The following is a 56639-nucleotide window of genomic DNA, read 5'->3' on the forward strand; positions in this document are numbered from 1 at the left end:
ATCTTATTTTTTCATTTGTTTATTCCATAAATACATATGCAATTTATGGAAAGCCAGGCGAAAAAAAAGGCCGTCGAAACGGCCTGAAAAACCCCTGCTTTGTGAGCTGTGAAATGCGGCAAAAACTGTGGGAGGGGGCTTGCTCCCGCCCACATTGGGTTGTGTGTCAGCGGTTGGGTTGCGGGGTCAGGCGCAGGTACGGCTTCACGGCGCGGTAGCCCTTGGGAAAGCGCTTCTGGATCTCTTCCTCATCCTTGAGCGACGGCACGATCACCACCTCATCACCGTCCTGCCAGTTGGCCGGGGTGGCGACCTTGTGGTTGTCGGTCAGCTGCAACGAGTCGATGACCCGCAGGATTTCATGGAAGTTGCGGCCGGTGCTGGCCGGATAAGTAATGGTCAGGCGGATTTTCTTGTTCGGGTCGATCACGAACAGCGAGCGCACGGTGAGGGTATCGCTGGCATTCGGGTGGATCAGGTCGTAGAGGTCCGAGACCTTGCGGTCGGCGTCGGCCAGGATCGGGAAGTTGACCACGGTGTGCTGGGTTTCGTTGATGTCTTCGATCCACTTGTGGTGGGAGTCCACCGGGTCTACGGACAGGGCAATGGCCTTGACGCCGCGCTTGGCGAATTCGTCCTTGAGCTTGGCGGTGAAGCCCAGCTCAGTGGTGCACACTGGCGTGAAGTCGGCCGGGTGCGAGAACAACACACCCCAGCTGTCGCCCAGCCATTCATGGAAATGAATGTTACCGGCGCTGGAATCCTGTTCGAAATCGGGGGCGATATCGCCCAGTCTGAGGCTCATGGCATGGCTCCTGGTGAGTGCTTATGGCGCCCACTGTGCATGCTTCGGCATTTATTTAAAAAGAATAAATAACGATTTATCCAGACGATAAAAGAATATTAAAAATCTGTTCACTGGACGCTGAGGCACGCGGGGATCAACATCGATTTCAAGGTTCGAGAAGGCCTTGAGACGCTGCAAAGAGGGATTCAGGAAGGGCTTGCGGGGGTTGAGCCCGACTTGAAGCAACACACCTTGCCCGGCATTGCGCCGGGCAAGGCTTTACGCTGTTACTTGAATGCGTAGCTGTAGCTGACGATTACACGGTTTTCGTCCTGATCGCGCGCTGCGGCAACATCGTTGCGCCACATAGCGTTTTTCCAGGCGACGCCGAGGTTTTTCAGCGGGCCTTCCGGGATCACGTAGGCAACGGTGATGTCACGTTCCCACTCGGACTGACCGGTGAACTCGGCACGGCTGCCGTTGACGGTATCGATGTCAGTACCTTTGAGGTAGACGATACCGGCGGTCAGGCCAGGCACGCCAACCTTGGCGAAGTCATACGCGTAGCGAGCCTGCCAGGTACGTTCGCCAGCACGGGCGAACTTGGCGATCTGCATGTCAGTGGTCAGGTAAGCCGACGAACCGTCGCCCTGGTTCAACCAAGGGAAGTCGCTGTTACCGTTGCTGACCTGATAACCACCACCGAAGGTGTGGCCGGCAATGGTGTACAGGAACAGGCCGCTGTACAGGTTGTTGTCAACCTTGCCACGACCGGAGTTCACGCCGCTGTAGTTGCCCGACGAGAAGTAGGCCGCTTCGCTGCCGTTCTTGCCGTCATCGGAGCTGTGGAAGTAACGCAGGTCAGACTTCAATACGCCCGGGCCGATTGCCCAGTTGTGGGTCAGACCCAGGAAGTGCTGCTTGTAGAAATCTTCCAGGTTGCCGTAGTAGTACTGGGCAGTCAGGTCTTTGGTGATCTTGTAGTCACCACCGGCGTAGTAGAACTTGTTGCTGTCACGCCAGTTCACGCCACGGGTGTTGGCACCAGCGATCGACAGGTTGTCGACGTTGCTGGAGTTACGACCCTTGGCCTTTTCGATCTGACCGGCAACCAGCGTCAGGTCCTTGATGTCATTGGTGGTGATCTGGCCACCCTGGAAGGTCTGCGGCAGCAGACGACCGTCGTTGGTCACGATAACCGGCAGCTTGGGTTGCAGCGTACCCAGCTTCAGTTCGGTCTGGGAGATCTTGGCTTTGGCAGTCAGGCCCAGGCTCGAGTAGTTATCAACGGCTTCGCCATTGGACTTGCTCGGGAACACGGTGCCGCCGTACGAACCAGGGCTGGTAGCGGTCGCCGGGCTCGCGCCGTTGGTGCCGCCGCCCGAATCCAGGCGAATGCCCAGCAGGCCGATGGCATCAAGACCGAAGCCTACGGTGCCTTGGGTGTAGCCGGAGATGAAGCGCAGATCGAAGCCCTGGCCCCATTCTTCCTGCTTGCTCTGTACACCAGCGGCCTTGTTGGCAGCACTGCCGGCAGCCGCGTCGCGGTTGTCGGTGTTGATGTAAAAGTTACGCACACCCAGCGTTACTTTACTGTCATCGATGAAACCGGCAGCGCCTGCTTGCTGGGCGATTGCGCCCAAAGCTACAGCCACAGCCAAGGTGGACTTCTTCATGTACCGCTCCTCTCGTTTCTAATTTTTGTGTTTCTTTGGTCGCGGGTCTGACGCCCTCGATCCACAGATGCGCGATTAGCACCGGTTAGTGACTGACAAGTCAATCGTAACCTTGTGTGTCTACTACCTTCGTCTAATCACAGTTGATTTGGTCCGTGCAGGGTAATGAGTTTCTCATACACCCAAAAAGAATTATTTCATCCTTTTTCATACGATTCAGGAATAAGACTTTGCAGGGCAGCGAACCGGTCAGAGTAGACGAGTTGCCGCGCAACCTAATTCCTAAAGGGTATTATTCAGAGCTTTTTTAGATCGCTTAGGACACTGCAGACGTCATTCACGACCAGAAAGGCGGCGCCATCATGGCTAAGCGCTATCCTGGCGTCAATTTGTTACAGTTTTTGTGTCACTAATAATTTCTTTGGTTGTCCAAGCGGCCGATTTGATCGCTGGCAATTGTTGTATCGGCGCGCTTTCACGGTTCTGAAGTATTGAAACAAATGTGGGAGGGGGCTTGCTCCCGACGGCATTCGATCAGTCAACACATCAGTGACTGAGCTAAGGCCATCGGGAGCAAGCCACCTCCCACATTTTTGATGTGTGCTGTCTTTTACAGCGCCTTTTCGAAGATCTTGGAATTGCGCTGATAGTTGTACAGCGACGCCCGCGCCGAAGGCAGGCGGTCTACGCTGCTGGGTTCAAAGCCGCGCTCGCGGAACCAGTGCGCGGTGCGCGTGGTAAGCACGAACAAGGTCTTCAAGCCCTGGGCCCTGGCACGGCCCTCGATACGCTCGAGCAACACATCACCGCGCGCGCCATGGCGGTATTCCGGGTTCACCGCCAGGCAGGCCAGCTCACCGGCGTCGGAATCGGCGATCTGGTACAGCGCGGCGCAGGCGATGATCATGCCTTCGCGTTCCACCACGCTGAACTGCTCGATCTCGCGCTCCAGCACTTCCCGCGAACGGCGTACCAGAATGCCCTGCTCTTCCAGCGGGCTGATCAGGTCAAGCAAACCGCCGACGTCTTCAATTGCCGCCTCGCGTACCAGTTCGAATTGCTCCTGGGCCACCAGCGTGCCGCCGCCGTCGCGGGTAAACAGCTCGGTGAGCAAAGCGCCGTTCTCGGCGTAGCTGACGATATGGCTGCGCCCCACGCCGCCGCGGCAAGCCTGGGCGGCAGCGTCGAGCAGTTCAGCCTGATAATTGCTGCCCAACCGCTGCAGGTGCGCCGGCACTTGCTGTGGACGCAACTCACGCACCAGGCGACCATTTTCGTCGATCAGACCAAGGTCGGCGCCAAACAGCAGCAGTTTGTCGGCAGCCAGGTCGATGGCGGCGCGGGTGGCCACATCTTCACAGGCCAGGTTGAAGATCTCGCCGGTGGGCGAGTACCCCAGCGGCGACAGCAGCACGATGGAGCGTTCGTCGAGCAGGCGATTGATGCCCTTGCGGTCGACCCGGCGTACTTCGCCCGTGTGGTGGTAGTCCACGCCGTCGAGCACGCCGATGGGCCGCGCGGTGACCAGATTGCCACTGGCCACACGCAGGCGTGAACCCTGCATGGGCGATGAGGCCATGTCCATGGACAGGCGCGCCTCGATGGCGATGCGCAAGTGCCCGACCGCATCGATCACACATTCCAGGGTGGCAGCATCGGTGATGCGCATGCCTTCGTGATAAGCCGACGTAAGGCCACGCGCCTCAAGGCGGGTTTCAATTTGCGGACGCGAGCCATGCACCAGCACCAGCCGCACACCCAGGCTGTGCAGCAGCACCAGGTCGTGGACGATATTGCCGAAGTTGGGGTGGTCCACACCGTCGCCAGGCAACATGACCACAAAGGTGCAATCGCGGTGGGCGTTGATGTAAGGGGAAGCGTGACGAAGCCAATTGACGTATTCGGGCATAACACCTGGGCCTGTAATAAAAAGCAGCCGAAAAAGGAAGGATCGTGGAAGCGCACGGCGGGCTGATGGTTATCGTCGGAACAGGCTTGGCGACACGCTCACTCTCCTTCTATGGACGTACAGGCAGGGGTTAATTTATGCAGGTTTGAGGCAGTAATGTTCGATCAGTTCGCGCAATAACTGCACTGTAGGCGTCAAGCGTGACATTTCGAGGTACTCGCCCGGCTGGTGCGCACAGGCGATATCACCAGGGCCGAGCACCAGGGTTTCGCAACCAAGGCGCTGAAGATAAGGCGCTTCGGTGCCAAACGCCACTGCTTCGGCACGATGGCCGGTCAAACGCTCCGCAACCCGCACCAGTTCGGCGTCTTCGGGCTGTTCGAACGGTGGCACTTCGGGAAACAGCGGCGCGTAGTCGATTTGGACGTGATGGCGCTCGGCCAGAGGTGCGAGTTTCTGCCGGATAGCGGCACGCAGCACTTCAGGGTCCATGCCCGGCAATGGCCGCAGGTCGAACTCCAGGGAGCACTGGCCGCAAATGCGGTTGGGGTTGTCGCCGCCGTGGATGCAGCCCAGGTTCAGGGTGGGCTGCGGCACGCTGAATTGCGGGTTGCGGTATTCGCGCTGCCAGGCCAGGCGCAGGCCGCGCAGTTCGCCGATGGCATCGTGCATGGCTTCAAGGGCGCTGTGGCCCAGGCTCGGGTCCGACGAATGGCCGCTGCGGCCGAGGATGTCGATGCGCTCCATCATCACGCCCTTGTGCAGGCGGATCGGCCTCAGGCCAGTGGGCTCGCCGATCACCGCTGCGCGGCCCAGCGGACGGCCCGCTTCGGCCAACGCCCGGGCGCCGGACATGGAGCTCTCTTCATCGCAGGTGGCGAGAATCAGCAACGGCTGTTTGAACGGCTGGTCGAGCAGCGGCAACACCGCTTCGATGGCCAGGGCGAAAAAACCCTTCATGTCGCAGCTGCCCAATCCTACCCAGCGGCCGTCAACTTCCGTCAGCTTGAGCGGATCGGTCTGCCACAAGGCGTCATCATACGGCACCGTGTCGCTGTGCCCGGCCAGCACCAGCCCGCCGGGACCGCTGCCGAAGGTGGCCAGCAGGTTGAACTTGCCGGGGCTGACCTGCTGGATGTCGATGGCAAAGCCCAGATCGCCCAGCCAACTGGCGAGCAGATCGATCACCGGACGGTTGGTCTGGTCCAGAGACGCCTGCGTGCAACTGACCGATGGCGCGGCAATCAGCGCGGCGAATTGCTCTTTCAGGGTAGGTAACGGCATGCGCGGCCTCTCGACTTCACGGATGGGGCCCACTATAGAGCCATCTGCACGACACAATAAACCGTTGCGGCGCGTTGCCGGGCTCAGTCCTGTACACTGCACGGCCTTGGCAGCCACTCTTTTCCCCGGCTGCGCTCCCGATCCTGGATTTTCCGGCCATGCAGAAAGAAACCGAAATCAAGCTCCGCGTCAGCCGCGAAACCCTCGCTGCGCTGCGTGAGCACCCGCTACTGAAAAAACGCAACAAAAGTGGCTGGGAACGCCGTGAGTTGATGAACCAGTATTTCGACACCCCCGAGCGCGACCTGGCCCAGGCCAAGGTTGCCCTGCGCCTGCGCAAGGACGGTGACGAGATTATCCAGACCCTCAAGACCCGTGGCCAAAGCATCGCCGGCCTGTCGGAACGCAACGAGTACAACTGGAACCTGCCCAAAGCCAAGCTCGACGTGAAGAAACTCGACGGCGAATGCTGGCCCGAGCAACTGGCCGAGCTGGACAAAAAGACCCTCAAGCCGATCTTCACTACCGATTTTGTGCGCGAGCGCGCCGAAATCGCCTGGGGCCGTGGCAAAGCCAAGGTGGTGATCGAAGCCGCCCTGGACCTGGGCCACGTGGTGGTCGGCAAGCAGAAAGAAGAAATCTGCGAGCTGGAACTGGAGCTGCGCGAAGGCGAACCGGCGGCCCTGCTGGAACTCGCCGCCGAGCTGGCCGCCACGCTGGCGCTGATGCCGTGTGACATCAGCAAGGCCGAGCGCGGCTACCGCCTGTACGACGCCGGCAGCTACTCCCTGAGCCTGCCGGCGCCGCAGATCCACGCCGAAATGCCGCTGGACGACGCCTTCGCCGCGATCATGTGGCACCTGCTGGGCAGCAGCCAGCGTCTGGCCGAGCAATACCGGTTCAACGGCCATTGGCGCCTGTTGCAGGACTGGGTCGATCACCTCGGCGAACTGCGCGCCCTGATCGGCAGCCTCGGTCAGGCGGCGCCACGCCAGTCCACCAGCGAACTGCGCAGCGCACTCGATGCCCTGCTCGAAGACTGGCGCCCGCTGGTACAGGCCGGTGACGACGACGAAGACATTCGCAAAGCCGCGCCGGAGCAATTTGCCGAAGAGCTCGAAGACGTGCGCTGGGGCCTGTTCTCATTGAACACCTCGCGCTGGCTGCTGGCCCGCACCTGGACCGCCGAGCGCACCGTGCGCGGCAACCGCCAGGGCGCAGCGCAACTCACCAACTGGCTGCCGCGCCTGCTGGCCGACGATGCCGTCGCCCTGCAACTGCCGCGCTACCAGCAGCAACCCGAAGACCTGGCTGAGCAGCTACCGCGCATCGAGCGCATCCAGGCCTGGCTGCATCACGCACGTCAGGTGGTGGAAATTGCCGAGCTGGACCGCCTGTACGGCGAGCTGAACAAGTTGGTGCAACTGGCCAACCAGCCGATCACCGATGAGTCGCTGGACGCGCGGATGCATCAGGCGATTGCGGTGTATCAGAACCGGGCGTGGAAAACGTTGCTGCGTCTGTAATACCAAACCACGGCCCTGTGGCGAGCGGGCTCGCCCCGCGTCGGGGTGCGAAGCGCTCCCCATCGAGCAAAACGCGGTGTAACTGATACGGCTCAGCGCCTGGCTTTGGGGCTGCTGCGCAGCCCAACGCAGGACAAGCCTGCTCGCCACAGGGAATCTGCGCTTAACTGAACGGCATTAGGGCAAGCCCGCTCGCCACGGGGATGTGGCGGCCTTAGCGTTGTTCAGCGTAAAAGCCTGCAATACACCCTGAGAGGCAAAAATACAGCACCTGACTAGCCTGAGGAGACGTCCAGCGCTTCTCAGGTAAATCTGCATGTCTGTTGATCACCGTTTGCAATTGCACGCGTTGCTGCCGCCTCTGGTCGAGGCCGGGCTGGTCGCAGCCGACGTCGCACAGCGCCTGTCGACATTGCCCGCCGGCAACCGGCATCCGCTGGAACTCATCGCGGCCCAGGGCGCCGACCTGGAAGCGCTGACGCAATGGCTCGCCCGGCAGGCCGGACAACCTTATCTGCGCATCGACCCGTTGAAGATCGACGTGACGACGGTGGTGCCGCTGATGTCCCACGCATTCGCCCAACGTCACGCGATCCTCGCTGTGGCCGTGGATGCACACACCGTCACCGTCGCCAGTGCCCAGCCCTATGTCACCGAGTGGGAAGCCGGCCTGGCGCAGGTGCTCAAACGCTCGATAAAGCGCGTGGTCGCCAACCCCCAGGCAATCGAGCACTGCATGGGCGAGTTCTACCGCGTGGCGAAGTCGGTGCGCGGCGCGGATCAGAAAATCGCGGCGCCTGCCAATGTCGAACTGCTCAACCTCGGCGGCAGCGATCAGGAGCCGGATGCCAACGACGCGCATATCGTCACGATCGTCGACTGGCTGTTGCAGTACGCCTTCAGCCAGCGTGCCAGCGATATCCACATCGAACCTTGCCTGGACCAGGGCCGCGTGCGCTTTCGCATCGATGGGCTGCTGCATGATGTCTATCAATTCCCGCCCCAGGTCACGATGGCAGTGGTCAGCCGCCTGAAAAGCCTGGGCCGGATGAACGTGGCGGAAAAACGCAAACCCCAGGACGGCCGCCTCAAGACCAGAAGCCCTGCGGGCGCCGAGGTGGAGTTGCGTCTGTCGACCTTGCCCACGGCCTTTGGCGAGAAACTGGTGATGCGGATTTTCGACCCCCAGGTGCTGCTCAAGGACTTCGACCAGCTCGGCCTGTCGCCCGAAGACCAGCGGCGCTGGCACGCCATGACCAGCAAGGCCCATGGCATCATCCTGGTCACCGGACCGACCGGTTCCGGCAAGACCAGCACCCTCTACACCACGCTCAAGCGACTGGCGACCCGCGAGGTCAACCTGTGCACGGTGGAGGACCCGGTCGAAATGGTCGAGCCGGCGTTCAACCAGATGCAGGTGCAGCACAATATCGACCTGACCTTCGCCAGCGGCATTCGCGCCCTGCTGCGCCAGGACCCGGACATCATCATGATCGGCGAGATACGCGACCAGGAAACCGCCGAAATGGCGATCCAGGCCGCGCTTACCGGGCACCTCGTGCTGTCGACCCTGCACACCAACGACGCGCCCAGCGCCATCAGCCGCTTGCAGGAGCTGGGGATTGCTCATTATTTGATCAAAGCCACCTTGCTGGGGGTCATGGCCCAGCGTCTGGTACGCCTGCTGTGCCCCGCCTGCAAGCGCGTTGCGGGCGATAGCTGCGAGGCCGTGGGGTGCGCAGAGTGCCGTGACAGCGGTTACCGAGGCCGGGCCGGCGTCTACGAAATCATGGTGATGGATGAGGCGCTCACGACACTGATCACGCCCGGCACCGATGTGCAGGCATTGCGCAAGGCGGCGTTGCGGCAAGACATGCACAGCCTGCGGATGGCCGGGTTGCTGAAGGTACAGGCCGGGCTGACCACCCTGGCCGAAGTGCTGCGGGTCACCCCTGGAGATTCAGAAATAATCCTTTGATTGTCGGACAATGAAACCGTCTTATCGGCGACAACCCCGTTACAATCGGCCGAACGTCGTTTTACCGACACCATCAGATAGGGAATCGCAATGCAGATCGGAACCGTACTGCTTCTTTTCGTGGGTTTGGCCATCGCCATTCTTTTCATGGGCTTCAAGGTGGTGCCCCAGGGCTACCAGTGGACGGTCGAGCGTTTTGGCCGCTACACCAACACCCTCAAGCCTGGCCTCAATATCATCATTCCGGTCATGGACCGCATCGGTCGCAAGATCAACGTGATGGAAAGCGTGCTGGATATCCCGCCCCAGGAAGTGATCACCGCCGACAACGCCACTGTGCAGATCGACGCCGTGTGCTTCTTCCAGGTGGTAAACACCGCCCAGGCGGCCTACGAGGTCAACAACCTCGAACACGCCATCCGCAACCTGCTGCAAACCAATATCCGTACCGTGCTCGGTTCCATGGAACTGGACGCCATGCTCAGCCAGCGTGACGGCATCAACGAAAAGCTACTGCGCACCGTCGACGAAGCCACGGCGCCGTGGGGCATCAAGATCACGCGTATCGAAATCAAGGACATCAGCCCGCCGGCAGACCTGATGGCTGCCATGTCCGGGCAGATGAAGGCCGAGCGAATCAAGCGTGCGCAGATTCTCGAAGCCGAAGGCCTGCGCGCTTCGGCGATCCTGACCGCCGAGGGCAAGAAGCAGGCGCAGATCCTCGAGGCCGAGGGTAGCCGACAGGCCGCATTCCTGGAGTCTGAAGCCCGTGAGCGTCAGGCCGAAGCGGAAGCCCGCGCCACGCAAGTGGTGTCGGAAGCAATCGCGTCGGGCAACGTGCAGGCGGTCAACTATTTTGTCGCGCAAAAGTACATCGACGCCCTGGGCAAGCTGGCGTCGGCCAACAACAGCAAGGTGATCCTCATGCCGCTGGAAGCCAGCCAGGTGATCGGCGCCATCGGTGGTATCGGCGAGATCGTCAAGGCAACGTTCGACAACAAGAAAGGCTGAGACCATCGCCATGTGGGAATTCCTTCAGCATCTGTCGTTCTGGGACTGGTTGGCACTGGGTACCGTGTTGTTGATTCTCGAGGTGTTCGGGGCCGGCGGGTATCTGCTGTGGATGGGCATCGCGGCCGCTGCGGTGGGCGTAATCAAGTTCGTGGTGCCATCGCTGGGGCTGGAATGGCAACTGCTGCTGTTCGCCCTGCTGTCGATTCTGACGGCGGTGTACTGGTGGAAGCGTCAGCGCAGCAGCGCCAAGGCGAGCGATCAGCCGGGTCTGAACGAGCGGGGCTCGGAGCTGATCGGCCGCACCTTTGTTGTGCATCAAGCCATTGTGGATGGCCGGGGCAAGGTGAAAGTCGGCGACGGTGTATGGATGGTGACCGGCCCGGATACGCCTGCAGGCGCTCAAGTGCGGGTGATCGGCCAGGACGGCGTGGTATTGAAAGTCGAAACTGTTTAGTCATGATTGAACTCGATTGGTCTGATTACAATCAAACCCAACAGACAACCACCGGAGTCACCTACCATGCGTCTTAAATATGCTGTCGCAACCCTCGCTGTGCTATCCCTCCCAGTCGGTTCAGCCATGGCCGACAGCTTCTGGCGCAATGTCATCTCGTCGGGTGCCACGACCGGCTCCACGTACCTGACCTTCAAGGACCACAAGATGGTGGTTGCCGCTCAAGACGACGCAGGCAGCTTCGTTGCCAGCGACGGCGGCATCCGCGGCCCTTACCTGGAAGCCGCCATGCAGAAGGTCCGCGCCGACAACCCTGGCCTGCAGGCCACGGACATGCAACTGGCCAACGCCATTCTCGCGAAGAATGCCGTTACCGAGTGATACCTGCTCTAAAGGATGCCGCTTTTTCAAGCGGCATTTTTTTGCCTGCCAGATGACAATTCGTTCACCGGCGACAGGCTATATTCAGTCGAACCGTGCAACCATGCCGGGCACTCACAGCCTTTATTCGTCGCCACTCTGAAACGGATGCCTTCCTCGTCATGAGCCAACAGCCCTTCCTGCCGTTTTCCAAACCCACCATCGATGAAGCCACTATCTCGGCGGTCGGCGATGTGCTGCGCTCCGGCTGGATCACCAGCGGGCCGAAAGTGCAGGCATTCGAAGCACAGCTGTCGGAATATTTCGGCGGGCGCCCGGTACGCACGTTCAACTCGGGCACCTGCACCATGGAGATTGCCTTGCGCATCGCCGGTATCGGGCCGGGCGATGAAGTCATTACCACGCCAATCTCGTGGGTCGCTACAGCCAACGTGATTCTGGAAGTGGGTGCAACGCCGGTGTTTGCCGATATCGATCCGGTCACCCGCAATATCGATCTGACGCAGGTGGAAGCGGCCATTACCCCGCGTACCAAGGCGATCATTCCGGTATACCTGGCCGGTTTGCCGCTGGATATGCCAATGCTTTATGCACTGGCCAACAAGTACAACCTGCGCATCATTGAAGACGCCGCCCAGGCCCTGGGCTCCAGCTGGGATGGCGAGCGAATCGGCGCCACCGGCGACTTCGTTTCCTTCAGTTTCCAGGCGAATAAAAACATCACCTCGTCCGAGGGCGGTTGCCTGGTATTGAACAACGCCGAGGAAGCACGCCTGGCGGAAAAATACCGCCTGCAGGGTGTTACCCGCACCGGCTTTGACGGCCTGGACGTGGATGTGTTGGGTGGCAAGTTCAACATGACTGATATCGCCGCTGCCATCGGCCTGGGCCAGTTCGCCCATATCGAAAAAATCACCGCCCACCGCCAAAATCTGGCGCGGCATTACTTCCAGTGCTTCGGCAGTGATTTTGAACAGGCATACGGCGCGCAATTACCGCCAGCGGACTTCGAAAACAGCAACTGGCACCTGTTCCAACTGGTGCTGCCGGAACGCCAGGACGGCTTGCCCGCCCGCGCGACGTTCATGGAGCAGATGCAGGCCCATGGCGTCGGCATCGGTTACCACTACCCACCGATCCACCTGCTGAGCCTTTATCGGGCACAGGGTTTCAAGGAAGGCATGTTCCCGGTGGCGGAAAAAGTCGGCCGTTTGATTGTGTCGTTGCCGATGTTTACGGCAATGACCGAGGCGGATGTGGAACGAGCGGTAGCGGCGGTCAAAGCGGTACTGAACGCGAACTGAAAAATCCGGCTCACCTCAACCCAATGTGGGCGCTGGCTTGCCTGCGATGACATCACTGCGGTGTAACTGATACACCAAGGTGTCTGCATCGCAGGCAAGCCAGCGCCCACACTGGTTTGTGCTGTTTCAACGCTTTGCGTTTACTCGCCGATAGCAGCCTTGTAGCCGGCGGCGTCCAGCAGTTTATCCAGGTCAGCCGGGTTGCTTGGCTTGAGCTTGAAGATCCACGCGCCGTAAGGGTCGGAGTTCAGCAGCTCGGGGCTGCCACTCAGCTCTTCGTTCACAGCGATCACTTCGCCAGCCACTGGCGCGTAGATATCCGAGGCGGCCTTCACCGACTCAACCACCCCCGCCTGCCCTTCGGCTTCAAACGTGGCGCCCACTTCGGCCAACTCAACAAACACCACATCCCCCAGCGCTTCCTGGGCATGGTCGGAAATCCCGACGGTCACCGTGCCGTCGGCTTCCAGACGGGCCCATTCGTGACTTTCGGCAAAACGCAGTTCGGCAGGGATAGTGCTCATATTCTGTGCCCTCTAGAAGGAATGTCAGCGGCCAAATGGCCTGCCGGAAATAGTTAGATCAGTGTCTTGCCATGGCGCACGAAGGTCGGTTTGACCACTCGAACCGGGTACCACTTGCCGCGGATTTCCACCTCGGCCCGGTCGGCCGTCGCCGTCGGTACACGCGCCAGGGCAATGGATTTGCTCAGCGTAGGGGAGAAACTACCACTGGTGATCTCTCCTTCGCCAACATTGGCGATACGAACCACCTGATGAGCGCGTAAAACGCCGCGTTCTTCCAGGACCAAACCCACCAGCTTGAACTGCACACCCGCCGCCAGTTCGGCTTCCAGCGCCGCGCGCCCGATGAAGTCGCGCTCCGCCGGCTCCCAGGCAATGCTCCAGGCCATATTGGCCGCCAGGGGCGAAACGTCCTGATGAATATCCTGACCATACAGGTTCATGCCCGCTTCCAGGCGCAGGGTATCGCGGGCGCCGAGGCCGATGGGGGAAATACCGGCACCGACCAGGTCGTTGAAAAATCCCGGAGCCTGCTCGGCTGGCAAGACAATTTCCAGGCCGTCTTCGCCGGTGTAGCCGGTGCGAGCGATAAACCAGTCGCCGTCGGCCTGGCCTTCAAAGGGCTTGAGCTGGTGGATCAGGGTGCTGCGGGATTGGGTCACCAGCTCGGCGATTTTCTGTCGGGCATGGGGGCCTTGAATGGCGAGCATCGCCAGTTCCGTGCGCTCATGCAGTTGCACCTGGTAGTCACCAAGCTGCGCCTGCATCCAGGCCAGGTCCTGGTCACGGGTGGCGGCGTTGAACACCAGCCGGTAACCGGTCTGGGTGCGATAGACGATCATGTCGTCCACCACGCCGCCCTGCTCATTGAGCATGGCGCTGTAAAGCGCACGGCCGCAGCCATGCAAACGATCGACGTCATTGGCCAGCAGGCGCTGAAGCCACTCCCTGGCCTGAAGGCCTGTGACATCGACCACGGTCATGTGGGACACATCGAACACCCCGCAGTCGCGTCGCACCTGATGGTGCTCCTCAACTTGCGAGCCGTAGTGCAGAGGCATATCCCAACCGCCAAAATCGACCATTTTCGCGCCCAGGGCGAGATGCAGGTCATACAGAGGCGTACGCTGTCCCATGGGTTTCTCCTTCCGGGCTTGGCGAAGATGCGCAGGCTTGCCATATGCGCTGGACACCTTTTAATCACAAGGCCTGCAGCCACGCACAGCGACCCGATCCGAAAGACGGCGCGCACCGAATGCCGCGCATTGTAGCCGCAAGCTGTAGGACTGGCACCTAGCCGATTGGCCGGGCCGAGCGACGAATCAGGCCGATGACGGGCAACAGGCCGACACACACCAGCGTCAAAGCCGGCAGCGACGCCCTTGCCCACTCGCCTTCGCTGGTCATTTCAAAGATCCGCACCGCCAGTGTGTCCCAGCCAAACGGGCGCATCAGCAGGGTCGCGGGCATTTCCTTGAGCACATCGACGAACACCAGCAGCGCCGCGCTCAGGGTGCCCGGCAGCAACAGCGGCAGATACACTTTGCAAAACAGTCGTGGCCCACTGACCCCCAGACTGCGCCCCGCTTCAGGCAATGACGGGCGGATGCGCGCCAGGCTGTTTTCCAGCGGCCCGTAGGCCACCGCAAGGAACCGCACCAGATACGCCAGCACCAGCGCCAACAGGCTGCCCAGCAGCAACGGCTTGCCCGCACCGCCCAGCCAGCCGGACAGCGGCACCACCAGAACGCGGTCCAGATAGCTGAACGCCAACATGATCGACACCGCCAGCACCGACCCCGGCAACGCGTAACCGACGTTGGCCAGGCTGACGCCGGAGCGAATCGCCCGGGTCGGCGCCAGACGGTTGGCGAACGCCAGCAGCAGCGCCACGCTGACGGTGATAAGCGCCGCGATACCGCCCAGATAAAGGGTGTGCACGATCAGCCCCGTGTAACGTTCATCCAGATCGAAGCGGCCACGCTGCCAGAACCACACCACCAACTGCAGCATCGGAATCACAAAGGCACAGGCGAACACCAGACCACACCAGGCAGTGGCCACCGCCGCCTTGACCCCGCGCAAGTGATACAGCGCCTTGCCCCGTGGCCGATCATTGCCGGGTCGGCTGGCGCCGCGCGCGCGCCGCTCGCCGTACAGCACCAGCATCACCACCAGCAGCAACAGGCTGGCCAGTTGAGCCGCGCTGGACAGGCTGAAAAAACCGTACCAGGTCTTGTAGATCGCGGTGGTAAACGTGTCGAAGTTGAACACCGAGACCGCGCCAAAATCCGCCAGGGTCTCCATCAACGCCAACGCTACGCCCGCGCCGATCGCCGGCCTGGCCATCGGCAACGCGACGCGCCAGAACGCCTGCCACGGCGATTGCCCGAGTATCCGCGCCGCCTCCATCAGGCCTTTGCCCTGGGCCAGGAATGCGCTGCGCGCGAGCAGATACACGTAAGGGTAGAACACCAGCACCAGCACGATGATCACGCCGCCGGTGGAGCGCACGCGCGGCAGGCGCAAGCCGCTGCCGAACCCTTCGCGCAGCAGGCTCTGCACCGGGCCTGCAAAATCCAGCAGGCCGACAAAGACAAAGGCCAGTACATACGCCGGAATCGCAAAAGGCAGCATCAACGCCCAGTCGAGCCAGCGCCGTCCGGGGAACTCGCAGAGGCTGGTCAACCAGGCCAGGCTGACGCCCAACAAGGTCACACCGACGCCAACGCCAAGCACCAGCGTGAGCGTATTGCCCAGCAGGCGTGGCATCTGGGTATCCCACAGGTGGGCCCAGATTTGTGCATCAACAGTTTGCCAAGACAGCAACAGCACGCTCAGTGGCAATAGCACCAGGGCGGCGACGGTGAACACCGGCAGGTACCAGCGGCGTTGGGCGGGGTGGGCCAAGAGCAAACTTCCTGCGAATGACGATCCAAAGGCAAAACACAGTGTGGGAGGGGGCTTGCTCCCGATAGCGGGTTGTCAGTCTACTCATGAGTAACTGATCCACTGCTATCGGGAGCAAGCCCCCTCCCACATATTGATCTGCGGCGCTTTACACGTTCAGTTCCAGCCAGCGCGATCCATCAGGCGAATCGCCTCAGCCTGACGCTTGCCCGCTACTTCCACCGGCAAGGTATCGGCCACGAACTTGCCCCAGGTCGCCACTTCGGCAGAAGGCGGCACCGCCGGGTTGGCCGGGAACTCCTGGTTCACATCCGCAAAAATCTTCTGCGCCTCAGGCGTGGTCATCCACTCCACCAGCGCCTTGGCGGCGTCCGGGTGCGGCGCGTGCCTGGTCAGGCCGATGCCCGACAGGTTGACGTGCACGCCACGGTCGCCCTGGTTCGGCCAGAACAGCTTCACCGCCAACTCCGGCTTCTGCTTGTGCAGGCGACCGTAGTAGTAGGTGTTGACGATGCCCACGTCGCATTGCCCGGCGTTGATCGCCTCCAGGACCGCAATGTCGTCGGAAAACACGTCGGTGGACAGGTTGTTGACCCAGCCCTTGACGATTTCCTCGGTCCTGGCCGCGCCGTGGGTTTCGATCAGGGTGGCGGTCAGCGATTGGTTATAGACCTTCTTCGCCGTGCGCAGGCACAGGCGGCCTTCCCATTGTTTGTCGGCGAGGGCTTCGTAGGTGGTCAGGTCGCCCGGTTTCACCCGGTCGGTGGAATAGGCGATGGTACGCGCGCGCAGGCTCAAGCCGGTCCAGGCGTGAGCGGATGAGCGATATTGCAACGGGATGTTCTTGTTGATGACCGCCGAGGTGAACGGTTGCAGGATGCCCATGTGCTCGGCCTGCCAGAGGTTGCCGGCGTCGACGGTGAGCAGCAGGTCGGCGGTGGCGTTTTCGCCCTCGGCCTTGATGCGCTGCATCAGCGGCGCTTCCTTGTCGGTGATGAACTTCACCTGCACGCCGGTCTTTTGGGTGTAGGCGTCGAACACCGGTTTGATCAGTTCGTCGATGCGCGAGGAGTAGACCACGACCTCGTCGGCTGCCTGGGCGCTGCTGCAGCCGATCAGGGTGAGTGCCAGGGCAGTCAGGAGGCGCTTGGGTGCCGACATGGGGGCGGTCGCTCATTTGCAAAAAGAGGGCAAATGATAAGGACTCACATTTGGTAACGCTTGGTGGAGGCGTTACCAGATGTTGCACGGCAGTGTCAGGGTTTCGCCAACTCCGGCAGATCCCCGGCCAGCCCCAACGCCTGGCGAACGAACACAGCCTTGGCTTCAGGCATCCGATTGACCACCTTCAACCCGGTATTACGCAACCAGCGCAACGGCAGTTGATCGGCCTGGAACAGGCGCTCGAAGCCTTCCATCGCCGCCATCAACGCCAGGTTGTGCGGCATGCGCCGACGCTCGTAACGGCTCAGGACTTTCACCTCGGCCAGGCGTTCACCGCGCTCGCTCGCCGCCCGCAGCACCTCGGCCAGCACCGCAGCATCGAGCAACCCCAGGTTAACGCCCTGCCCCGCCAGCGGATGAATCGCGTGGGCCGCATCGCCGATCAGTGCCAGGCCTTCGGCCACGTAGCGCTTGGCATGACGCTGGCGCAAGGGCACGCAGACGCGCGGGTCGGCGCTGACCACCGTTCCCAGCCGCCCTTCGAATGCGCGCTCCAGCTCACGGCAGAAGCGTTCATCGTCCAGCGCCATCAAGCGTTCGGACTCAGCCGGCGTGGTCGACCACACAATCGAACACCATTCCTGCTGCCCGTCCCGCTCCAGCGGCAGAAATGCCAGCGGGCCGGTATCGGTGAAGCGCTGCCACGCCGTACGCTGGTGCGGCTGGCTACTGCGCACGCTGGTGACGATGGCGTTGTGCAGGTAATCCCATTCGCGGGTGGCGGTGCCGGTCAGGCGGCGCACGGCGGAGTTGGCGCCATCGGCGGCCACCACCAATGGCGTACGCAGCTTGCGGCCATCTGCCAGGGTCAGCAGCCAGTCGTCGCCGGAACGACGCATCTGCTCCAGGCGTGCATTGGCCAGCAAGCCCAGGTCGCAGTCGTGCAGGCGATCGAGCAAGGCGTCCTGCACCACACGGTTTTCAACGATATGCCCGAGCACGTCGGCGTGCACACTGGCCGCCGAAAAGTGGATCTGCCCGGTGCCGCTGCCGTCCCACACCTGCATTTCGCCATATGGGCTGGCGCGGCGCGCCACGATGCCATCCCACACGCCAAGCCGTTCGAGGATGCGCTGGCTGGCGGCCGACAAGGCGCTCACCCGCGGCTCGAACGCTGCGTCTGGGTCAAACGGTTTGACGCTCAGCGGGCTGCCATCGAGCAGCAGCACCTGCAGGCCACTGCCCTGCAACGCCAGCGCCAGGGCGCTTCCGACCATTCCGGCCCCGACAATCAGCACATCTGCGCGCATGTCCATGCTTTAAACCTGCCTCGCTGGCGGCCTGCGCCGCACGTAAAGGGTTTTGCCGACGCACCTGATCAAGCAAGGCATCGTCGATAAAGAATTCACTCACACATCCGAGCGCGTGCCCAGGCCCATGGCCTGACGGGCGAACCAGCGCTTGGCCGGCGGCAACAGGTCCAGGCCCAGCAGGCCGAGGTTACGGCCCAATGCCACCAACGGCTGGCCGCTGCCAAACAGGCGCGTCACCTGGTCGGAGAAGCCCACGGTCAGTTGCTGATCGCCGCGCTGACGGTCGCGATAAGCCTGCAAGGTCGCGAGGTCGCCCGGCACTTGCGGACCGGCCAGCAGGGCTTCGGCCAGGGCATCCGTATCGCGCAGGGACAGGTTGAAGCCCTGCCCGGCAATCGGATGCAGGCTATGGGCCGCATTGCCAAGGATCGCCAGGTGCGAGCGCACTTGTTCTTCAGCCTCCACCAGAGTCAGCGGGTACAAATGACGCGCGCCGACTTGCTTGAACGTGCCCAGGCGGTAGCCGAACACGCTCTGCAGTTCGCTGAGGAAGCTGCGCTCATCGAGGTCGACCAGGCGCTGGGCATCCATGCCGATGCGGGTCCAGATCAGCGCGCAGCGGTTGTCCGGCAGCGGCAGCAAGGCCATCGGGCCGTCATCGGTAAAACGCTCGAAAGCCTCGCCGTTGTGGGCTTCGCTCGGGGTCACATTGGCGATCAGCGCGCTCTGGTTATACGGCCGGGTTTTGACACCGATGCCGAGCTGTTCACGCAAGCTGGAACGGCCACCATCGGCCAGCACCGCAAGGTCGCAAGACAGCACCGTTTCATCGTTGAGGGTCAGGCGATAGCCGTCCGGCAACGGCTCCATACGCGTGACTTGCGCCGGACAGCGCCAGCTCACCACGTCTTTATCAAGGCTCTGCCACAGGCATTGGCCGAGCCAGGCGTTTTCCACCACATAGCCCAGGGCCGGCACGCCTTCCTCCAGAGCGGACAGGCGCGCGGTGGAGAAACGGCCACGGTCAGACACGTGAATCTGCTTGATCGGCTCGGCTCGGCGGGAAATGTCCTGCCAGACGCCCAGCCGCTGATAGATCTGCCGCGCGCCGAATGACAGCGCCGAGGACCTCGCATCGTAGCTTGGCTGGTAGCTGTCGCCCGGGGCGAAGGGTTCGATCAGCATGATCTTCCAGCCCCGCGCCTTGGCGCCGGCCTGCAATGCCAGCGCCAGGCTCGCGCCCACCAGACCGCCGCCGACAATCGCCAGGTTGACCCGGCTCATCGCGCAGCCGCCATCAGCGCTTCGATTTCGGCCACGGTCTTGGGCACGCCGCCGGTCAGGATTTCACAGCCCTTCTTGGTCACCACCACGTCGTCCTCAATGCGCACGCCAATGCCACGCCATTTCTTTGCCACGTTCTGATTATCCGGGGAAATATAGATACCCGGCTCCACGGTCAATACCATGCCCACTTCCAGCACACGCCACTCGCCACCGACCCGGTACTCACCGACATCGTGCACGTCCATGCCCAGCCAGTGGCCGGCGCGGTGCATGTAAAACGCGCGGTAGGCTTCGCTGGCGATCAACTCGTCGACATCGCCCTGCAGCAGCCCGAGGCTCACCAGCCCGGCGGTGATCACGCGCACGGTCGCCTCGTGGGCCTGGTTCCAATGCTTGTTCGGCGCGATCTCGGCAAAGGCGGCTTCCTGGGACGCCAGCACGATCTCATAGATCGCCTTTTGCTCGGCCGAGAACCTGCCGTTGACCGGCCAGGTGCGCGTGATGTCACTGGCGTAGCAGTCGATCTCGCAACCGGCGTCGATCAGCACCAGATCGCCGTCCTTGAGCAGCGCGTCATTCTGCTGGTAATGCAGGATGCAGCTGTTGCGCCCGGCGGCAACGATGGAGCCATAGGCCGGCATTTTCGCCCCACCCTGGCGAAACACGTAATCCAGCTCGGCTTCGAGGCTGAACTCATGCAGACCGGCGCGACTGGCCTGCATCGCCCGCACATGGGCCGCGCAGGAAATGCGCGCGGCCTCGCGCATCACCCTGAGCTCTGCCGCCGACTTGTACAGACGCATGTCGTGCAACAGATGATCCAGGGCCACGAACTCTTTGGGCGGCTGGGCGCCCAGGTGGGCTTTGGAACGGATCACGTTGATCCACTCCATCACATGGCGGTCGAACTCGGCATTGCTGCCCATGGCCGAATACACCCGGTCGCGGCCTTCGATCAGGCCGGGCAGGATGTCGTCGATATCGGTGATGGGGAAAGCGTCGTCAGCGCCAAAGTCGCGGATCGCGCCTTCGGTGCCGGCGCGCAGGCCGTCCCACAGTTCGCGCTCGGCGTTGCGCTCGCGGCAGAACAGCACGTACTCGCCGTGCTGGCGACCGGGCATCAGCACGATCACCGCCTGCGGTTCAGGGAAGCCGCTCAGGTACTGGAAATCGCTGTCCTGGCGGTAGACATGCTCGACATCACGATTACGAATGGCCACCGCAGCGGCCGGCAGAATCGCGATGCTGTTGGGTTCCATCTGCGCCATGAGCGCCTTGCGGCGCCGGGTGTATTCCGCTTTGGGGATATGGATCATGGGCAGAGGGGCTTCCTTTTTAGTGCAACGACGGCTTGGGTGCAGCGGGCTCAGCGGACTTTTTGGTCTCGGTGAACAGCAGCAGCGGCGCCACGCGCAGGTATTCCATGACCTCCATGTAATCGCCTTCGCCGTCTTCGGATTCTTCCAGGGCATCTTGCACCTGGGAGATGGCGGCGAGGTCCTGCAGCACTTCCCTGGCGTCGGTGCTCAGCTCCAGGCCGCCTGCGTTCACGCCGAAACCGTGGAGGAAGCCCTGGCACCACTGGCCCAGCGCAGCGGCGCGGTCGGCCAGCGGTGCGTCGTCGGAAGGCAGCAGCAGGACGACGGTGACGTCATCGCCGGTCAGCTCGCCTTTGACCATCTCTTGCAGGCCGATCAACGCGTTGCGTACGTTATCGGTGGGTTCGGTCTCCAGCAGCTCGGCCACATCGGCCAGCCAGTTGTCGGCATCGAAGCCGACACCGGTGCAACTGCGGCCCAACAGCACGCCGTGCAGTTCGGCAGGCGAGCAGGGGTGGCCGCTGGTGCTCAGCAGTTTGGAAAAGGCATCGTACGGGGAGTTCTGAATAGGCATGGTGAGCTAGGCGCCAGACGGCGCAATGTCTAGAATGGAGCGCTGTATCCTAGCACCGGCAGACGTACCAAGACTATCGAGGGCGTCAGATCGTTTATCCTGCAGTTGCCATTCATCAGACAAATCCAGTGGAACCCAATGGAAGACACCGACCTGCAAGCGCTGATGGCCAGACTCGAATTGCTAATTGATCGGGTCGAGCAACTTAAGAGTCAAAACGGACTCCTACTAGCTCAGGAAAAAACCTGGCGCGAGGAACGCGCTCACCTCATTGAAAAAAACGAAATCGCCCGGCGTAAGGTCGAATCGATGATTTCGCGCCTGAAGGCCCTGGAGCAAGACTCATGAGTTCAAGCAATAGCGTTACCGTGCAGATCCTCGACAAAGAATATTCGATCATCTGCCCCCAGGAAGAACGCAACAACCTGGTGAGCGCTGCCCGCTACCTGGACGGCAAGATGCGTGAAATCCGCAGCAGCGGCAAAGTGATCGGCGCCGACCGCATCGCCGTGATGGCCGCGCTGAACATCACCCACGACCTGCTGCACAAGCAGGAACGCCCCGATGTACAGGCCAGCGGCTCGACCCGCGAGCAGGTGCGCGACCTGCTCGACCGCGTCGATCTGGCGCTGTCCAGCGATTCGGACGCAGCCAAGGGCTGATTGCCAAGTCTGTTTAAGGTATACTCGCCCCACTCCCTGGCGTGCTTGCCAGTCGGCGATGTCCCGGAGCCGATTCGCACTACCCTGGAAGTTGCACGTTGGGCTGGTGTGCATGTCCGCTAGACGGAAAGCCTTAAAGCCTACTGCTTCTTCCACCTTGAACTTTCGGGTTCAAGGGCTTAGTCGACAGCGGTTCTGTCGGGGAGCCTGAATTCCCAAACTCAATGCCAGTCTTCGGACTGGCATTGTTTTATGAGCCGAATACCCATGACCGAACCTGCGCCGCTTTCCCGTCCGCAACTTCGACGCATGTTGCGCAAGGCCCGTCGCGCCCTCACGCCGAGCGAGCAGCGCCAGGCCGCCCTGGGCCTGTATCGGCAACTGGCACAGCACCCGCTGTTTCGCCGGGCCAAACATATTTCCCTGTATCTGCCGACGGACGGTGAAATCGATCCGCGCCTGCTGCTGCGTGCGGCCCAGCGCCGGGGCAAGGCCACCTACCTGCCGGTGCTGAGCGCATGGCCGCGAACCAAGATGGTGTTCCAGCGCGTGCGTCCTGGGGAGGCATTACGGCCCAACCGCTTTCGCATTCTGGAGCCACGGGTGAATGCCCGCCGCCAGCGCAAGGTGTGGGCGCTGGACCTGGTGCTGCTGCCGCTGGTGGGGTTTGATGATGTTGGCGGACGCCTAGGCATGGGTGGCGGATTCTATGACCGCAGCCTGGCCTACCTCGCCCGCCGCAGGCACTGGCGCAAGCCTACGCTGCTGGGCCTGGCCCATGAATGTCAGAAGGTTGATCGTCTGGCGCAGGCCAGTTGGGATGTGCCGTTGGCAGGCACCGTCACTGACAGGCAATGGTATATCGCAGGAGCGCCACTGGAATCAGCGGCGCCTTGAAGCGGGGTTAACGCTTGTACTGTTGCTGCACGGGAGAGAGCTGAGCCGGCGCATCGGTCTTGTTTGTCCACAAGCTTTGCGCATACCCGGTGGTCACGACGCCCAGACCAAATAAAATCACCAAAATCCATAGTAAATCCGGTTTACGTTGCATCGATTGCCCCCCTTCAGGCATCTCGTACACGATGACAACAACGTTCCAAAGTAGTCCGTTGCAGCTGCGTCAAGCTTAAAAGCCGGCATTCTGCGGTAACGTGAACCAACACGCAAACCTTGACGCCAACCGACTGTCGGTTTGTCATGGAATTGCCCGACAGCTCGCCCAACGCCTTTTTCAGGAACCCGACAATGGCCTACTGGCTGATGAAATCCGAGCCCGACGAACTCTCCATCGACGGCCTGCAAAAGCTCGGCGAAGCCCGCTGGGACGGAGTGCGTAATTACCAGGCGCGCAACTTTCTGCGCGCCATGGCCGTGGGCGATGAATTCTTTTTTTACCATTCCAGCTGCCCAGAGCCCGGCATTGCCGGCCTCGGCAAAATCATCAAGGCCGCCTACCCGGACCCGACCGCGCTGGAGCCAGAAAGCCACTACTTCGACGCCAAGGCCAGCGCCGATAAAAATCCGTGGAGTGCGATCGATGTGGCGCATGTGCAGACGTTTCCCAAGGTGCTGGGCCTGGGTTACCTGAAACAGCAAGCCGCGCTCGCCGAGTTGCCACTGGTGCAAAAAGGCAGCCGTTTGTCGGTGATGCCGGTCACGGCTGAGCAATGGGCAACCGTGTTGGCGCTGCGCTGAGCGCACGCAACACCTGGACGCATACCTGTCCGAACGGCTAGTCGCGGCGGACCACAGGGTTTGGCAGAATCGTCCACCCCGTTGTCCAGGAAGGAAGATCCCGTGACGCGTTCCACCTGTGCTTACCTACCCGCCATCGACGGCATGCGCGCCATAGCCGTGCTCAGCGTGATCATTTTCCACCTGGATTTTCTCGACCTGCTGCCCGGCGGATTCACCGGCGTCGACCTGTTTTTCGTCATCTCAGGCTATGTGATCAGCCAATCCCTGTGGGAGCGCCGTGACCTGACTCTGGGCGCGTACCTGAAAGACTTCTACCGTCGCCGCCTGCTGCGCATCATGCCGGCGTTGCTGGCGGTACTCTCTGTGAGCTTCATGCTGTCGGCGATGTTCACGCCGCAGTTCTGGCTCAGCGAACTGATCGACCGTACGGGCCTCGCGGCGTTCTTTGGCCTGAGCAACTTCGTGCTGGCCTGGAATACCGACACCTATTTCTCCCCCACTGCCGAACTCAACCCTTACCTGCACACCTGGTCGCTGGGGGTTGAAGAGCAGTTCTACCTGATCTTTCCGGCATTGTTTTTTATCTGGTTACGCTACCGGCAACGCGTTGCGATCGTGTGGGCCGTGCTGCCGTTGATGGCCGCTGCTTCGTTGATCGTCGGGGCCTATCAGGTCAACGCCGCGCCGCTGTCGGCGTTCTACCTGCTGCCCGGGCGCTTTTGGGAACTGGCTTCGGGAGCGCTGCTGTTCCAGCTCATCGGCACGGTGCCGCGCTTCAACCGATGGGCTCCTGCCATGTTGGCCGCCGGTCTGGGTTTGGTCATCGTCGGTTTGCTGTTCGCCAACCCCGGCCAATTCCCGTTCCCCTGGGCGATGGTCAGCGTGGCGGGCGCGCTCTCGATGCTCGCCGGAATCGTGCTGCAAGCCGATCAACCACCCGGTGCGCTGCAACGCCTGCTGCAAAACCGGGTGGTGACCTACCTCGGCCGACTGTCGTATTCGCTGTACCTGTGGCATTGGCCGGTCGCGGTGTTCCTGCGCTGGACCACCGGGCTCGAGCTGCTTGCGGTGCAACTGCTTTACCCGGTGCTGGTACTCGCCCTCGCGGCAGCGTCCTACCACTGGATCGAGATGCCGATTCGCACCGGCCGCTCCGTGGTGCAACGCCAGGCATGGCCTGCGATTGCCCGTGTTGCGGGCGTCACCGGGCTGCTGTGGCTGGGGGCGCAGTGGGTATCGACGAACGCATCGACCCTGTCACTCAGCCAGACCCGCGACAGTTACACCTGGTATGCCTACAAACATTATCCACAGGAAGACTTTGAAACCCTCGATGACCCGCGTGTGCAGGGACGCCAGCTGTTCGTCATGGGGGACTCGCATACGGCGGCCTACCGCACCTTGTTGAAGTTGATCTCGCTCAAGCTCGGGGTGACGGTGGTGGAATATGAACAAGGGGGTTGCGCTGTCGCCAGCTTGATCGGGCCGGACCCCGCGCGCTGCGCCCCGTCGCGCGAAGCCCAGCTCAAGCAGATCGAGGCCCGCGCCAAGCCGGGTGACGTGGTGTTCCTCGCCTCCCTGCGCATGCCCGAACTCACCGCCCGCCCCTGGCGCAAAGGTGAGTCAGCGATAATCGATGAAGCCTTGAAAGAACTGACTGACGAGAACATGGAAGCGGCGCGAACCGATGCCGAGCGATTATTGCAACGCCTGCAGGCGGCGCAGCTCAACATCCTGATCGACGCCCCCAAACCTGTGTTCAAGGCCGCGCCCAATCGTTGCTCGGACTGGTTCAATCGCATGAACCCGGTGTGCGAGCCGGGCCTGACGATGGAGCGCAATCAGCTTGAGCGGCTGCGCGCGCCGCAGATGCAATTGCTGCGACAACTGGAGACGCGTTATCCGGCCTTACATACCTGGGATCCATTGCCGCTGTTATGCCCCGGTGCCACCTGTTCGGCCTACGAGGAAAACGCCAAACCGTTGTTCTTCGACTCCAACCACCTCAGTGGCCATGGCAACCGCGTACTGGAGCCCGCGTTTACCGCAGCCTTGCTGAAGATATGGGAGGTGCCGCCGGTTACTGAATGATCAGGTTGTTGAACAACAGATCTTCCACCATCGGCTTGCCGGTCTCATCGTTCATGACCTGCTGGGTTTGCTTCAGAGCTTCCTGACGCAGTTTTTCCTTGCCTTCGACGGTGCTCATGGCTTCGTTGGTCTGTTGGGTAAACAGCGCCACCAACTGATTACGGATCAGCGGGTCATTGGCCTTGACCGCCGCAGCCGCTTCGGTACCAGTGACACGCAGGGCAATATCGGCTTTGAACACCTTGAGTTTCGCCGTGCCATCGAGGCCATAGTTGCCCACGAACGGCGGGGTCAGGCTGATATAACTGACCTTCGGCGCCTCACCTTCCTTGGCCTCTTCGGCCTGAGCCGCCATCGGCAAGGTCAGGGCCAGCATCAACAGGATCCACGCTTTCACAATTCATTCCTCACATTTGGTTGCCAAGCAGCATAACGCCAGCGAGGCAGAGCACAAGCTTATGGCGACTCATCAGGCCCGGGCATGCTCGTTGACCCACGGGCGTTCCCTCCTACACTTATCGGCCAAGACGCCAAAAGGAATAGTCCGATGAAAGCTGTGCTGTGCAAAGCCTTCGGCCCCGCCGAAACCCTGGTGCTGGAAGAGATCGAAAGCCCGGCGTTCAAAAAGAACGAAGTGCTGCTGGACGTGCACGCGGCCGGGGTGAATTTCCCGGACACTCTTATTATCGAGGGCAAGTACCAGTTCAAGCCGCCCTTCCCGTTCTCACCGGGCGGCGAAGCGGCCGGGGTGGTCAGCGCAGTCGGCGAAAAAGTCAGCCACCTGAAAGTCGGCGACCGCGTGATGGCTCTGACGGGCTGGGGCAGCTTTGCCGAACAGGTCGCCGTTCCCGGCTACAACGTACTGCCGATCCCGCCGAGCATGGACTTCAACATCGCCGCCGCCTTCAGCATGACTTACGGCACCTCGATGCACGCGCTCAAGCAACGGGCCAACCTGCAACCCGGCGAGACCTTGCTGGTACTCGGCGCTTCCGGGGGCGTGGGCCTGGCCGCCGTGGAAATCGGCAAGGCCATGGGCGCGCGGGTGATCGCCGCCGCCAGCAGCGCCGACAAACTCGCCGTGGCCAAGGCGGCCGGCGCCGATGAACTGATCAACTACAGCGACGCCAGCCTCAAGGACGAGGTCAAGCGCCTGACCGACGGCAATGGCGCCGATGTGATCTACGACCCAGTAGGTGGCGACCTGTTTGACCAGGCCATCCGCGCCATTGCCTGGAACGGCCGCTTGCTGGTGGTCGGTTTTGCCAGCGGACGCATTCCCGAACTGCCGGTGAATCTGGCGCTGCTCAAGGGGGCGGCGGTGGTCGGCGTGTTCTGGGGCTCTTTCGCGCAGCGTCAGCCGCAGGACAATGCGGCGAACTTTCAGCAGTTGTTCACCTGGTATGGCGAAGGCCGGTTGAAACCGCTGGTGTCGAAAATGTATCCGCTGGATCAGGCGGCCCAGGCGATCAACGACTTGGGGCAGCGCAAGGCTGTCGGCAAAGTGGTCGTCCAAACTCGCTGAATGCAGTGAAATGCAATCACTGCGGGAAGGGGCTCGCTCCCGATTGCTGACCCACCGCTATCGGGAGCAAGCCCCCGCCTACATCTGCAGCGCTGATGTGCCCTGGCGCGCAACCACGACTCGCACTTATCCATTTACGACGTGTTCGGATTTCTTGTGTTTGCCCATGAGAGGCGGTGCTATTTTCGGTAACGAAACTGTAACATTCGCATCCGCAGTCAAAACAAGAAATCTGGAGCTCTTGAATGTTTGCTTTCTTTCGTCCTGCCGCGCACCAGGCGCCCCTGCCTGAAGAAAAAATAGACAGTACCTACCGACGACTGCGCTGGCAGATCTTCGCCGGTATTTTCATCGGTTACGCCGGTTACTACCTGCTGCGCAAAAACTTCTCCCTGGCCATGCCCTACCTGATCGACGAGGGTTATACCCGTGGTCAACTGGGCCTGGCGATGTCGGCGATCGCGATTGCCTACGGCCTGTCCAAGTTCCTCATGGGCCTGGTGTCCGACCGCTCCAACCCGCGCTACTTCCTGCCCTTCGGCCTGCTGGTGTCGGCGGGTGTGATGTTCATTTTCGGTTTCGCACCTTGGGCAACGTCCAGCGTGACCATGATGTTCATCCTGCTGTTCATCAATGGCTGGGCCCAGGGCATGGGCTGGCCGCCAAGCGGGCGGACTATGGTGCACTGGTGGTCGCAGAAAGAGCGCGGCGGCGTGGTGTCGGTGTGGAACGTGGCGCACAACGTCGGTGGCGGCCTGATCGGTCCGCTGTTCCTGCTGGGCATGGCCTGGTTCAACGACTGGCATGCAGCCTTCTACGTGCCGGCGACCGTGGCGTTGCTGGTGGCGGCGTTTGCCTTCATCACCATGCGTGACACGCCGCAATCGGTGGGCCTGCCGCCCATCGAGCAATACAAGAACGATTACCCGGAAGGCTACGATGCCAGCCACGAAGAAGAATTCAGCGCCAAGGAAATCTTCGTCAAGTATGTGCTGCGCAACAAAATGCTGTGGTACATCGCGCTTGCCAACGTCTTCGTTTACCTGCTGCGCTACGGCGTGCTGGATTGGGCACCAACGTACCTCAAGGAAGCCAAACACTTTACCGTCGACAAGTCATCGTGGGCCTACTTCTTCTACGAGTGGGCAGGCATTCCGGGCACGCTGCTGTGCGGCTGGATGTCGGACAAGATCTTCCGCGGCAACCGTGGCCTGACCGGCATTGTGTTCATGGCCCTGGTGACCGTGGCGACTCTGGTGTACTGGCTCAACCCACCGGGCAACCCGACTGTCGATATGATCGCCCTGGTGTCGATCGGCTTCCTGATCTATGGCCCGGTGATGCTGATCGGCCTGCAGGCGCTGGAACTGGCGCCGAAAAAGGCCGCCGGCACCGCTGCAGGCTTCACCGGTCTGTTCGGTTACCTGGGTGGTTCGGTGGCCGCAAGTGCCGCCATGGGCTACACCGTGGACCATTTCGGCTGGGACGGTGGCTTTGTGTTGCTGATCGGCGCGTGCCTGCTGGCGATTGCGTTCCTGATCCCGACCCTGTGGCACACCAACAGTGTGAGCTCGGCGCGTTAATCCGCCGCGCAATCCTTGATACAACGCTTGAGCCGCGCCTCCAGGTTTTTATCTGGCATGGCGTGGCTGCGCAGGGCGTTGACGGTCTGCTCGACATAATCGCGAGTGGTGCCGTATCGCCCGCAAGCGCTCTGCAGTACGTGATTGAGCACGATATCGGGCAAGTTGCCGGCATAGCTGGGCAAGTGTCGCTCCAAGACAAATCCCAGCGCCTGAACCTGACTGCCATCTTCCAGACGGCAGCTGAGCCAGTGCGGCTTGTAGGAGGGGTAAGGCATCTCGCGCTGCCACAAGGCGTAAAGCGACGCCTCCAGTTGATCTTCCGGCAAACGATAGGCGAACCCGCTGCACGAGCCGCCGCGATCAAGCCCGAATACCAGCCCCGGCAACTCCGGCGTACCCCGGTGCTCGTGGGACCACAGGTACAGCCCGCGATGATAGCCATGCACCCGTGCCCGCACGCGTTCGGTCGACGAACATTCAGGGCGCCAGATTAACGAACCGTAAGCAAACAGCCACACCGGCCCACCCTTGTGCCGCGCCATGGTGGCCTGCATCGAGCTCATCAATTGTTCGTGAGTGAGTTGCGGCCCCAGATCGAGTCGCGGAGGGTAAGCCAATTGCAGAAGATCGGTTTCTATGGCGGTCATGGCGAAAAGCGGTGCGCCTCCTGTGTATTACCAGTTGTGAGGGACTTTACCGCAATAGAACGCAGCGCTGTAAGCGCATGGCCCACCTTTGGTCAGGATTGAGCCCGGCACTTCCGCTACTTTCAGCCCCGGTTCAGCCTTGTAACGCGTCCCGGCGCCAGAATGGCGCACACGTTACGGCCCGTTGTCCGCTCCTCACACTGACTACCGAGGTCGCCTCCATGAAAAAGATCCGACTGCCAGGCCTGCTGTTTCTGGCCCAGGCCACCACCGCTTTCGCTGCAGAAGTGCCACCGGCCGAAGACGACAAAGGCTTCTGGTATGCGCAGACCAGCGTGTATACCCGGCACTTTTCGCCCGACCCTGACCACAACAACAAACAGAATCTGATCGGCCTGGAACGCAATGAGGCCTCAGGTTTTGTGTATGGCGGGGCGACGTTCCGCAACTCGTTCGGCCAGCGTTCGTACTACGCCTACGCAGGCCAGCGCTATGACATGGCGAATTACCCCGTCTACCTGAAGATCACGGGCGGGGCGATCCAGGGCTATCGCGGTAAATACCGCGACAAGATCCCACTGAACCGGCTTGGCGTGGCGCCGGTGGTTATCCCGTCGGTGGGCACGTATTACGGGCCGGTGGCGGCGGAGGTGGTGTTGCTCGGGTTCAATGCAGTGATGCTGACCACGGGCGTGCGATTCTAGGTCCGAGACCCGGCTCACCGCCGTGCATAGGGGTTATGTGGCGAGCGGCACGCGGTGCGTCTCGAACATTGTCCACGCTGCCAAGCCTCAGGGGCGTGGGGCGTAGGCGAACACGTCGGCGCGCATCTGGTGGGCGTCCATGCCTGCTTCGACCAGCGCATCAAGGGTACCGTAGATCATGGCGGGTGAACCGCTGGCGTAGACGTGCACCGCCGTAAGGTCGGTGATGTCTTCGCACACGGCTTCATGCAGCAATCCGCAGCGCCCTTCCCAGCCGCACAGGTCGCTGACCACCTTGTGCAGAAACAGGTTGGGCAATTGCAGCCACTGGTCCCAGTGTTCGATTTCGTAGAAGTCTTCCGGGCGCCGCACGCCCCAGTACAGGTGTACCGGGTGTTTGAAGCCCGACGCGCGGCAGTGCTCGATCAGGCTGTTCATCTGTGCCATACCGGTGCCGGCGGCGATCAGCACCAGCGGACCGTCCGGCAGCTCGGCCAGGTGCGTATCGCCAAACGGCAATTCGACGCGGGCCATCCGGTCTCGCTGCAATTGTTCGAGCAAGTCGCGGGCGCTGTCCTCGCGCACCAGCACATGCAGTTCCAGCTCGCGCCCGGAATGGGGCGCCGACGCCAGGGAAAACGCCGACTTTTTCTCGCCATTGTCCCGCTCGATCATCAGGTACTGCCCGGCGTGGTAACGCACCGCCTTGCCGGCCGGTGCAAGCAGGCGCACGCGCCATACATCGCCACCGACCTCGACGCATTCACTCAATTGGCACGCCAATTTGCGCAACGGCAACTCTCCCGGCGCCAGCACGCCATCCCACAACACAATGCAATCTTCCAGCGGCTCGGCGATGCAGGTGTAGAACTCACCATGGTCGAGCACCTCGCCATTTTGTTGCACGCGCCCTTCCACCAGCAGCGCCACGCACACATGGCACACGCCATTACGACACGCCTGGGGGCATTCGTAGCCCAGGCGGCGTGCGCCTTCGAGGATTCGCTCGCCGGGGACAAGCTCCAATACAGCGCCGGAAGGTTGCAGGGTTACACGCATCAATCTATTCCCAATTCTTTCCAGATCGCATCGACACGTGCCGTGACAGCTTCATCCTTGACGATCACCCTGCCCCACTCGCGGGTGGTTTCGCCCGGCCATTTATGCGTGGCATCCAGGCCCATTTTCGAACCCAGGCCCGACACCGGCGAGGCGAAGTCAAGGTAGTCGATCGGCGTGTTATCGATCATCACCGTGTCGCGCTTGGGGTCCATGCGCGTGGTGATGGCCCAGATCACGTCATTCCAGTCGCGGGCATTGATGTCGTCGTCGGTGACGATAACGAACTTGGTGTACATGAACTGTCGCAAAAACGACCACACACCCAGCATTACCCGCTTGGCATGGCCCGGGTACGACTTCTTCATGGTCACGATGGCCATCCGGTACGAACAGCCTTCGGGCGGCAGATAGAAGTCGGTGATTTCCGGGAACTGCTTTTGCAGAATCGGCACGAACACTTCGTTGAGCGCCACGCCGAGAATGGCGGGCTCATCGGGCGGCCGGCCGGTGTAGGTGCTGTGATAGATCGGCTTGATGCGATGGGTGATGCGCTCCACGGTAAACACCGGGAAGCTGTCGACTTCGTTGTAGTAGCCGGTGTGGTCGCCGTAGGGGCCTTCATCGGCCATTTCGCCCGGATGAATCACGCCTTCAAGGATGATTTCGGCAGTGGCCGGCACTTGCAGGTCGTTGCCACGGCATTTCACCAGCTCGGTGCGGTTACCCCGCAACAGGCCGGCGAACGCGTATTCGGAGAGGCTGTCGGGCACCGGGGTCACGGCACCCAGGATCGTGGCCGGGTCGGCACCCAGCGCCACGGAGACCGGGAACGGCTGCCCGGGATGCTTTTCGCACCACTCGCGGAAATCAAGGGCGCCGCCACGGTGGCTCAGCCAGCGCATGATCACCTTGTTGCGGCCGATCACTTGCTGACGGTAAATGCCGAGGTTCTGGCGATCCTTGTTCGGGCCTTTGGTGACGGTCAGCCCCCAGGTGATCAGCGGGCCGACGTCACCGGGCCAGCAGGTCTGCACAGGGAGCATGGCCAGGTCCACGTCATCGCCTTCGATGACCACTTCCTGGCACACCGCGTCCTTGACCACCTTGGGCGCCATGGCAATGATCTTGCGAAAGATCGGCAGCTTCGACCAGGCATCCTTCAAACCCTTGGGCGGCTCGGGCTCCTTGAGGAAGGCCAACAGCTTGCCGATCTCGCGCAGCTCGCTGACGGACTCGGCGCCCATGCCAAAGGCCACGCGCTCGGGTGTGCCGAACAGGTTGCCGAGCACCGGGATATCAAAGCCGGTCGGGTTCTCGAACAGCAGCGCCGGGCCCTTGCTGCGCAAGGTGCGGTCGCAAATCTCAGTCATTTCCAGCACCGGGGAAATCGGCATCTGGATGCGTTTCAACTCTCCGCGCTGCTCAAGTTGCTGCACGAAATCCCGAAGATCCTTGAATTTCATTAACCCTGCCACCCGTAAAATAGGCTTACATCCTACCTGCTCTGAGGACGGCTGGCAGCTTAATTGGCCGTCAGCCCCCGTGATTGGAGCGAACTGAACAAGGGCTCCAGGAACGCCTCGATGTGCCGCGCGCCCACGTCGGACAGGTGATTATCGTCGGTGTACAGCGCGCGCCCATTGAGTTCGACCCGGCACAGGCCATCGGTGCCACACAGCTGTGGCGCCGGGTCCAGCACCCTTACACCGCTGTCGGCGGCGGCCAATTCGTCGAACAGGTTGGCGATGAATGCCTCGCGCGCCAGGTGCTTGGCGATCGGCAGTCCTTCACGGTCCACCGGCCGGTGCATCATGGCCAGGCGGCTGAGGCGATACGGCACGATGATTTCCTGCAGCGGCACCTCCTTGACCAGCCATACACGGTGCCCCGCTGCACGCAGGCCCTTGATGCGCGCGCGCATGCCGTCGGCGAAGCGTTGTTCAGCTACCGCGCGTACGTACTGGCCGGTGCTCGGGTCTTTGAGCGCATGCTCCTTGTCACCGGACATCTGCCCATACAGATACAGGCTCCAGCGTGCCGCCAGCACCACATCGCTGATCGGCCGTTCGCTCATGGCTTTCTCGACGCGTCGATTGAAATGCGCGCAGCGGGCAATGTTTTCCAGGCCATCCAGCGGCACACAACCGGCGAAACTGGCCTCCATCAAGCTGATGTCGTGCTTCTTCGCGCCGATTTCGAGCGCCGGGATCAACGCAGTGGCATGGCTGTCGCCCCACACCAACGCAGACACCGCCGGATTTTTCGGACCGAAGTGACAGAACAGGCGCTCATCGGGCGTGTCCTTGTCTGCCATGCAGGCCATCAACTCGGGGCTCCACTTCTTCGCCTGGGCATACCGCAGCGCCTGCTCGGACAAGCGCGACGGCACCCCATCGGCCTTGCGCAGCGCCACGCCCGTGAGGCCGATGGACAGGATGCCAACCGCTGCCGCAACGAGAATCGACTTGCGTGTTGCCAGTAGACGCTTCTCCCTGAAGGGGGTTTCCACAAAGCGCCAGGACAGATAGCCCAACACCAGGCTCAGCAGCATCAGAGCGCCCAGTTCCGTGGCGCTCAAGCCATCGACCGCCGCGTAGTTGGCGTACACGAATACCGGCCAGTGCCAGAGGTACCAGGAGTACGAGATAAGCCCAAGGCCCACCATCACCTTCGAGCTCAGCAGGCGGCCCACCCAGGTGTATTGCTGCCCGTTGGCCCAGATCAGTCCGACCACGCCAAGCACCGGCAGCAGAGCGGCGGCGCCGGGGAAGGCTGTCTGTGAATCGAAGCCGAATACGGCAATCAGGATCAACCCCATCGCCCCCAGGCTGACCCATTGGGCCAGGGCCGGTGAGGCGCGCCACTCACGCGCGGGCAGCACCGCCAGCATGGCGCCGGCGAGCAATTCCCAGGCGCGCAAATGCAACAGGAAGAAAGCTTTTTGCGGTTCATGCTCCACCGCCCAGACGCTCATGCCGAACGACACCAGCAGCACGCCGAACAGGGCCAGGCGCCAGTGCTTCAAGCGGCTTGAAAGCAGGGTCAGTAGCAAGGGAAAGAGGATATAGAACTGTTCTTCGACCGCCAGCGACCAGGTGTGCAGCAGCGGCTTGATGTCGGACGCCGCCTCGAAATAGCCGTGCTGGCGCGCAAACAGCAGGTTGGAGGTGAAGATCACCTGATAGTGCGCCGCCCGCCCCAGCTCCTCATAGTCTTTGGGCGCCAGCAGGAACCAGCCCGCCACCAGCGTCGCCACGATCATCACGAACAGCGCCGGCAGAATGCGCCGGGCACGCCGCGCCCAGAACTCTACAAAACTGAAGCGCCCGGCCTGGCGTTCGCGCCAGATGATCGAGGTGATCAGGAAACCCGAAATCACGAAGAACACATCAACGCCAACAAAGCCGCCGGTGACGCCCGGCACGCCAAAGTGAAACAACACAACAGCCAGAACCGCGATAGCACGCAGGCCATCAATGTCTCTTCGGTAAGCAAGAACAGTCATAAATCAATGTCAGCCAGATACGAATGGGGATGAGCGTAGACGCACTCGTGTTTTTTTGTGTCTCAACTGACACGTATGCCGCGAACCGCTCATTTGTGACACAAAAAAATGGCGCCCCAAAGGGCGCCATTCTCACGGACCTGAAGTGTTATTTACGCTTCATCGACAAGAAAAACTCGTCGTTGGTCTTGGTGGTTTTCAGCTTGTCGATCAAAAACTCGATGGCAGCGACTTCATCCATCGGGTGCAGCAGCTTGCGCAGGATCCACATGCGCTGCAGTTCGTCGTCAGCCGTCAGCAACTCTTCGCGGCGGGTGCCGGAACGGTTGATGTTGATGGCCGGGAACACGCGTTTTTCAGCGATGCGACGGTCCAGGGGCAGTTCCATGTTGCCGGTACCCTTGAACTCTTCGTAGATCACTTCATCCATCTTCGAGCCGGTTTCAACCAGCGCGGTGGCGATGATGGTCAGCGAGCCGCCTTCTTCGATGTTGCGCGCGGCGCCGAAGAAACGTTTCGGTTTCTCCAGAGCGTGGGCGTCGACACCACCGGTGAGTACCTTGCCGGAGCTCGGGATCACGGTGTTGTAGGCACGCGCCAGACGGGTGATGGAGTCGAGCAGGATCACCACGTCCTTCTTGTGCTCGACCAGGCGCTTGGCCTTTTCGATCACCATTTCGGCAACCTGCACGTGGCGGGTTGGCGGCTCGTCGAACGTCGAGGCAACCACTTCGCCGCGCACGGTGCGCTGCATTTCGGTCACTTCTTCCGGACGCTCATCGATCAGCAATACGATCAGGTGAACTTCAGGATTGTTACGCGCGATGTTTGCGGCAATGTTCTGCAGCATGATCGTTTTACCGGCTTTCGGCGGGGCGACGATCAGACCGCGCTGGCCCTTGCCGATCGGCGCGCACAGGTCGATCACGCGACCGGTCAAGTCTTCGGTGGAACCGTTGCCGGCTTCCATCTTCATGCGCACGGTCGGGAACAGCGGGGTCAGGTTCTCGAAGAGAATCTTGTTTTTCGCGTTCTCGGGACGATCGAAGTTGATCGTATCGACCTTGAGCAGGGCGAAATAACGCTCGCCTTCCTTCGGAGGGCGGATCTTGCCGACGATGGTGTCACCGGTGCGCAAGTTGAAGCGACGGATCTGGCTCGGCGAGACGTAGATATCGTCCGGGCCGGCGAGATAGGAAGCGTCTGCAGAGCGGAGGAAGCCGAAGCCGTCCTGGAGAATCTCCAGCACGCCATCACCGGAGATTTCCTCGCCGCTTTTTGCGTGCTTTTTGAGCAGGGAGAAAATCACGTCCTGCTTGCGCGAACGGGCCATATTTTCTATGCCCATTTCTTCGGCCAGTTGGAGCAGGTCGGTAATCGGCTTTTGCTTGAGTTCAGTCAGATTCATATAGGAATGACGTAATCATTTATGGAGGGGGGAAATTAAGCTTTTGGCTTAATGAGGCCGCGCCGCAGAGAAGGCGACAGGATCGCGTACTAATCGAAAAGGAATGCGTCGGCGACGGCTTGCAGGGGGCAGTGGAGAAACCAGTGCGGGGCCGAATGTACCACCTGAATTTCGGAGCGTCCAGCCCTGTTTCACGAAAAAGCCCCGCGATTTGCGGGGCTTTTTTGACGACGCTTAGATGTTGGCGTCGAGGAAAGCTTGCAGTTGGGACTTCGACAGCGCGCCAACCTTGGTGGCCTCAACGTTGCCGTTCTTGAACAGCATCAACGTAGGGATACCACGCACGCCATGCTTGGCCGGGGTTTCCTGGTTCTCGTCGATGTTCAGCTTGGCAATGGTCAGCTTGCCTGCATACGTGGTTGCAATGTCGTCCAGGACCGGGGCGATCATTTTGCAAGGACCGCACCACTCTGCCCAGTAATCAACCAGTACAGGGCCGGTAGCCTTGAGTACATCAGCTTCGAAGCTAGCGTCGCTAACGTGTTTGATAAGATCGCTGCTCATGGAAGTCTCCAGGTTGTAAGCAAAAAAACGTCGCCCATCATAGCCGCCCTTCCCCCGTTCAGGAAGTCGCCTCTGATTGAGTGTTGCTATGGCGGCGCATGAGTTTGGGTATGAGCCACTCAGGGCGACACGGGGGTCACGAAGGCAATCCCGGTGCGCAACGCTGCATTGCGTACGTGTTCCTGCATGGCTTTCTGCGCCGCTGCGCTCGCGCGCCGGGCCAGGGCGCGCAGGATCCTGCGGTGTTCCTGCCAGGTCTCCATCGCCCTCTCCGGCCGGATGAACGGTAGCTTCTGGCTTTCCAGGAACACCTCGGCGCTGGCACTGAGGATGCTCACCATCGCCTGGTTACCGCTGGCGAGCAGGATGCGTTGGTGAAAGTCGAAGTCCAGCCGCGCCGCCGCTTCGAAATCGCCGGCCCTGAGCACCTTGCGCATCGCCTCGACATTGTCTTCCAGGCCATCGAGTTCATCGAGGGTCAACGTCATCGCCGCCAAACCGGCGGCGAACCCTTCAAGGGCATAGCGCAATTGAAAGATATCCAGCGGCGTGGCCTGCGCTGCAAACGGCCAGGCGAACCCGGGCGACTCCTGCGCCGCCTGCACGAACACGCCTTTGCCCGGCTGCACACTGACCACGCCCAAGGCACTCAGGGACGACAACGCCTCGCGCAACGACGCGCGGCTCACCCCCAACTGCAGCGCCAGGTCACGCTGGGACGGCAGTGCATCGCCCGCGCAAAAGCCTTGCTCCTTGATCAGTTTGCGGATGGCCTGCAGGGCCGCTTCCGGTACGGCTTGGGCGATGGAATGCATAAAAAACTCAAGGTTCCAGTCAACTGAGCGGCTAGTTGTAAAGCTATTCCGGGCCGTCGGCAAGCCACGCCCCAAAGGGGCTCGTGCGGTTTTGGCGACGCTCGAAAAAGGTGCGAAAAGCGCGCGAACTGTTCAGACCAGTAAGACCACCTGAACTCAGCAAATCCCGGCCCCGCAGACGATTCAGGGAAGGCTGGCATGGGCTGTGCAATCACGCACAGCAGTCGAATTCAGAAACCCCCTTCGCCCTTCCCGGAGAGTTGCCATGACCAAGCGCTACAGCGCCCTGCTCACTGCCCTGTTTGCCAGCCTGATGCTGAGCCAGGCGCCCGCCCAGGCCAACGGTCTGGACGATATCGTCGCCCGTGGCACCCTGAAGGTCGCCGTGCCCCAGGACTTCCCGCCGTTCGGTTCGGTCGGCCCCGACATGAAGCCGCGCGGCCTGGACATCGACACTGCCAAGCTGCTGGCCGACCAGCTCAAGGTCAAACTGGAACTGACGCCGGTCAATAGCACCAACCGCATCCCGTTCCTCACCACCGGCAAGGTCGACCTGGTGATCTCCAGCCTGGGCAAGAACCCTGAGCGCGAGAAGGTCATCGACTTCTCCCGGGCCTACGCGCCGTTCTACCTGGCCGTATTCGGCCCGCCTGACGCCGCCGTCAGCACCACCGACGACCTCAAGGGCAAGACCATCAGCGTCACCCGCGGCGCCATCGAAGACATCGAGCTGAGCGCCGTGGCGCCCAAGGAAGCGACCATCAAGCGCTTCGAAGACAACAACTCGACCATCGCTGCCTACCTCGCCGGCCAGGTCGACCTGATCGCCAGCGGCAACGTGGTGATGGTGGCAATCAGCGAGCGCAACCCCAAACGCGTGCCGGCGCTGAAAGTGAAACTCAAGGATTCGCCGGTGTACGTGGGCGTGAACAAGAACGAGCCGGCACTGCTGGAGAAGGTCAACCAGATCCTGGCGGCGGCCAAGGCCGATGGCAGCCTGGAAAAGAACGCACTGCAGTGGCTTAAAGAGCCATTTCCTGCCGACCTCTGATACCACGGAGCTGAGTTATGGCGTATCAATTTGACTTCGTGCCGGTGCTGGCCAACACCGACCTGCTGTTACGCGGCGCGCTGTTCACCCTTGAGCTGACGGCCATCGGCGCGATCCTGGGGGTGGCCCTGGGCATCGTCGGGGCGGTGGTGCGCGCATGGAAGATCCAGCCATTCGCCTGGTGCTTCGGCGTCTATGTCGAGTTGATCCGCAACACGCCGTTTCTGGTGCAGTTGTTCTTCATCTTCTTCGGCCTGCCGTCCCTGGGCCTGAAAATCACCGAATGGCAGGCCGCCGTGCTGGCGATGGTGATCAACCTTGGGGCCTATTCCACCGAGATCATCCGCGCCGGCATCCAGGCTATCCCGCGTGGGCAACTGGAAGCCGCGGCGGCGCTGGCGATGACGCGCTTCGAAGCGTTCCGCCACGTGGTGCTGCTGCCTGCGCTGGGCAAGGTGTGGCCGGCATTGAGCAGCCAGATCATCATCGTGATGCTCGGTTCGGCGGTGTGTTCGCAGATCGCCACCGAAGAACTCAGCTTTGCCGCCAACTTCATCCAGTCGCGCAATTTCCGTGCGTTTGAAACCTATGCCCTGACCACCCTGGTGTACCTGTGCATGGCGCTGATGATTCGTCAGTTGCTCAACTGGATCGGGCGCCGCTTTGTGATGAGGAACGCCCGATGAGTGATTTTTCGTTCTGGGACATCGTGCGCAACCTGCTCACCGGCCTGCAATGGACGCTGTTGCTGTCGCTGGTGGCCTTCGTCGGCGGCGGCGTGATAGGCCTGCTGGTGATGACGATGCGCATCAGCCGCAAGGCCTTTGCGCGCAATGTGGCGCGCGGCTATATCGAACTGTTCCAGGGCACGCCGCTGCTGATGCAGCTGTTCCTGGTGTTTTTCGGTGTGGCCCTGCTCGGCGTGGATATCTCGCCCTGGCTCGCCGCCGCGATTGCCTTGACCCTGTTTACCAGCGCCTACCTGGCCGAAATCTGGCGCGGCTGCGTCGATTCCATCGCCAATGGGCAGTGGGAAGCCTCGGCCAGCCTGGCGCTCAACCCGCTTGAGCAACTGCGCTACGTGATCCTGCCCCAGGCGCTGCGCATTGCCGTGGCACCCACCGTGGGTTTCTCGGTGCAGGTGGTCAAAGGCACCGCCGTGACCTCGATCATCGGTTTCACCGAACTGACCAAGACCGGCGGCATGCTCGCCAACGCCACCTTCGAACCCTTCATGGTCTACGGCCTGGTGGCCCTTGGTTACTTTCTGCTCTGCTACCCCTTGTCCCTCAGTGCGCGCTACCTGGAAAGGAGACTGCATGCCTCTGCTTAGAATTTCCGCCCTGCATAAGTATTACGGCGATCACCACGTCCTCAAGGGCATCGACCTGACCGTTGAAGAAGGCCAGGTGGTGGCGATCATCGGCCGCAGTGGCTCGGGTAAATCCACCCTGCTGCGCACCCTCAACGGCCTCGAATCGATCAACGACGGCGTGATCGAAGTCGATGGCGAATACATCGATGCGGCACGCGCCGACCTGCGCAGCTTGCGGCAGAAAGTCGGCATGGTGTTCCAGCAGTTCAACCTGTTCCCGCACCTCACCGTTGGCGAAAACGTGATGCTCGCGCCCCAGGTGGTGCAGAAAGTGCCCAAGGCCAAAGCCGCGCAGCTCGCCAGGCAGATGCTGGAGCGCGTGGGGCTCGGGGAAAAGTTCGACGCCTTCCCCGATCGCCTGTCCGGCGGCCAGCAGCAGCGCGTCGCCATTGCCCGCGCGCTGGCCATGTCGCCCAAGGTGCTGCTGTGCGACGAAATCACCTCGGCGCTGGACCCGGAACTGGTCAACGAAGTGCTCAGCGTGGTGCGTCAACTGGCCAGGGACGGCATGACGCTGATCATGGTCACCCACGAAATGCGCTTCGCCCGCGAGGTCGGCGACAAGCTGGTGTTCATGCACCAGGGCAAGGTGCATGAAGTGGGCGATCCGAAGGTGTTGTTCGCCAACCCGAAAACGGCGGAACTGGCCAACTTCATTGGTTCGGTGGAGCAGCCGGGCTGACCAGTTCGAAACTGCCCTGCCCTTGCAGCAATGTCCGGTAGCGCACCTGCAAGGCATCGGCGGGCAGTTCGGCGTCGATCTCGACCTGAGCCGTCAATCGTCGACCTGTGGCCTGCGCCAGCAAGGTCTTGCCAGGCAGCAAGCGGCCATCGTCGGGTTCGCCTGACGACTGCGCTGCACGCCATTGCACAGGCCGCCCATCCACCTGCGCATGTTTGAGACTCAGGCGAAAACGCCCCTCGCGCCCAAAGCGATAGCCCTGCCCGTCAGCCGCCGCGCCATTGAAGCGCACACCGATGGCCGCGGGCGCAAGACACAGGATGTTCAAGTGCAGCGTTCGCGTTCCGAGGGCGACGGTGGCGCGGTCATCGAGGCTTTCGCGGTGAACCACGCCGTACTCGACCTGGGGCTGGCTGAGGGACAGTCGGCAGTTGTCGGCCCGCGCGGCATGGCTCATCACGCCGCCCCAGAGCATCAGGCACAGGGCCATGGGTTTAAAGCGCATGACACACCGCCGTCGTGGTTTCATATAGTTTCTCGTCGTCAGGCTTGCTGTCGGTTTCAAGGCGCAGCACGCAGGTGGAGGCATTCGGCAGCGTCACGCGCAGGCTTTGCGGCCCCTGAACGTCGCTCAGGTAGATCATGCCGTCGCCGACCACGCTGGTCAGGAAGCGATTGTCCTTGCCGAATACCGGCGATCCTTGAGTCAACGGCTTGCCCTGGTTGTCCTGCGCCTGGACCAGCACACGGCGCACCTTGACCACCTCGAAATCCACCGTACTGACGGAGCCACGCCCGGCGGTGAGGACCTGGGTGCCGTTTTTGAGGTCGACGCGTTTGGGCAGCGAGCGGGTCTGCACTTCGACACGGCTGTGGGTGTAAGCGGGCAATCCGGCAATCACCGCCTGCCCGGTAAAGTCGGTCCATACCGGCCCCTGGGGGGTATCGACCCTGGCCGAGCCAATGTCGCCCACCGACACGATGCCGAAGGTGTCCTGCACGGTATACGGCGAAAACGTCACGCCGCGCTTGTGGGCCACCACGCCTCCGCGCAGCTGCCCCGAGTAGGTGGCGCCCTGTGGGTCGCGGCTGACGCCCAGGCCGACCTGGGTATAGCGCGGCAACATGTTCAACTGGCCGCGAACCGATTGCTCGCGCGCCGAAACATCGCGCTCAACCGCCACCTCGTAGTTCACCGATTCGTTGACCCGTTCACTGAGGGCCGTGCCTGCATTGAGCTGTTGCCCGCGACGGCTAACGTAGCTGCTCAAGCGGCGGTCATCGCCCAACGGCACGCTGACCTGCAAGCGCACCGAAAGGTCGTTGTCCAGTCCCCGATCCCGGCGGTTCTCCAGCGCCGCCGCATGCTCACGTGCCTGCCTGCCGCCCACTCGGGAGTCGGCGATCAGGGTCACGTCGGCGCCGCTGAACGTTTTGTTCCACGACGCAAATACGTGCTCGAGCGATTGCCCGTCAAATTGTGCGCTGCGGCTGTATCCCACGCTGAAACCACCCAGTGCCGGATCAACCCAGGTCATGCCCGCCGTGTACTGGTTTTTGAAGCGAGAATCCAGGGTATCCAGCCGTGAGGATCGTCCGGCTTCAAGAACCTCGCGATAACCAAGGCTTTGAGTGGTGGCGCTGAGGGTGACGTCAAGGTCGGCATACACCGGACTGCTCAACGACAAGGTGCTGCGCGCTCCGGACACCGCGTCGCGTGTGTCGCGGGACAGGTTATGCCGGGTGCTCACGGAAACTTTCTGGAAGAACACGCTACCCAGGCTCGCCCCGACGGCGCCGTAATCCTCGCTGCCCAACACACCCAGGCCCGCCGATGTGGAGCCGCCCAGGCCCCAGGTGCCGCTGCCCATGACAACCGAAGGCGTCTGGTTTTCGCCGGGTGCCGATTCACGCACCTTGCCCACCGACAGGTAGTAACCCGGCGCCGCCTGCGCAGCCCCCTGGAGCGAGGCCGCCGGCACGACAAAACTGCGCCTGGCCCCGCGCACATCAATGACGCTCACCTCCAGGTCGCTGGTGCCGTTGAGCAACGGCAAACCGGTCAGCCGGAAAGGCCCCTCGGGCACCAGTGTGGTGTGGATCAACACCCCGGATTGGCGCACCTCGATTCGCGACTGACTTTGGGCCAGCCCCTCAACCACCGCATTATTGCTGCCCGCTGGCGTGCGTGACTGACCGTCGGGCGCCAACTGGAAACCGGAAAACTGAACACCGCCAAACACTGGACTGTTGCTGGACAACTGCCCCGCCTGAAACGTGGAATGCAGCGCTGCTATATCTCGCTGGGCGTAGGCGTACAGATGCTCGGTGCGCGCCTTGCCATCGTCGGACACATAGAACTGGCGACTGCGCACGATCCAGTCGCCCAGGTTGAAACCGGCCTCGGTATAGGCCGACACATACCGGCTGGACCCACTGCGCGAGCGGCTGTCAAAGCCCAGCATGTCATAATTGAACAACGCCGCCGCACCGCCGCTGGAAAAACCCGTGGCCTCCCATTCAGGCGCACGCAGTGACTGGGTCGGCACGACCAGCGTGACTTCGTCCGAGCCGGGGCGCAATCGCACCATGGTCGTTGGGAAGGCGCCCAGGAAGTCATGGCAGGCCTGGTCCGGCGTCGCACCTTCGCGCAGCACCCCGGCGGGCTTTATCAGCCCGGCCTTGGCCAGAAGCCCTGGGGTAAAGCACAGCTGGCCGCTGGAATCGAATTGCGCATCCACCAACCCCAACGGGTTGCCGTTGACGCGCAGGCCCACCACCTGAGAGCCCTCGCGAAAACGCGCGGCATTGCGAAAATAGTCGGAGACCCTGGGGTCGATGCCATGGGCGTTCAGGGCCACGAGATCAAAGCCTTCTCCCACCTCCAGCGCCGATGCGAAGCCGGGCAGGCCGCACAGCGTCGCCAGTCCAACAAGTATCGTGGGTCGGCGTTTGGGTCTGCTCATACGCCGATCAACCCCCGCTGGCATTGATCGTGGTCCGGTAGTTATCCACCGAGAAGCCATAGACCGTTGCCGGTTGAATCTCGACGGTGGACACGCCGGTCATACCGCCTTCGACCGTGGCGCGCAGGGTCTCCCCCGGCAGAATGTAAGTGCGCGGTAACGTCGCCACGCCCGTTTTGGGAAGCAGACGCACTTCGGGTGCCAGGCGCACCACGTAGGCGCTGTCGTTTTGCACCGACAGATGTTCGCCAACCCGCGTCCACTTGAGTAACTCCCATGGCGATTCATGCCGAGGCAAACCCTTGGGGTGCAGGATCAGTGGCAGGTTCTGGCGCAACGTGATGCCAATGGTCGCGCCGCCCGCCGCGCGCGCCTGGGGAATGCCCTCGAATGACACGCGCTTGAGCCGCTGGGTCTTGAGCGGCGTTTTCAGGGTGCTGATGAACCGCACCAATTGAATATCGCCCGCCTCCACCCGCGTGACAGGCGGCGTGACAATGACCAACGGCTCGTGATCCTCGGGCACGTTCTCCACCACCGAATGAAGAAGCGCCGGTCCGTCATCGGTGTTGATGATATTGATCGTGGCTTCGCCGTCTTCCTCATACAGCATGACCAACGTGCTTTCAGGTCGCATGCCACCCGCCACGGCGACCGTCGACAAACAGATACATACACTTGCACTCCAAAGAAGTGCCTTGCTTATTATTGAAAGACCACACACTTGAGTTCCCCATGACTTATAAAGCCACTGCCGATAGTTGGCGCCCATATAAAAAAGCCGACAAGAAATCAATGCTTCCTTATCGGCTGCACACTGTTACTTAGAGGTAACTCAGCACCAGCGTGGCGCGACCGTCGATAGTGACGTCACTGCTCAGGTTCAGGTCCTGCGCCTTGTTGATAACCGCTTTGATGGCAATGGTGCCGGTCATTTGAGTCACCGATACCGGGCTGAGAGATGAACTGTTGCGCCACGAATACTGGCTGGGCACCTGGGCAACCTTGCCGTCGCTGGTTTGCCAGGCACCGCTGCTGCTGGTTCGCATGATGGGATAGAGAGTTGTGGCCGAAGACCTCAGGTCTTTCAGGGTGATCGAGTAGCCACCGGTTCGCCTGCTGGCGACAGAGCCGAGGCCATAGTTCTGCGCTTCGGTGAAGCCTGCGCCCAGGATACCAGGGACCTTGCTGCCGGCTTGCAGGTCGGTAAACGCCAGCCCGAACCTGGCGGGTGTGGAACCGCAGTTGATCGACAGCGAGGTGGTGCGCTCTTCACGCGGATTGAACGCCGTTTGCGACAACTCGCCGGAACGAATGACGCCGTAATCGATGGTACCGCTCCCCGTCAAACTGAGGTTGCAGGAGGCCGGTGTGATCGTCCCCCTGACAGACAACTGGGCACTGGTGGAGGCCTGGGCATTGACCGCAGCCGCCAGACACGCAATAACAAATGTCATTCCAACAATGTTTTTCATAATCATCCTGTCACTGAGAGTTATCAGGTGCATTTATTGTTTTTGAAATCAAAAAGCATAAATAAATAACACCACGGCAAAATCGCCGAGTGACAGTCTGTCGCTTTGTCAGCCCGCAAAAGAATAAGACAACACGTCAGTTACTGTGGGAACCATTAAAACCAACTGCCGTTTTAAACGCCCTGCGGCTGTAAGCAAACTCAAAACACAGATGAGAACTTAATCGTTGCAGTTGTAGCCGGAATCGCCGTCAGCTTTACAACAGCGCAAGGTCAAAAATTCCTACATAGTCATCCGCAACTTTCAACATAGGTACAGAGCAACAGCCTAAATTTCCTGCAACACCCCTCTGCAAAAGGCCTCAGGAAAATTACCGCAGCACTACGCGTTGGCGCCAGCGGTCGATCGTGGCACGATGGCAAGGTTATCGACCGAGAGCCCCAAACCATGCCGCAATCCCAAGCCAAGAATCTGTCCCTGATCGCTGCCATAGACCTGGGCTCCAACAGCTTTCACATGGTCGTGGCCAAGGCCCAGAACGGTGAGATCCGCATCCTTGAGCGGCTCGGCGAAAAAGTGCAGTTGGCGGCCGGCATCGACGACGCGCGCCAGCTCAACGAAGAATCCATGCAGCGCGGGCTCGATTGCCTCAAGCGCTTTGCCCAACTGATCAACGGCATGCCTTTGGGCGCGGTGCGCATCGTCGGCACCAATGCCCTGCGTGAAGCGCGCAACCGGGGCGAATTCATCCGCCGTGCCGAAGAGATCCTCGGTCACCCGGTGGAAGTCATCTCCGGCCGTGAAGAAGCGCGCCTGATCTACCTCGGCGTGTCCCACACCCTCGCAGACACCCCCGGCAAGCGTCTGGTGGCGGACATCGGCGGCGGCAGTACCGAGTTCATCATCGGTCAGCGATTCGAGCCACTGCTGCGTGAAAGCCTGCAGATGGGTTGCGTCAGCTACACCCAGCGTTATTTCAAGGACGGCAAGATCACCCCGGCGCGCTATGCCCAGGCCTACACCGCCGCGCGGCTGGAGATCATGAGCATTGAGCATGCCCTGCACCGCCTCACCTGGGATGAGGCCATTGGCTCCTCCGGCACCATCCGCGCCATCGGCCTGGCCCTGAAGGCCGGCGGCCATGGCACCGGCGAAGTGAATGCCGAAGGGCTGGCGTGGCTCAAGCGCAAACTGTTCAAGCTGGGCGATATCGAGAAAATCGACTTCGACGGCATCAAGCCCGACCGCCGCGCCATCTTCCCGGCCGGCCTTGCGATTCTCGAAGCGATCTTCGACGCCCTCGAGCTGCAACGCATGGACCACTGCGACGGCGCCCTGCGTGAAGGCGTGCTGTACGACCTGCTGGGCCGTCATCACCACGAAGACGTGCGCGAGCGCACCCTCACCTCGTTGATGGAGCGTTATCACGTCGACCAGGAACAGGCCGCCCGCGTGGAGCGCAAGGCGCTGCATGCGTTCGACCAGGTGGCCGCCGACTGGGACCTGGAAGACGGCGTCTGGCGCGAGCTGCTGGGCTGGGCCGCCAAGGTGCATGAGGTGGGCCTGGACATCGCCCACTACCATTACCACAAGCACGGCGCCTACCTGATCGAGCACTCGGACCTCGCCGGCTTTTCCCGGGAAGACCAGCAAATGCTTGCGCTGCTGGTGCGCGGCCATCGCCGTAACATTCCCAAGGACAAGTTCGCCGAGTTCGGCGACGACGGCATCAAGCTGATCCGCCTGTGTGCGCTGCTGCGCTTTGCGATCCTGTTCCACCACATCCGTGGCACCCAGGAGATGCCCCAGGTCACCCTGCGCGCCAACGGCGACAGCCTGGACGTGGTGTTCCCCGAAGGCTGGCTGGACGAGAACCAACTGACCCAGGCGGACTTCGCCCAGGAAGCCGAGTGGCTGACGCGGGTGGGGTTCAGCCTGAACCTGCGCTAAAGCACACCACAAAACAAATGTGGGAGGGGCTTGCTCCCTCCCACATTTTCAGACCCTATTGTCTGTTAGTTCACCGACAAAATCGGGCTACCCAGCTTCTCCAGCAACGTCGCCTGCGCACTGCGCGGGTTCTGGTTGCCGGTTGGCGTGTTGCGCACGTAGCGGCCGTCCGACTGCAGGCTCCAGCTGTGGGTGTTATCGGTGAGATAACTTTCCAGCTCCTTCTTGACCCGCATGATCAGCTTCTTGCCCTCTACCGGGAAGCAGGTCTCCACGCGCTTGTCGAGGTTGCGCTCCATCCAGTCGGCACTGGAGAGGAACATCTGCTCTTCACCGCCGTTGAGGAAGTAGAACACCCGCGTGTGCTCCAGGAAGCGGCCGATGATCGAGCGCACGTGGATGTTGTGCGACACCCCGACGATGCCCGGACGCAGGCAGCACATGCCGCGCACCACCAGATCGATGCGTACGCCGGACTGGCTGGCCTTGTACAGCGCGCGGATGATCTTCGGATCGGTCAGCGAGTTGAACTTGGCAATGATGTGCGCCGGTTTGCCGTCGAGGGCGAACTGGGTCTCGCGGGCAATCATGTCGAGCATGCCCTTCTTGAGCGTGAACGGCGCGTGCAGCAGCTTCTTCATGCGCAAGGTCTTGCCCATGCCGATCAACTGGCTGAACAACTTGCCGACGTCTTCACACAAGGCGTCGTCGGAGGTCAGCAGGCTGTAGTCGGTGTAGAGCTTGGCGTTGCCGGCGTGGTAGTTGCCGGTACCCAAGTGCGCGTAACGCACGATCTCACCGGCCTCGCGGCGCAGGATCAGCATCATCTTGGCATGGGTCTTGAAGCCGACCACGCCGTAGATCACCACCGCGCCGGCCGCCTGCAGGCGGCTGGCCAGTTGCAGGTTGGACTCTTCGTCAAAGCGCGCACGCAGCTCGATCACCGCCGTGACTTCCTTGCCGTTGCGCGCGGCGTCGACCAGGGCGTCGACGATTTCCGAGTTGGCGCCGGAACGGTAGAGGGTCTGGCGCACAGCCAGCACATGCGGGTCCTTGGCAGCCTGACGCAGCAGGTCGACCACTGGCGTGAACGACTCGAACGGGTGCAGCAGCAGGATGTCCTGCTTGCTCACCACGCTGAAAATGTTCTCGCTGTTTTGCAGCAGCTTGGGGATCTGCGGGGTGAACGGCGTGTATTGCAGCTCCGGGTGACTGTCCAGGCCGGTGATGCTGAACAGCCGCGTGAGGTTGACCGGGCCATTGACCTGGTACAGCTCGGACTCGGCGAGGTTGAACTGCTTGAGCAGGTAGTCCGACAGGTGTTTGGGGCAGGTGTCGGCCACTTCCAGGCGCACGGCATCGCCGTAGCGTCGCGAAAACAGCTCGCCACGCAGAGCGCGGGCCAGGTCTTCGACGTCTTCGGAATCCAGCGCCAGGTCGGCGTTACGGGTCAGGCGGAACTGGTAGCAGCCCTTGACCTTCATGCCCTGGAACAGGTCATCGGCGTGCGCGTGGATCATCGACGACAGGAATACATAATTGTCGCCAGCGCCCCCCACCTCTTCCGGTACCTTGATGATGCGTGGCAACAGGCGCGGCGCCGGGATGATCGCCAGGCCCGAGTCGCGGCCGAACGCATCGATGCCTTCCAGCTCGACGATGAAGTTGAGGCTCTTGTTCACCAGCAACGGGAACGGGTGCGTCGGGTCGAGGCCGATGGGGGTGATGATCGGCGAAATCTCGTCGCGGAAATAGCGACGCACCCAGGTCTTGATCTTGGTGGTCCACTGACGACGACGGATAAAGCGAACCTGATGCTTTTCCAGCTCCGGCAGCAGGATGTCGTTGAGGATCGCGTACTGGCGGTCCACATGACCGTGCACCAGCTCGCTGATGCGCGCCAGTGCCTGGTGCGGCTGCAGGCCGTCGGCGCCGGCCTGTTCACGGGCGAAGGTGATCTGCTTCTTGAGGCCGGCCACGCGGATCTCGAAGAACTCGTCCAGGTTGCTGGAGAAGATCAGCAGGAACTTGAGCCGCTCCAGCAGCGGGTAGGACTCATCCAGCGCCTGCTCCAGCACGCGGATGTTGAATTGCAGCTGTGACAGCTCGCGGTGGATGTACAGGCTGCTGTCATCCAGGTTGGTCACCGCGACCACCGGGGCCGGCGCAGGCACATCGGCGACCACGGCAGGCGGGGCCTGCTCAAGCTCCGGCGGGGTCTCGGCGACTTGTTCAACCACCGGGTGAGCGTCTTTTACGGCAACGTCGGTAAGTCCTTCGGTATTCATCGAGTGTTCCTGTGAGGGCTATTGTTGCTCTCTAAGCAATTGGGCTGCGCGGGCGGCAAAATAGGTCAGGATGCCATCGGCCCCGGCACGTTTAAAGGCAGTCAGGGATTCCAGGATTACCCCTTCACTCAACCAGCCATTCTGTATTGCCGCCATGTGCATGGCGTATTCGCCGCTGACCTGATAGACAAAGGTCGGCACCTTGAATTCCTGTTTGACCCGGTAAAGGATGTCCAGGTACGGCATACCGGGCTTGACCATCACCATGTCGGCGCCTTCGGCCAGGTCGGCCGCCACTTCGTGCAGGGCCTCATGGCTGTTGGCCGGGTCCATCTGGTACGAGGCCTTGTCGGCCTTGCCCAGGTTAAGCGCCGAGCCCACCGCATCGCGGAACGGGCCGTAATAGGCGCTGGCGTACTTGGCCGAATAGGCCATGATCCGCACATTGACGTGGCCGGCCAGCTCCAGGGCTTCGCGGATCGCCTGGATGCGACCGTCCATCATGTCCGACGGCGCCACCACCTGGGCGCCTGCGGCGGCATGGGACAACGCCTGTTTGACCAGCGCATCGACGGTGATGTCGTTCTCGACATAACCGTCCTGATCCAGAATGCCGTCCTGGCCATGGGTGGTGAACGGGTCTAGCGCCACGTCGGTGATGATACCCAGTTGCGGGAAGCGCTCGCGCAGGGCGCGGGTAGCGCGCTGCGCAATGCCTCGCGGGTTCCAGGCTTCGGCGGCATCCAGAGACTTGAGCGCAGGCGGCGTCACGGGAAACAGCGCCAGCGCCGGGATCCCCAGTTCAACCCACTGCGCCGCTTCTTCAAGCAGCAGATCAAGGGTCAAGCGCTCCACACCCGGCATCGACGCCACCGCTTCCCGGCGATTTTCACCGTCGAGCACAAACACCGGCAGGATCAGGTCATTCGTCGTCAGCACATGTTCACGCACCAGGCGGCGAGAAAAATCATCACGACGATTGCGACGCAGACGAGTGGCGGGGAACAGGCGATTGGCAGGGGTAAAGCTCACGACAGACTCCTGAGCCCGCGTTTCACGGGCGAGCGTTGCAGTTATAAGCGGCCATTATGACGAAGGAATGACAGTTGTGCTTATCGGCGCGACCTGTAGGCACATTCGTCATTCACGTAGGAATTGTTCACTTCGTGACACATCTCGATACTTTCATGAATCTTCGTGAAGGCGTAGGCTGCGCGTTCATTTCGCCAGCACCCAGACCATGCTTCAACAATTTCTGCATGACTTCGGCTACTTTGCCCTCTTCCTCGGCACGTTCTTCGAAGGTGAGACCATTCTGGTACTCGCAGGCTTCCTGGCGTTCCGTGAATACATGGACATCAACCTGGTGGTGGTGGTGGCCTTTTTCGGCAGCTACGCCGGCGACCAGCTTTGGTATTACATGGGCCGCAAGCACGGCCGCAAATTGCTGGCGCGCAAGCCGCGCTGGCAATTGATGGGCGACAAGGCCCTGGAGCACATCCGCAAGCACCCGGATATCTGGGTGCTGAGCTTCCGCTTCGTCTACGGATTGCGCACGGTGATGCCCGTGGCAATCGGCCTGTCGGGGTACCCGCCGCTGCGCTATCTGGTCCTCAACGGCATTGGCGCTGCGATCTGGGCAGCAGCGTTGGGCGCAGCGGCCTATCACTTTGGCGCTGTGCTTGAAGGCATGCTGGGCAGCGTGAAGAAATACGAGCTGTGGGTGCTCGGCGCCCTGATCCTGCTGGGCTTTGTCCTGTGGCTGCGGCGCCGCTTCAAGAATGCGCGGATTGCCCGCGAAGAATGCGCCCAGGCCAGGGCCCGAGAGGCGGCCGACCCCGTTGCGGCCGAAACGCCTGTCGAGCAAACCGACCGCAAATAATGAACACCCCGCCGCCGTTGCGATCCATCTAGAGAGCGTTCCATGCGCGGGGTGCCGGTTACCCGTCAATCGCCATCCCACGCCATCAACCAGGAGAAATGCCCATGAGCAAAAAAATTGCAGTGATCCTTTCCGGCTGTGGCGTGTACGACGGTGCAGAAATCCAGGAGTGCGTGATCACCCTGCTGCGCCTGGATCAGCGCGGTGCTCAGGTCCAATGCTTTGCTCCGGATATGGCGCAGTTGCACGTGATCAATCACCTCACGGGCGAAGAGATGCCCGAGTCGCGCAATGTGCTGGTGGAGTCGGCGCGCATCGCCCGTGGTGAGGTCAAGGACATTGCTGAAGCCAGCGCCGCCGACTTTGACGCGCTGATCGTGCCGGGCGGGTTTGGCGCGGCGAAGAACCTGTCGAATTTCGCCGTGCAAGGTGCCGCTTGCAGTGTCAACCCGCAGGTACTGGCGCTGGCCGAAGCCTTTGCCGAAGCCGGCAAGCCAGTGGGCCTGATCTGCATCTCGCCAGCCCTGGCCGCGAAGATCTACGGCCCGGGCGTGACCTGCACCATCGGCAACTGCGCCGACACCGCCGCCGCCCTCGACAAGATGGGCGCCACGCATCAGGAATGCGCGGTGGAGGATATTGTCGAGGACTACGCGCGCAAGCTGGTGAGTACGCCGGCCTACATGCTGGGCAAGAACATCAGTGAGGTGGCTTCGGGCATCAATAAGCTGGTGGATCGCGTGCTGGAACTGACTCACGAGAACGACTGAGGGTCAGGACTGGCGCATCAATTGGGTCAGAATACGGTCCAGTGAGTTGGCGAACGCCTGTTTGTCCTTCTCGCCATGGGGCGGCGGCCCGCCACCCATCTGACCTTGTTCACGCAGGTCGGTGAACAGGTTGCGCACCGCCAGCCGTTCGCTCATGTTGGCCGGGCTGAATTCCTTGCCACGCGGGTCAAGGGCGGTGACGCCCTTTTTCACCAGGCGATCGGCCAGAGGCACATCGCTGCAAATCACCAACTCGCCGGGCGCGGCGTGTTCCACCAGGTAATCGTCCGCCGCATCCGGCCCGCTGGGCACCACGATCAGCTTCACGCAGGCAAAGCCTGGCTTGATCTGACTCTGCCCGGCTACCAGAACCACTTCGAACCGGCGCTTGAGGGCGAACTTCACCACCTGATCCTTGGCCGCCCGAGGGCAGGCGTCGGCATCGATCCATACGCGCATACAGCATCTCCACACATGCAATTGTGGGAGCAAGCCCCCTCTTATCAAACACAAAATAGCGTGCTGATTTCAAACCCTGAAATTTCAGGCAGCCACAAAGGCTCCAGTTTGCTGCGCGACAGCGCTAAGCCGAAGACCCGGCGGAGCCTCCCACATTTTTTACCGGCTGCGGCGGTACAACACCACAATCGCCAGGATAGCCACCGCCTGCGCGCTTAACGAATACGCGTCGGCGTGAATCCCCAGCCAGTCGAACTCAAAGAACGCCACCGGCCGTGTGCCAAAGACACCGGCCTCCTGCAGGGCCTTGACGCCATGCCCGGCGAACACCACCGACAGCGCGCACAGCAGCGCTGCGTTGATGCCGAAGAACAGTGCCAGCGGCAACCTCGCCGAGCCGCGCAGAATCACCCAGGCCAGGCCCACCAACAACACCAGCGCCGTGGCGCCACCGGCCAGTACCGCGTTGTGCCCGGCCGGGCCGGCTTGCAGCCACAGGGTTTCGTAGAACAGGATCACCTCGAACAGCTCGCGGTACACCGAGAAGAACGCCAGCAGCGCAAAGCCGAACCGCCCGCCGCCGCCCACCAGGCTGCTCTTGATGTAATCTTGCCAAGCCGCCGCATGACGGCGGTTGTGCATCCACACGCCAAGCCACAGCACCATCACGCTGGCGAACAGCGCCGTGCAGCCTTCGAGCAGTTCGCGCTGGGCACCGCTGACGTCGATCACGTACGCCGCCAATGCCCAGGTCGCGAGGCCGGCCACCAGCGCCAGGCCCCAGCCCACATTGACACTGCGCACCGCCGATTGCTGGCCGGTATTGCGCAGAAACGCAAGGATCGCCGCCAGCACCAGAATCGCCTCCAGGCCTTCGCGCAACAGAATCAACAGGCCGGAGATATAGCTCAGCGACCAGCTCAAGCCGTCGCTGCCGAGCAGGTCGGCGGACTCGCCGAGCTTGCCCTTGGCCACGTCCAGGCGCTGCTGCACCTGTTCCAGCGGCAGGCCGTCCTGCAGCGACTGCCGATAGGCCATCAGGGCTTTCTCGGTGTCCTTGCGCACGTTGGCGTCGACGTTGTCCAGCGAGCTTTCCACCAGCTCGAAGCCTTCCAGGTAGGCCGCAACGGATAAGTCGTAGGCCTGCTCGTGGTCACCGTTACGGAACGCGGCGATGCTTTTGTCCAGCGTGGTGGCGGTGTATTCAAGCAATTGCGCGGGGCCGCGCGTGACCTGCGGTGGCTGCGCACGCTGGGCGCGGAAGGTCGCGGCGGCGGCCGGGCCGCTGGTGGTCAGCACCTCATTGGGGGTCTGGCGGGCCAGGTCAGCGAGGTTGAAGGGCTGCCCGCTCCTGGCCGCGGCCGGGTCGGCGGTGAAGCCCGCGAGGTAGGTGGCCAGGTCCCAACGCTGACGTTCGTCCAACTGATCGGCGAACGATGGCATATCGCTGCCTTCGATGCCCAGGCCAAGGGTGTTGTAGATCGCGTAGAGGCTCAGGCGGTCGAAACGCGCCGCGTCGCGCAGGTCACCAGGCGCAGGCTCCATGCCCAGCGCGGCCGGGCCGTCTCCGGCGCCGGTGGCGCCATGGCACACCGAGCAATGCTGAGCGTAGAGCGGCGCGCCGCGCGCCGGGTCCGGCGTAATGGCCGGTGCCTGGCTGATTTCATAGGCCACCGCCAGCCTGGCGCCCAATTGCCGGGCCTGGCGGGCGACTGTGGCGCCGTCCGCACGGGCGCTGACAGCGGCCAGCAACTGATCGACGCCTGTAACCAATTCGGCGCGTTCAGGCTTTTCCGGCAACTGCGCGACCAGCCCCTGCAATGCGCCGATAGACTCCACTTGCTCGCGGTAGTGCGATGGATCCACCACCTCGCCCGCCGCCACGGTCGGTGGGTAGTCGGCGCTAACGTAGTCCAGCAGATGCAAGGCTTGTGGGGCACCTTCAGCGGTGGCGGCCAGCAGATTGAGGCTGCACGACATCAACCCCGGCAACAGCAGCCAGGCGAGAAAACGGAAGGGGGCGGTCATGAATGAATCTCAGGGGGAAATACGAAGTAACACTATTGTTCAGCTTTAACCGATTGGACTCAAGCTTATTTGACACCGCCACACACCACTGTGGGGGGACTTGCTCCCTCCCACAGGTTGATCTGTGTTCAGTGCACGTTATGCCGTGGCGCGGTGCAGGCTGGCGAGGAAACCTGCTGCCCCCACGAACAACCCGGCGAACGTGCGGTTCACGCGCTTCTGCTGCGTGGGCGTGCGCAACAGGCGCAGGACTTTGGAGGCCAGCCCGGTGTAACCGGCCATCACGATCATGTCGACGCTGATCATGGTCGCGCCGATGATCAGGTACTGGATCGCCAGCGGCGCCTGCGGATTCACGAACTGCGGCAACACCGCCAGCATGAAAACCAAGGCCTTGGGGTTGCTGGCATTGACCAGGAAACCGCGAAACATCATGGCCATCGGCTTGCCGATCTGGCGCGGAGTGGCGTCATCGGTGAGGTCCATGGGCAAGGCGCGCCATTGCTTGATGGCCAGGTACACGAGATACGCCACGCCAAACCATTTGATCGCATAGAACGCGGTGGACGACGTCGCCAGAATGGCACCCAGCCCCCCCGCCACCACGGCAATCTGCATCGCCAGGCCCAGTTGCAGGCCAATGGCGTTCCAGTAGCCACGCGCAAAACCGTATTGCAGGCCGCTGGACATCGAGGCGATAGCGCCCGCGCCAGGGGACAGGGAGATGATCCAACTGGCGAGGAAAAACGCCAGCCATGTGTCGAGTGCCATTGCACACCTCAAGGGGGAGTTTGCTGTTGTGCCCTAAGCTAACGCCGCCGAATGAAGGCTGGCTATCAGTTTTTTACAGCGGCGAGATATTGCCGGGCCAGCGCCGCACCGAACGCTGGAAGAACAGGCTGTTGGGCACCTGCACAATGGCACTGTTGGTGCCGGCCTCTTCCACTTCGATCAACGTGGTGTAAAGCAGGTTGATCGCGACCACGCGCCCCTTAACGCCGGGCTTGTCGACGGTGTCCACCAGTTCGACGATGTCACCCAGGCGAAACGGCCCGACGGTAAAGATCAAAATCGCGCACAGCAGGTTGGACAACACCGACCACATGGCGAAGAACGCCACCGCCGCCACCGCCACGAACCCTGACAACGCCGTCCACAACACCGTGGCGGAAACGCCCAGGCGGCCCAGCACGAAGATCAACGCACTGCCCATGATCAGCCAGCGCAGCCCACCGCGCAGGGGCATCAGCAACTGGGGCGGGAAGGGGTAGCGCTCACCCAGGCGAGTCAGGCCCTTGGCAACGAAGCGTTGGGCAAAATAGCCGGCCAGCAGAATGAGCAGGATCTGCACACCGATCCAGATCGGCGCCACCCATTGCGCCGGCAGCGGCAGTTGCAGCGCTTCCATCAGGACAGCGCCTCCAGCTCCGCCTGCAGGGATTCCAGCAGTTCGAGGGCTTCCATCCAGGTTTCCTCCAACTGGCCTTCACGCACCTTGAGTCTGGCCTGCTCGGCCAGCAGGTCGCGCAACTCATCCTTGCGTGCGGCCTCGTACACGGCGCTGTCACCCAGGCTGGCTTCGATGCTGGCCAGGCGCTCGTGCTCCTTGCCCAACTCAGCTTCCAGCTTGTCGGCTTCGCGCTTGTGCGGCGCCAACTGCTGGCGCAAGGCGGCAGCGGCCTGGCGCTGGGCCTTCTTGTCGGTCTTGTCCGGGTTGACTGGCGTGTTGCTGGCCGGCGCGTTGCGCAGACGGTAATCGGTCAGCCAGCGTGCGTAGTCATCCAGGTCGCCATCGAACTCTTCGACTTTGCCGTCAGCCACCAGCAGGAAGTTGTCGGTGGTGCTCTTGAGCAAGTGACGATCGTGAGACACCACCAGAACCGCGCCGCTGAACTCCTGCAGGGCCATGGTCAACGCCAGGCGCATTTCCAGGTCCAGGTGGTTGGTCGGTTCGTCGAGCAGCAGCAGGTTCGGCCGGTCCCAGGCGATCAAAGCCAGGGCCAGGCGGGCCTTTTCGCCGCCGGAAAAGTTCAGCACCGGTT

52 protein-coding genes, 1 other RNA gene and 1 pseudogene (1 of these 54 running past the window's edge) are annotated in these 56639 nt (G+C 61.8%); 22 read left to right on the forward strand and 32 right to left on the reverse strand.

Annotated features, from left to right (window positions below):
- Positions 1–166: 166 nt before the first annotated feature.
- The 4 genes from LUB09_RS13245 to argE all read right to left on the reverse strand — a co-directional run bounded on the left by LUB09_RS13245 (position 167) and on the right by argE (position 5656).
- Complete coding sequence (locus LUB09_RS13245; RefSeq protein WP_057006444.1) at positions 167–805, reverse strand: peroxiredoxin; 639 nt, start codon at positions 803–805, stop codon at positions 167–169.
- A gap of 269 nt (positions 806–1074) precedes the next feature.
- On the reverse strand, positions 1075–2463 hold the full coding sequence (locus LUB09_RS13250; RefSeq protein WP_209986151.1) for an OprD family porin: 1389 nt from the start codon (positions 2461–2463) through the stop codon (positions 1075–1077).
- A gap of 610 nt (positions 2464–3073) precedes the next feature.
- Positions 3074–4372: an amino-acid N-acetyltransferase gene (gene argA, locus LUB09_RS13255; RefSeq protein ID WP_209986156.1), complete on the reverse strand. Its 1299-nt coding sequence runs from the start codon at positions 4370–4372 to the stop codon at positions 3074–3076.
- Positions 4373–4507: 135 nt separating this feature from the next.
- Positions 4508–5656, reverse strand: coding sequence for an acetylornithine deacetylase (gene argE, locus LUB09_RS13260; protein ID WP_231422769.1), 1149 nt, complete (start codon positions 5654–5656; stop codon positions 4508–4510).
- A gap of 158 nt (positions 5657–5814) precedes the next feature.
- On the opposite strand from argE, the gene LUB09_RS13265 reads away from it, so the two are divergent.
- The 6 genes and pseudogenes from LUB09_RS13265 to LUB09_RS13290 all read left to right on the forward strand — a co-directional run bounded on the left by LUB09_RS13265 (position 5815) and on the right by LUB09_RS13290 (position 12313).
- Positions 5815–7182, forward strand: a complete 1368-nt coding sequence (locus tag LUB09_RS13265) for a CYTH domain-containing protein (protein WP_231422770.1) — start codon at positions 5815–5817, stop codon at positions 7180–7182.
- A 316-nt stretch (positions 7183–7498) separates the two neighbouring features.
- Positions 7499–9174, forward strand: a pseudogene (locus tag LUB09_RS13270) (GspE/PulE family protein).
- 76 nt (positions 9175–9250) lie between these two features.
- Positions 9251–10171 (forward strand): SPFH domain-containing protein, encoded by a 921-nt coding sequence (locus tag LUB09_RS13275; protein ID WP_057006438.1) that lies wholly within the window; start codon positions 9251–9253, stop codon positions 10169–10171.
- 10 nt (positions 10172–10181) lie between these two features.
- Positions 10182–10628, forward strand: a complete 447-nt coding sequence (locus tag LUB09_RS13280; protein WP_231422771.1) for an NfeD family protein — start codon at positions 10182–10184, stop codon at positions 10626–10628.
- 66 nt (positions 10629–10694) lie between these two features.
- Positions 10695–11009 carry a DUF2388 domain-containing protein gene (locus LUB09_RS13285; protein WP_003234790.1) on the forward strand — a complete coding sequence of 105 codons (315 nt, stop codon included), beginning with the start codon at positions 10695–10697 and terminating at the stop codon, positions 11007–11009.
- Between the two features lie 161 nt (positions 11010–11170).
- A complete protein-coding gene (locus LUB09_RS13290) occupies positions 11171–12313 on the forward strand; it encodes a DegT/DnrJ/EryC1/StrS family aminotransferase (RefSeq protein ID WP_209986172.1) in 1143 nt (380 codons plus the stop codon).
- Between the two features lie 140 nt (positions 12314–12453).
- Here the strand turns inward: LUB09_RS13290 and gcvH are convergent, their stop codons facing one another.
- The 8 genes from gcvH to LUB09_RS13330 all read right to left on the reverse strand — a co-directional run bounded on the left by gcvH (position 12454) and on the right by LUB09_RS13330 (position 21404).
- Positions 12454–12837 (reverse strand): glycine cleavage system protein GcvH, encoded by a 384-nt coding sequence (gene gcvH, locus LUB09_RS13295; RefSeq protein ID WP_209986175.1) that lies wholly within the window; start codon positions 12835–12837, stop codon positions 12454–12456.
- 53 nt (positions 12838–12890) lie between these two features.
- Positions 12891–13973, reverse strand: coding sequence for a glycine cleavage system aminomethyltransferase GcvT (gene gcvT / locus LUB09_RS13300; RefSeq protein WP_209986178.1), 1083 nt, complete (start codon positions 13971–13973; stop codon positions 12891–12893).
- A gap of 157 nt (positions 13974–14130) precedes the next feature.
- Positions 14131–15747 (reverse strand): ABC transporter permease, encoded by a 1617-nt coding sequence (locus tag LUB09_RS13305; protein WP_209986181.1) that lies wholly within the window; start codon positions 15745–15747, stop codon positions 14131–14133.
- Positions 15748–15903: 156 nt separating this feature from the next.
- On the reverse strand, positions 15904–16908 hold the full coding sequence (locus LUB09_RS13310) for an extracellular solute-binding protein (protein ID WP_231422772.1): 1005 nt from the start codon (positions 16906–16908) through the stop codon (positions 15904–15906).
- 95 nt (positions 16909–17003) lie between these two features.
- Positions 17004–18221, reverse strand: a complete 1218-nt coding sequence (locus LUB09_RS13315; RefSeq protein ID WP_231422800.1) for a 2-octaprenyl-3-methyl-6-methoxy-1,4-benzoquinol hydroxylase — start codon at positions 18219–18221, stop codon at positions 17004–17006.
- 99 nt (positions 18222–18320) lie between these two features.
- Entirely contained in the window at positions 18321–19508 is a 1188-nt protein-coding gene (gene ubiH / locus LUB09_RS13320; RefSeq protein WP_209986186.1) for a 2-octaprenyl-6-methoxyphenyl hydroxylase, read from the reverse strand.
- Positions 19505–20827, reverse strand: a complete 1323-nt coding sequence (pepP, locus tag LUB09_RS13325) for a Xaa-Pro aminopeptidase (protein ID WP_209986189.1) — start codon at positions 20825–20827, stop codon at positions 19505–19507. The genes ubiH and pepP overlap by 4 nt, the downstream gene beginning before the upstream one ends.
- Positions 20828–20846: 19 nt before the next feature.
- A complete protein-coding gene (locus LUB09_RS13330; RefSeq protein ID WP_057006429.1) occupies positions 20847–21404 on the reverse strand; it encodes a YecA/YgfB family protein in 558 nt (185 codons plus the stop codon).
- 138 nt (positions 21405–21542) lie between these two features.
- Between LUB09_RS13330 and LUB09_RS13335 the strand changes: the two genes are divergently transcribed.
- From LUB09_RS13335 to LUB09_RS13350, 4 genes are all read left to right on the forward strand, one after another.
- Positions 21543–21752: a TIGR02449 family protein gene (locus LUB09_RS13335; protein WP_003177365.1), complete on the forward strand. Its 210-nt coding sequence runs from the start codon at positions 21543–21545 to the stop codon at positions 21750–21752.
- On the forward strand, positions 21749–22066 hold the full coding sequence (locus tag LUB09_RS13340; protein ID WP_003234809.1) for a cell division protein ZapA: 318 nt from the start codon (positions 21749–21751) through the stop codon (positions 22064–22066). Before LUB09_RS13335 ends, LUB09_RS13340 begins: the two co-directional genes overlap by 4 nt.
- Before the next feature lie 30 nt (positions 22067–22096).
- A non-coding RNA gene (gene ssrS, locus LUB09_RS13345) (6S RNA) lies at positions 22097–22275 on the forward strand.
- A gap of 58 nt (positions 22276–22333) precedes the next feature.
- Entirely contained in the window at positions 22334–22963 is a 630-nt protein-coding gene (locus LUB09_RS13350) for a 5-formyltetrahydrofolate cyclo-ligase (RefSeq protein ID WP_209990563.1), read from the forward strand.
- A 7-nt stretch (positions 22964–22970) separates the two neighbouring features.
- On the opposite strand, the gene LUB09_RS13355 is transcribed toward LUB09_RS13350, so the two are convergent.
- Positions 22971–23117: a hypothetical protein gene (locus LUB09_RS13355; RefSeq protein WP_163001020.1), complete on the reverse strand. Its 147-nt coding sequence runs from the start codon at positions 23115–23117 to the stop codon at positions 22971–22973.
- Positions 23118–23311: 194 nt separating this feature from the next.
- Between LUB09_RS13355 and LUB09_RS13360 the strand changes: the two genes are divergently transcribed.
- Entirely contained in the window at positions 23312–23761 is a 450-nt protein-coding gene (locus tag LUB09_RS13360) for an EVE domain-containing protein (RefSeq protein WP_231422773.1), read from the forward strand.
- 102 nt (positions 23762–23863) lie between these two features.
- Positions 23864–25855 carry an acyltransferase family protein gene (locus LUB09_RS13365; protein ID WP_231422774.1) on the forward strand — a complete coding sequence of 664 codons (1992 nt, stop codon included), beginning with the start codon at positions 23864–23866 and terminating at the stop codon, positions 25853–25855.
- On the opposite strand, the gene LUB09_RS13370 is transcribed toward LUB09_RS13365, so the two are convergent.
- Positions 25845–26252 (reverse strand): flagellar basal body-associated protein FliL, encoded by a 408-nt coding sequence (locus tag LUB09_RS13370; RefSeq protein WP_209986201.1) that lies wholly within the window; start codon positions 26250–26252, stop codon positions 25845–25847. The genes LUB09_RS13365 and LUB09_RS13370 overlap by 11 nt on opposite strands.
- 150 nt (positions 26253–26402) lie before the next feature.
- On the opposite strand from LUB09_RS13370, the gene LUB09_RS13375 reads away from it, so the two are divergent.
- Entirely contained in the window at positions 26403–27380 is a 978-nt protein-coding gene (locus LUB09_RS13375; protein WP_003234819.1) for an NADPH:quinone oxidoreductase family protein, read from the forward strand.
- 245 nt (positions 27381–27625) lie between these two features.
- A complete protein-coding gene (gene glpT / locus LUB09_RS13380; RefSeq protein ID WP_209986205.1) occupies positions 27626–28963 on the forward strand; it encodes a glycerol-3-phosphate transporter in 1338 nt (445 codons plus the stop codon).
- On the opposite strand, the gene LUB09_RS13385 is transcribed toward glpT, so the two are convergent.
- A complete protein-coding gene (locus tag LUB09_RS13385) occupies positions 28960–29613 on the reverse strand; it encodes a gamma-glutamylcyclotransferase (RefSeq protein WP_003234823.1) in 654 nt (217 codons plus the stop codon). The genes glpT and LUB09_RS13385 overlap by 4 nt on opposite strands.
- A 221-nt stretch (positions 29614–29834) precedes the next feature.
- On the opposite strand from LUB09_RS13385, the gene LUB09_RS13390 reads away from it, so the two are divergent.
- Positions 29835–30317 carry a sn-glycerol-3-phosphate transporter gene (locus tag LUB09_RS13390; RefSeq protein ID WP_209986208.1) on the forward strand — a complete coding sequence of 161 codons (483 nt, stop codon included), beginning with the start codon at positions 29835–29837 and terminating at the stop codon, positions 30315–30317.
- 87 nt (positions 30318–30404) lie between these two features.
- Here LUB09_RS13390 and LUB09_RS13395 read toward each other — a convergent pair whose 3' ends face one another.
- From LUB09_RS13395 to LUB09_RS13420, 6 genes are all read right to left on the reverse strand, one after another.
- Positions 30405–31376 (reverse strand): CDP-6-deoxy-delta-3,4-glucoseen reductase, encoded by a 972-nt coding sequence (locus tag LUB09_RS13395; RefSeq protein WP_209986211.1) that lies wholly within the window; start codon positions 31374–31376, stop codon positions 30405–30407.
- Positions 31376–32842, reverse strand: coding sequence for a 4-hydroxy-3-polyprenylbenzoate decarboxylase (gene ubiD, locus LUB09_RS13400; RefSeq protein WP_209986213.1), 1467 nt, complete (start codon positions 32840–32842; stop codon positions 31376–31378). Before ubiD ends, LUB09_RS13395 begins: the two co-directional genes overlap by 1 nt.
- A 59-nt stretch (positions 32843–32901) precedes the next feature.
- On the reverse strand, positions 32902–34884 hold the full coding sequence (locus LUB09_RS13405) for an acyltransferase family protein (RefSeq protein WP_231422775.1): 1983 nt from the start codon (positions 34882–34884) through the stop codon (positions 32902–32904).
- Between the two features lie 148 nt (positions 34885–35032).
- Positions 35033–36292 carry a transcription termination factor Rho gene (gene rho, locus LUB09_RS13410; RefSeq protein ID WP_003176825.1) on the reverse strand — a complete coding sequence of 420 codons (1260 nt, stop codon included), beginning with the start codon at positions 36290–36292 and terminating at the stop codon, positions 35033–35035.
- Positions 36293–36526: 234 nt separating this feature from the next.
- Entirely contained in the window at positions 36527–36856 is a 330-nt protein-coding gene (gene trxA, locus LUB09_RS13415; RefSeq protein WP_003234832.1) for a thioredoxin TrxA, read from the reverse strand.
- 119 nt (positions 36857–36975) lie between these two features.
- A complete protein-coding gene (locus tag LUB09_RS13420; RefSeq protein ID WP_231422776.1) occupies positions 36976–37671 on the reverse strand; it encodes a FadR/GntR family transcriptional regulator in 696 nt (231 codons plus the stop codon).
- 265 nt (positions 37672–37936) lie between these two features.
- Between LUB09_RS13420 and LUB09_RS13425 the strand changes: the two genes are divergently transcribed.
- The 4 genes from LUB09_RS13425 to LUB09_RS13440 are packed head-to-tail and all read left to right on the forward strand — an operon-like array spanning position 37937 to position 40779.
- Positions 37937–38722 (forward strand): transporter substrate-binding domain-containing protein, encoded by a 786-nt coding sequence (locus LUB09_RS13425; protein WP_231422777.1) that lies wholly within the window; start codon positions 37937–37939, stop codon positions 38720–38722.
- A gap of 17 nt (positions 38723–38739) precedes the next feature.
- Positions 38740–39408 (forward strand): amino acid ABC transporter permease, encoded by a 669-nt coding sequence (locus tag LUB09_RS13430; RefSeq protein WP_231422778.1) that lies wholly within the window; start codon positions 38740–38742, stop codon positions 39406–39408.
- Positions 39405–40055, forward strand: a complete 651-nt coding sequence (locus tag LUB09_RS13435) for an amino acid ABC transporter permease (RefSeq protein ID WP_209986227.1) — start codon at positions 39405–39407, stop codon at positions 40053–40055. The genes LUB09_RS13430 and LUB09_RS13435 overlap by 4 nt, the downstream gene beginning before the upstream one ends.
- Entirely contained in the window at positions 40042–40779 is a 738-nt protein-coding gene (locus LUB09_RS13440) for an amino acid ABC transporter ATP-binding protein (protein WP_231422779.1), read from the forward strand. Before LUB09_RS13435 ends, LUB09_RS13440 begins: the two co-directional genes overlap by 14 nt.
- On the opposite strand, the gene LUB09_RS13445 is transcribed toward LUB09_RS13440, so the two are convergent.
- The 4 genes from LUB09_RS13445 to LUB09_RS13460 form a co-directional block, all read right to left on the reverse strand.
- A complete protein-coding gene (locus LUB09_RS13445) occupies positions 40751–41284 on the reverse strand; it encodes a DUF1120 domain-containing protein (protein WP_231422780.1) in 534 nt (177 codons plus the stop codon). The genes LUB09_RS13440 and LUB09_RS13445 overlap by 29 nt on opposite strands.
- Complete coding sequence (locus LUB09_RS13450; protein WP_231422781.1) at positions 41274–43745, reverse strand: fimbria/pilus outer membrane usher protein; 2472 nt, start codon at positions 43743–43745, stop codon at positions 41274–41276. Before LUB09_RS13450 ends, LUB09_RS13445 begins: the two co-directional genes overlap by 11 nt.
- Positions 43746–43752: 7 nt before the next feature.
- Positions 43753–44382 carry a fimbria/pilus chaperone family protein gene (locus LUB09_RS13455; RefSeq protein ID WP_231422782.1) on the reverse strand — a complete coding sequence of 210 codons (630 nt, stop codon included), beginning with the start codon at positions 44380–44382 and terminating at the stop codon, positions 43753–43755.
- Between the two features lie 187 nt (positions 44383–44569).
- Positions 44570–45220, reverse strand: a complete 651-nt coding sequence (locus LUB09_RS13460) for a DUF1120 domain-containing protein (RefSeq protein WP_231422783.1) — start codon at positions 45218–45220, stop codon at positions 44570–44572.
- Positions 45221–45667: 447 nt separating this feature from the next.
- Here LUB09_RS13460 and ppx point away from each other — a divergent pair, with 447 nt between their 5' ends.
- The gene (gene ppx / locus LUB09_RS13465) at positions 45668–47170 is read left to right on the forward strand and encodes an exopolyphosphatase (RefSeq protein ID WP_209986242.1); all 1503 of its coding nucleotides are present in this window, start codon (positions 45668–45670) and stop codon (positions 47168–47170) included.
- Between the two features lie 65 nt (positions 47171–47235).
- Here ppx and ppk1 read toward each other — a convergent pair whose 3' ends face one another.
- Positions 47236–49458, reverse strand: a complete 2223-nt coding sequence (ppk1, locus tag LUB09_RS13470) for a polyphosphate kinase 1 (protein WP_209986245.1) — start codon at positions 49456–49458, stop codon at positions 47236–47238.
- An 18-nt stretch (positions 49459–49476) separates the two neighbouring features.
- Positions 49477–50490: a porphobilinogen synthase gene (hemB, locus tag LUB09_RS13475; protein ID WP_231422784.1), complete on the reverse strand. Its 1014-nt coding sequence runs from the start codon at positions 50488–50490 to the stop codon at positions 49477–49479.
- Positions 50491–50698: 208 nt separating this feature from the next.
- Here hemB and LUB09_RS13480 point away from each other — a divergent pair, with 208 nt between their 5' ends.
- Positions 50699–51340, forward strand: a complete 642-nt coding sequence (locus tag LUB09_RS13480) for a DedA family protein (protein ID WP_209986252.1) — start codon at positions 50699–50701, stop codon at positions 51338–51340.
- A gap of 104 nt (positions 51341–51444) precedes the next feature.
- Complete coding sequence (elbB, locus tag LUB09_RS13485; RefSeq protein ID WP_209986255.1) at positions 51445–52110, forward strand: isoprenoid biosynthesis glyoxalase ElbB; 666 nt, start codon at positions 51445–51447, stop codon at positions 52108–52110.
- A gap of 3 nt (positions 52111–52113) precedes the next feature.
- On the opposite strand, the gene LUB09_RS13490 is transcribed toward elbB, so the two are convergent.
- From LUB09_RS13490 to LUB09_RS13510, 5 genes are all read right to left on the reverse strand, one after another.
- Positions 52114–52569 (reverse strand): YaiI/YqxD family protein, encoded by a 456-nt coding sequence (locus LUB09_RS13490; protein WP_209986257.1) that lies wholly within the window; start codon positions 52567–52569, stop codon positions 52114–52116.
- Between the two features lie 159 nt (positions 52570–52728).
- Entirely contained in the window at positions 52729–54597 is a 1869-nt protein-coding gene (locus LUB09_RS13495) for a cytochrome c/FTR1 family iron permease (protein ID WP_231422785.1), read from the reverse strand.
- 138 nt (positions 54598–54735) lie between these two features.
- Positions 54736–55368 (reverse strand): LysE family transporter, encoded by a 633-nt coding sequence (locus LUB09_RS13500; RefSeq protein WP_209986263.1) that lies wholly within the window; start codon positions 55366–55368, stop codon positions 54736–54738.
- A 73-nt stretch (positions 55369–55441) separates the two neighbouring features.
- The gene (locus LUB09_RS13505; RefSeq protein ID WP_057006403.1) at positions 55442–56005 is read right to left on the reverse strand and encodes a mechanosensitive ion channel family protein; all 564 of its coding nucleotides are present in this window, start codon (positions 56003–56005) and stop codon (positions 55442–55444) included.
- A protein-coding gene (locus tag LUB09_RS13510; protein ID WP_231422786.1) for an ATP-binding cassette domain-containing protein crosses the window boundary here: on the reverse strand, positions 56005–56639 show its end. Its footprint extends 1276 nt past the window's final position; 635 of the gene's 1911 nt are visible here — the last part of the coding sequence; its start codon lies off the right edge, out of view — the gene reads right to left on this strand; its stop codon occupies positions 56005–56007. The genes LUB09_RS13505 and LUB09_RS13510 overlap by 1 nt, the downstream gene beginning before the upstream one ends.

Origin of the sequence: Pseudomonas sp. Leaf59, assembly GCF_920984685.1 — a bacterium.
Lineage (GTDB): Bacteria > Pseudomonadota > Gammaproteobacteria > Pseudomonadales > Pseudomonadaceae > Aquipseudomonas.

What these genes read in the sequence shown, in the direction of transcription:
- LUB09_RS13245 (WP_057006444.1), bottom strand. Translation starts at nt 805, where the DNA reads ATGAGCCTCAGACTGGGCGATATCGCCCCCGATTTCGAACAGGATTCC.
- LUB09_RS13250 (WP_209986151.1), bottom strand. Translation starts at nt 2,463, where the DNA reads ATGAAGAAGTCCACCTTGGCTGTGGCTGTAGCTTTGGGCGCAATCGCC.
- argA (WP_209986156.1), bottom strand. Translation starts at nt 4,372, where the DNA reads ATGCCCGAATACGTCAATTGGCTTCGTCACGCTTCCCCTTACATCAAC.
- argE (WP_231422769.1), bottom strand. Translation starts at nt 5,656, where the DNA reads ATGCCGTTACCTACCCTGAAAGAGCAATTCGCCGCGCTGATTGCCGCG.
- LUB09_RS13265 (WP_231422770.1), top strand. Translation starts at nt 5,815, where the DNA reads ATGCAGAAAGAAACCGAAATCAAGCTCCGCGTCAGCCGCGAAACCCTC.
- LUB09_RS13275 (WP_057006438.1), top strand. Translation starts at nt 9,251, where the DNA reads ATGCAGATCGGAACCGTACTGCTTCTTTTCGTGGGTTTGGCCATCGCC.
- LUB09_RS13280 (WP_231422771.1), top strand. Translation starts at nt 10,182, where the DNA reads ATGTGGGAATTCCTTCAGCATCTGTCGTTCTGGGACTGGTTGGCACTG.
- LUB09_RS13285 (WP_003234790.1), top strand. Translation starts at nt 10,695, where the DNA reads ATGCGTCTTAAATATGCTGTCGCAACCCTCGCTGTGCTATCCCTCCCA.
- LUB09_RS13290 (WP_209986172.1), top strand. Translation starts at nt 11,171, where the DNA reads ATGAGCCAACAGCCCTTCCTGCCGTTTTCCAAACCCACCATCGATGAA.
- gcvH (WP_209986175.1), bottom strand. Translation starts at nt 12,837, where the DNA reads ATGAGCACTATCCCTGCCGAACTGCGTTTTGCCGAAAGTCACGAATGG.
- gcvT (WP_209986178.1), bottom strand. Translation starts at nt 13,973, where the DNA reads ATGGGACAGCGTACGCCTCTGTATGACCTGCATCTCGCCCTGGGCGCG.
- LUB09_RS13310 (WP_231422772.1), bottom strand. Translation starts at nt 16,908, where the DNA reads ATGTCGGCACCCAAGCGCCTCCTGACTGCCCTGGCACTCACCCTGATC.
- LUB09_RS13315 (WP_231422800.1), bottom strand. Translation starts at nt 18,221, where the DNA reads ATGCGCGCAGATGTGCTGATTGTCGGGGCCGGAATGGTCGGAAGCGCC.
- ubiH (WP_209986186.1), bottom strand. Translation starts at nt 19,508, where the DNA reads ATGAGCCGGGTCAACCTGGCGATTGTCGGCGGCGGTCTGGTGGGCGCG.
- pepP (WP_209986189.1), bottom strand. Translation starts at nt 20,827, where the DNA reads ATGATCCATATCCCCAAAGCGGAATACACCCGGCGCCGCAAGGCGCTC.
- LUB09_RS13330 (WP_057006429.1), bottom strand. Translation starts at nt 21,404, where the DNA reads ATGCCTATTCAGAACTCCCCGTACGATGCCTTTTCCAAACTGCTGAGC.
- LUB09_RS13335 (WP_003177365.1), top strand. Translation starts at nt 21,543, where the DNA reads ATGGAAGACACCGACCTGCAAGCGCTGATGGCCAGACTCGAATTGCTA.
- LUB09_RS13340 (WP_003234809.1), top strand. Translation starts at nt 21,749, where the DNA reads ATGAGTTCAAGCAATAGCGTTACCGTGCAGATCCTCGACAAAGAATAT.
- LUB09_RS13350 (WP_209990563.1), top strand. Translation starts at nt 22,334, where the DNA reads ATGACCGAACCTGCGCCGCTTTCCCGTCCGCAACTTCGACGCATGTTG.
- LUB09_RS13355 (WP_163001020.1), bottom strand. Translation starts at nt 23,117, where the DNA reads ATGCAACGTAAACCGGATTTACTATGGATTTTGGTGATTTTATTTGGT.
- LUB09_RS13360 (WP_231422773.1), top strand. Translation starts at nt 23,312, where the DNA reads ATGGCCTACTGGCTGATGAAATCCGAGCCCGACGAACTCTCCATCGAC.
- LUB09_RS13375 (WP_003234819.1), top strand. Translation starts at nt 26,403, where the DNA reads ATGAAAGCTGTGCTGTGCAAAGCCTTCGGCCCCGCCGAAACCCTGGTG.
- glpT (WP_209986205.1), top strand. Translation starts at nt 27,626, where the DNA reads ATGTTTGCTTTCTTTCGTCCTGCCGCGCACCAGGCGCCCCTGCCTGAA.
- LUB09_RS13385 (WP_003234823.1), bottom strand. Translation starts at nt 29,613, where the DNA reads ATGACCGCCATAGAAACCGATCTTCTGCAATTGGCTTACCCTCCGCGA.
- LUB09_RS13390 (WP_209986208.1), top strand. Translation starts at nt 29,835, where the DNA reads ATGAAAAAGATCCGACTGCCAGGCCTGCTGTTTCTGGCCCAGGCCACC.
- LUB09_RS13395 (WP_209986211.1), bottom strand. Translation starts at nt 31,376, where the DNA reads ATGCGTGTAACCCTGCAACCTTCCGGCGCTGTATTGGAGCTTGTCCCC.
- ubiD (WP_209986213.1), bottom strand. Translation starts at nt 32,842, where the DNA reads ATGAAATTCAAGGATCTTCGGGATTTCGTGCAGCAACTTGAGCAGCGC.
- LUB09_RS13405 (WP_231422775.1), bottom strand. Translation starts at nt 34,884, where the DNA reads ATGACTGTTCTTGCTTACCGAAGAGACATTGATGGCCTGCGTGCTATC.
- rho (WP_003176825.1), bottom strand. Translation starts at nt 36,292, where the DNA reads ATGAATCTGACTGAACTCAAGCAAAAGCCGATTACCGACCTGCTCCAA.
- trxA (WP_003234832.1), bottom strand. Translation starts at nt 36,856, where the DNA reads ATGAGCAGCGATCTTATCAAACACGTTAGCGACGCTAGCTTCGAAGCT.
- LUB09_RS13420 (WP_231422776.1), bottom strand. Translation starts at nt 37,671, where the DNA reads ATGCATTCCATCGCCCAAGCCGTACCGGAAGCGGCCCTGCAGGCCATC.
- LUB09_RS13425 (WP_231422777.1), top strand. Translation starts at nt 37,937, where the DNA reads ATGACCAAGCGCTACAGCGCCCTGCTCACTGCCCTGTTTGCCAGCCTG.
- LUB09_RS13430 (WP_231422778.1), top strand. Translation starts at nt 38,740, where the DNA reads ATGGCGTATCAATTTGACTTCGTGCCGGTGCTGGCCAACACCGACCTG.
- LUB09_RS13435 (WP_209986227.1), top strand. Translation starts at nt 39,405, where the DNA reads ATGAGTGATTTTTCGTTCTGGGACATCGTGCGCAACCTGCTCACCGGC.
- LUB09_RS13440 (WP_231422779.1), top strand. Translation starts at nt 40,042, where the DNA reads ATGCCTCTGCTTAGAATTTCCGCCCTGCATAAGTATTACGGCGATCAC.
- LUB09_RS13445 (WP_231422780.1), bottom strand. Translation starts at nt 41,284, where the DNA reads ATGCGCTTTAAACCCATGGCCCTGTGCCTGATGCTCTGGGGCGGCGTG.
- LUB09_RS13450 (WP_231422781.1), bottom strand. Translation starts at nt 43,745, where the DNA reads ATGAGCAGACCCAAACGCCGACCCACGATACTTGTTGGACTGGCGACG.
- LUB09_RS13455 (WP_231422782.1), bottom strand. Translation starts at nt 44,382, where the DNA reads ATGCGACCTGAAAGCACGTTGGTCATGCTGTATGAGGAAGACGGCGAA.
- LUB09_RS13460 (WP_231422783.1), bottom strand. Translation starts at nt 45,220, where the DNA reads ATGAAAAACATTGTTGGAATGACATTTGTTATTGCGTGTCTGGCGGCT.
- ppx (WP_209986242.1), top strand. Translation starts at nt 45,668, where the DNA reads ATGCCGCAATCCCAAGCCAAGAATCTGTCCCTGATCGCTGCCATAGAC.
- ppk1 (WP_209986245.1), bottom strand. Translation starts at nt 49,458, where the DNA reads ATGAATACCGAAGGACTTACCGACGTTGCCGTAAAAGACGCTCACCCG.
- LUB09_RS13480 (WP_209986252.1), top strand. Translation starts at nt 50,699, where the DNA reads ATGCTTCAACAATTTCTGCATGACTTCGGCTACTTTGCCCTCTTCCTC.
- elbB (WP_209986255.1), top strand. Translation starts at nt 51,445, where the DNA reads ATGAGCAAAAAAATTGCAGTGATCCTTTCCGGCTGTGGCGTGTACGAC.
- LUB09_RS13490 (WP_209986257.1), bottom strand. Translation starts at nt 52,569, where the DNA reads ATGCGCGTATGGATCGATGCCGACGCCTGCCCTCGGGCGGCCAAGGAT.
- LUB09_RS13495 (WP_231422785.1), bottom strand. Translation starts at nt 54,597, where the DNA reads ATGACCGCCCCCTTCCGTTTTCTCGCCTGGCTGCTGTTGCCGGGGTTG.
- LUB09_RS13500 (WP_209986263.1), bottom strand. Translation starts at nt 55,368, where the DNA reads ATGGCACTCGACACATGGCTGGCGTTTTTCCTCGCCAGTTGGATCATC.
- LUB09_RS13505 (WP_057006403.1), bottom strand. Translation starts at nt 56,005, where the DNA reads ATGGAAGCGCTGCAACTGCCGCTGCCGGCGCAATGGGTGGCGCCGATC.